The sequence below is a fragment of the Pseudoxanthomonas daejeonensis genome, assembly GCF_022637495.1.
Taxonomy (GTDB): Bacteria; Pseudomonadota; Gammaproteobacteria; order Xanthomonadales; family Xanthomonadaceae; genus Pseudoxanthomonas; species Pseudoxanthomonas daejeonensis.
The window spans coordinates 2,552,313-2,608,483 of record NZ_CP093331.1; the positions used below are offsets into that span (position 1 = coordinate 2,552,313).

General features: G+C 68.8%; 50 protein-coding genes, 2 tRNA genes and 1 pseudogene (2 of these 53 cut by a window edge). 27 read left to right on the forward strand and 26 right to left on the reverse strand.

The genetic code is table 11. The annotated features are described in order from the left end of the window. Together MNQ95_RS11405 and dapE are read left to right on the forward strand one after the other, a co-directional pair. On the forward strand, positions 1-149 hold the final stretch of the coding sequence (locus tag MNQ95_RS11405) for a Spx/MgsR family RNA polymerase-binding regulatory protein (RefSeq protein WP_241952937.1). Its footprint begins 208 nt before the window's first position; the window shows 149 of its 357 coding nt (coding positions 209-357); its start codon lies off the left edge, out of view; the stop codon is at positions 147-149. A gap of 129 nt (positions 150-278) precedes the next feature. Then, on the forward strand, positions 279-1,406 hold the full coding sequence (gene dapE, locus MNQ95_RS11410) for a succinyl-diaminopimelate desuccinylase (protein ID WP_241952938.1): 1,128 nt from the start codon (positions 279-281) through the stop codon (positions 1,404-1,406). 42 nt (positions 1,407-1,448) lie between these two features. Here dapE and MNQ95_RS11415 read toward each other — a convergent pair whose 3' ends face one another. After that, entirely contained in the window at positions 1,449-3,161 is a 1,713-nt protein-coding gene (locus MNQ95_RS11415) for an ABC1 kinase family protein (RefSeq protein WP_425605742.1), read from the reverse strand. Between the two features lie 325 nt (positions 3,162-3,486). On the opposite strand from MNQ95_RS11415, the gene asnB reads away from it, so the two are divergent. Beyond that, complete coding sequence (asnB, locus tag MNQ95_RS11420; RefSeq protein ID WP_241952940.1) at positions 3,487-5,181, forward strand: asparagine synthase B; 1,695 nt, start codon at positions 3,487-3,489, stop codon at positions 5,179-5,181. A 228-nt stretch (positions 5,182-5,409) separates the two neighbouring features. On the opposite strand, the gene MNQ95_RS11425 is transcribed toward asnB, so the two are convergent. Then, on the reverse strand, positions 5,410-5,718 hold the full coding sequence (locus tag MNQ95_RS11425; protein ID WP_241952941.1) for an I78 family peptidase inhibitor: 309 nt from the start codon (positions 5,716-5,718) through the stop codon (positions 5,410-5,412). Between the two features lie 77 nt (positions 5,719-5,795). After that, positions 5,796-8,246 carry a penicillin acylase family protein gene (locus MNQ95_RS11430; protein WP_241952942.1) on the reverse strand — a complete coding sequence of 817 codons (2,451 nt, stop codon included), beginning with the start codon at positions 8,244-8,246 and terminating at the stop codon, positions 5,796-5,798. Positions 8,247-8,418: 172 nt separating this feature from the next. Here MNQ95_RS11430 and bfr point away from each other — a divergent pair, with 172 nt between their 5' ends. Beyond that, positions 8,419-8,904 (forward strand): bacterioferritin, encoded by a 486-nt coding sequence (gene bfr / locus MNQ95_RS11435; protein ID WP_241952943.1) that lies wholly within the window; start codon positions 8,419-8,421, stop codon positions 8,902-8,904. A 25-nt stretch (positions 8,905-8,929) separates the two neighbouring features. Here bfr and MNQ95_RS11440 read toward each other — a convergent pair whose 3' ends face one another. Both MNQ95_RS11440 and parC read right to left on the reverse strand, forming a co-directional pair. Then, positions 8,930-9,586: a thiopurine S-methyltransferase gene (locus MNQ95_RS11440; RefSeq protein ID WP_241952944.1), complete on the reverse strand. Its 657-nt coding sequence runs from the start codon at positions 9,584-9,586 to the stop codon at positions 8,930-8,932. Positions 9,587-9,821: 235 nt separating this feature from the next. Further along, positions 9,822-12,071, reverse strand: a complete 2,250-nt coding sequence (gene parC / locus MNQ95_RS11445; protein ID WP_241952945.1) for a DNA topoisomerase IV subunit A — start codon at positions 12,069-12,071, stop codon at positions 9,822-9,824. Positions 12,072-12,514: 443 nt separating this feature from the next. Here parC and MNQ95_RS11450 point away from each other — a divergent pair, with 443 nt between their 5' ends. The 4 genes from MNQ95_RS11450 to arsB are packed head-to-tail and all read left to right on the forward strand — an operon-like array spanning position 12,515 to position 14,924. Then, positions 12,515-12,853: an ArsR/SmtB family transcription factor gene (locus MNQ95_RS11450; protein WP_162410094.1), complete on the forward strand. Its 339-nt coding sequence runs from the start codon at positions 12,515-12,517 to the stop codon at positions 12,851-12,853. Then, complete coding sequence (locus MNQ95_RS11455) at positions 12,850-13,338, forward strand: ArsI/CadI family heavy metal resistance metalloenzyme (protein WP_162410093.1); 489 nt, start codon at positions 12,850-12,852, stop codon at positions 13,336-13,338. Before MNQ95_RS11450 ends, MNQ95_RS11455 begins: the two co-directional genes overlap by 4 nt. A gap of 7 nt (positions 13,339-13,345) precedes the next feature. Then, a complete protein-coding gene (locus MNQ95_RS11460; protein ID WP_241952946.1) occupies positions 13,346-13,873 on the forward strand; it encodes an arsenate reductase ArsC in 528 nt (175 codons plus the stop codon). A 13-nt stretch (positions 13,874-13,886) separates the two neighbouring features. Beyond that, positions 13,887-14,924, forward strand: coding sequence for an ACR3 family arsenite efflux transporter (gene arsB / locus MNQ95_RS11465; RefSeq protein WP_162410240.1), 1,038 nt, complete (start codon positions 13,887-13,889; stop codon positions 14,922-14,924). Positions 14,925-15,286: 362 nt separating this feature from the next. Here arsB and MNQ95_RS11470 read toward each other — a convergent pair. Beyond that, a tRNA-Leu gene (locus MNQ95_RS11470) sits at positions 15,287-15,371 on the reverse strand. 328 nt (positions 15,372-15,699) lie between these two features. Between MNQ95_RS11470 and rnr the strand changes: the two are divergent. The 3 genes and pseudogenes from rnr to rlmB all read left to right on the forward strand — a co-directional run. Further along, positions 15,700-17,952 (forward strand): annotated as a pseudogene (gene rnr, locus MNQ95_RS11475) (ribonuclease R); the annotation flags it as partial. A 6-nt stretch (positions 17,953-17,958) separates the two neighbouring features. Beyond that, positions 17,959-18,504: a GFA family protein gene (locus MNQ95_RS11480; RefSeq protein WP_241952947.1), complete on the forward strand. Its 546-nt coding sequence runs from the start codon at positions 17,959-17,961 to the stop codon at positions 18,502-18,504. Between the two features lie 126 nt (positions 18,505-18,630). Further along, positions 18,631-19,377, forward strand: a complete 747-nt coding sequence (gene rlmB / locus MNQ95_RS11485) for a 23S rRNA (guanosine(2251)-2'-O)-methyltransferase RlmB (RefSeq protein ID WP_241952948.1) — start codon at positions 18,631-18,633, stop codon at positions 19,375-19,377. A 45-nt stretch (positions 19,378-19,422) separates the two neighbouring features. Here rlmB and rnt read toward each other — a convergent pair whose 3' ends face one another. The 10 genes from rnt to pstS (MNQ95_RS11535) all read right to left on the reverse strand — a co-directional run bounded on the left by rnt (position 19,423) and on the right by pstS (MNQ95_RS11535) (position 28,495). Further along, the gene (rnt, locus tag MNQ95_RS11490; protein ID WP_425501333.1) at positions 19,423-20,019 is read right to left on the reverse strand and encodes a ribonuclease T; all 597 of its coding nucleotides are present in this window, start codon (positions 20,017-20,019) and stop codon (positions 19,423-19,425) included. A 222-nt stretch (positions 20,020-20,241) separates the two neighbouring features. Next, the gene (locus tag MNQ95_RS11495) at positions 20,242-20,985 is read right to left on the reverse strand and encodes an HvfC family RiPP maturation protein (RefSeq protein ID WP_238390324.1); all 744 of its coding nucleotides are present in this window, start codon (positions 20,983-20,985) and stop codon (positions 20,242-20,244) included. Beyond that, positions 20,978-21,841 carry an HvfB family MNIO-type RiPP peptide maturase gene (locus MNQ95_RS11500; protein ID WP_241952949.1) on the reverse strand — a complete coding sequence of 288 codons (864 nt, stop codon included), beginning with the start codon at positions 21,839-21,841 and terminating at the stop codon, positions 20,978-20,980. The genes MNQ95_RS11495 and MNQ95_RS11500 overlap by 8 nt, the downstream gene beginning before the upstream one ends. Positions 21,842-21,996: 155 nt before the next feature. Then, a complete protein-coding gene (locus tag MNQ95_RS11505) occupies positions 21,997-22,416 on the reverse strand; it encodes an HvfA family oxazolone/thioamide-modified RiPP metallophore (RefSeq protein ID WP_162410085.1) in 420 nt (139 codons plus the stop codon). A 117-nt stretch (positions 22,417-22,533) separates the two neighbouring features. Further along, positions 22,534-23,247, reverse strand: a complete 714-nt coding sequence (phoU, locus tag MNQ95_RS11510) for a phosphate signaling complex protein PhoU (RefSeq protein ID WP_162410084.1) — start codon at positions 23,245-23,247, stop codon at positions 22,534-22,536. After that, complete coding sequence (gene pstB / locus MNQ95_RS11515; protein ID WP_241952950.1) at positions 23,247-24,077, reverse strand: phosphate ABC transporter ATP-binding protein PstB; 831 nt, start codon at positions 24,075-24,077, stop codon at positions 23,247-23,249. Before pstB ends, phoU begins: the two co-directional genes overlap by 1 nt. A gap of 19 nt (positions 24,078-24,096) precedes the next feature. Next, on the reverse strand, positions 24,097-24,978 hold the full coding sequence (pstA, locus tag MNQ95_RS11520; RefSeq protein ID WP_241952951.1) for a phosphate ABC transporter permease PstA: 882 nt from the start codon (positions 24,976-24,978) through the stop codon (positions 24,097-24,099). Further along, the gene (gene pstC / locus MNQ95_RS11525) at positions 24,978-25,952 is read right to left on the reverse strand and encodes a phosphate ABC transporter permease subunit PstC (protein ID WP_241952952.1); all 975 of its coding nucleotides are present in this window, start codon (positions 25,950-25,952) and stop codon (positions 24,978-24,980) included. Before pstC ends, pstA begins: the two co-directional genes overlap by 1 nt. A 126-nt stretch (positions 25,953-26,078) precedes the next feature. Further along, positions 26,079-27,173 (reverse strand): phosphate ABC transporter substrate-binding protein PstS, encoded by a 1,095-nt coding sequence (gene pstS, locus MNQ95_RS11530; protein ID WP_241952953.1) that lies wholly within the window; start codon positions 27,171-27,173, stop codon positions 26,079-26,081. A gap of 299 nt (positions 27,174-27,472) precedes the next feature. Further along, the gene (gene pstS, locus MNQ95_RS11535) at positions 27,473-28,495 is read right to left on the reverse strand and encodes a phosphate ABC transporter substrate-binding protein PstS (protein ID WP_241952954.1); all 1,023 of its coding nucleotides are present in this window, start codon (positions 28,493-28,495) and stop codon (positions 27,473-27,475) included. Positions 28,496-28,799: 304 nt separating this feature from the next. On the opposite strand from pstS (MNQ95_RS11535), the gene MNQ95_RS11540 reads away from it, so the two are divergent. Beyond that, positions 28,800-30,092 carry an OprO/OprP family phosphate-selective porin gene (locus MNQ95_RS11540; protein ID WP_241952955.1) on the forward strand — a complete coding sequence of 431 codons (1,293 nt, stop codon included), beginning with the start codon at positions 28,800-28,802 and terminating at the stop codon, positions 30,090-30,092. Between the two features lie 130 nt (positions 30,093-30,222). Here the strand turns inward: MNQ95_RS11540 and nth are convergent, their stop codons facing one another. The 3 genes from nth to MNQ95_RS11555 form a co-directional block, all read right to left on the reverse strand. Further along, positions 30,223-30,870: an endonuclease III gene (gene nth / locus MNQ95_RS11545; protein WP_238390373.1), complete on the reverse strand. Its 648-nt coding sequence runs from the start codon at positions 30,868-30,870 to the stop codon at positions 30,223-30,225. Positions 30,871-30,980: 110 nt separating this feature from the next. Continuing rightward, positions 30,981-31,364, reverse strand: a complete 384-nt coding sequence (locus tag MNQ95_RS11550) for a hypothetical protein (RefSeq protein ID WP_238390371.1) — start codon at positions 31,362-31,364, stop codon at positions 30,981-30,983. A gap of 22 nt (positions 31,365-31,386) precedes the next feature. Next, on the reverse strand, positions 31,387-32,169 hold the full coding sequence (locus tag MNQ95_RS11555; RefSeq protein ID WP_241952956.1) for an enoyl-CoA hydratase/isomerase family protein: 783 nt from the start codon (positions 32,167-32,169) through the stop codon (positions 31,387-31,389). 168 nt (positions 32,170-32,337) lie between these two features. On the opposite strand from MNQ95_RS11555, the gene MNQ95_RS11560 reads away from it, so the two are divergent. The 3 genes from MNQ95_RS11560 to MNQ95_RS11570 all read left to right on the forward strand — a co-directional run bounded on the left by MNQ95_RS11560 (position 32,338) and on the right by MNQ95_RS11570 (position 34,862). Then, a complete protein-coding gene (locus MNQ95_RS11560; RefSeq protein ID WP_162410731.1) occupies positions 32,338-33,039 on the forward strand; it encodes an FKBP-type peptidyl-prolyl cis-trans isomerase N-terminal domain-containing protein in 702 nt (233 codons plus the stop codon). Between the two features lie 117 nt (positions 33,040-33,156). Then, a complete protein-coding gene (locus MNQ95_RS11565; protein WP_241952957.1) occupies positions 33,157-33,990 on the forward strand; it encodes a CoA pyrophosphatase in 834 nt (277 codons plus the stop codon). Then, positions 33,987-34,862, forward strand: a complete 876-nt coding sequence (locus tag MNQ95_RS11570; RefSeq protein WP_241952958.1) for a sulfurtransferase — start codon at positions 33,987-33,989, stop codon at positions 34,860-34,862. The genes MNQ95_RS11565 and MNQ95_RS11570 overlap by 4 nt, the downstream gene beginning before the upstream one ends. 31 nt (positions 34,863-34,893) lie before the next feature. Here the strand turns inward: MNQ95_RS11570 and MNQ95_RS11575 are convergent, their stop codons facing one another. After that, complete coding sequence (locus MNQ95_RS11575) at positions 34,894-35,670, reverse strand: enoyl-CoA hydratase/isomerase family protein (protein WP_241952959.1); 777 nt, start codon at positions 35,668-35,670, stop codon at positions 34,894-34,896. Positions 35,671-35,714: 44 nt separating this feature from the next. Here MNQ95_RS11575 and MNQ95_RS11580 point away from each other — a divergent pair, with 44 nt between their 5' ends. Then, positions 35,715-36,173, forward strand: coding sequence for a copper chaperone PCu(A)C (locus MNQ95_RS11580; protein ID WP_241952960.1), 459 nt, complete (start codon positions 35,715-35,717; stop codon positions 36,171-36,173). A 9-nt stretch (positions 36,174-36,182) separates the two neighbouring features. Here the strand turns inward: MNQ95_RS11580 and MNQ95_RS11585 are convergent, their stop codons facing one another. Then, positions 36,183-36,608, reverse strand: a complete 426-nt coding sequence (locus tag MNQ95_RS11585) for an acyl-CoA thioesterase (protein WP_241952961.1) — start codon at positions 36,606-36,608, stop codon at positions 36,183-36,185. After that, entirely contained in the window at positions 36,605-39,544 is a 2,940-nt protein-coding gene (gene uvrA / locus MNQ95_RS11590; RefSeq protein ID WP_241952962.1) for an excinuclease ABC subunit UvrA, read from the reverse strand. The genes MNQ95_RS11585 and uvrA overlap by 4 nt, the downstream gene beginning before the upstream one ends. Positions 39,545-40,332: 788 nt before the next feature. On the opposite strand from uvrA, the gene rplU reads away from it, so the two are divergent. The 3 genes from rplU (at position 40,333) to obgE (ending at position 42,170) form a co-directional block, all read left to right on the forward strand. After that, entirely contained in the window at positions 40,333-40,653 is a 321-nt protein-coding gene (rplU, locus tag MNQ95_RS11595; RefSeq protein ID WP_162410724.1) for a 50S ribosomal protein L21, read from the forward strand. Between the two features lie 12 nt (positions 40,654-40,665). Further along, positions 40,666-40,926, forward strand: a complete 261-nt coding sequence (rpmA, locus tag MNQ95_RS11600) for a 50S ribosomal protein L27 (protein WP_162410723.1) — start codon at positions 40,666-40,668, stop codon at positions 40,924-40,926. A gap of 185 nt (positions 40,927-41,111) precedes the next feature. Continuing rightward, positions 41,112-42,170, forward strand: coding sequence for a GTPase ObgE (gene obgE / locus MNQ95_RS11605; protein ID WP_162410722.1), 1,059 nt, complete (start codon positions 41,112-41,114; stop codon positions 42,168-42,170). Between the two features lie 106 nt (positions 42,171-42,276). Here obgE and rpsT read toward each other — a convergent pair whose 3' ends face one another. Further along, positions 42,277-42,546 (reverse strand): 30S ribosomal protein S20, encoded by a 270-nt coding sequence (gene rpsT / locus MNQ95_RS11610; RefSeq protein ID WP_162410721.1) that lies wholly within the window; start codon positions 42,544-42,546, stop codon positions 42,277-42,279. A gap of 128 nt (positions 42,547-42,674) precedes the next feature. Here rpsT and murJ point away from each other — a divergent pair, with 128 nt between their 5' ends. From murJ to ispH, 5 genes are all read left to right on the forward strand, one after another. Continuing rightward, entirely contained in the window at positions 42,675-44,234 is a 1,560-nt protein-coding gene (murJ, locus tag MNQ95_RS11615; RefSeq protein WP_241952963.1) for a murein biosynthesis integral membrane protein MurJ, read from the forward strand. 146 nt (positions 44,235-44,380) lie between these two features. Beyond that, entirely contained in the window at positions 44,381-45,466 is a 1,086-nt protein-coding gene (locus MNQ95_RS11620; RefSeq protein WP_241952964.1) for a bifunctional riboflavin kinase/FAD synthetase, read from the forward strand. A gap of 5 nt (positions 45,467-45,471) precedes the next feature. Next, on the forward strand, positions 45,472-48,318 hold the full coding sequence (gene ileS / locus MNQ95_RS11625; protein ID WP_241952965.1) for an isoleucine--tRNA ligase: 2,847 nt from the start codon (positions 45,472-45,474) through the stop codon (positions 48,316-48,318). A gap of 32 nt (positions 48,319-48,350) precedes the next feature. Continuing rightward, on the forward strand, positions 48,351-48,827 hold the full coding sequence (gene lspA / locus MNQ95_RS11630) for a signal peptidase II (protein ID WP_162410717.1): 477 nt from the start codon (positions 48,351-48,353) through the stop codon (positions 48,825-48,827). Positions 48,828-48,889: 62 nt separating this feature from the next. Then, positions 48,890-49,840, forward strand: a complete 951-nt coding sequence (ispH, locus tag MNQ95_RS11635; protein ID WP_241952966.1) for a 4-hydroxy-3-methylbut-2-enyl diphosphate reductase — start codon at positions 48,890-48,892, stop codon at positions 49,838-49,840. A gap of 28 nt (positions 49,841-49,868) precedes the next feature. Here ispH and MNQ95_RS11640 read toward each other — a convergent pair whose 3' ends face one another. Both MNQ95_RS11640 and MNQ95_RS11645 read right to left on the reverse strand, forming a co-directional pair. Then, positions 49,869-52,205, reverse strand: a complete 2,337-nt coding sequence (locus MNQ95_RS11640) for a DUF3772 domain-containing protein (RefSeq protein WP_241952967.1) — start codon at positions 52,203-52,205, stop codon at positions 49,869-49,871. Between the two features lie 127 nt (positions 52,206-52,332). Next, a tRNA-Thr gene (locus tag MNQ95_RS11645) sits at positions 52,333-52,408 on the reverse strand. Between the two features lie 146 nt (positions 52,409-52,554). Here MNQ95_RS11645 and radA point away from each other — a divergent pair. Both radA and MNQ95_RS11655 read left to right on the forward strand, forming a co-directional pair. Then, positions 52,555-53,952: a DNA repair protein RadA gene (radA, locus tag MNQ95_RS11650; RefSeq protein ID WP_241952968.1), complete on the forward strand. Its 1,398-nt coding sequence runs from the start codon at positions 52,555-52,557 to the stop codon at positions 53,950-53,952. 64 nt (positions 53,953-54,016) lie between these two features. Continuing rightward, the gene (locus MNQ95_RS11655) at positions 54,017-54,541 is read left to right on the forward strand and encodes a hypothetical protein (RefSeq protein ID WP_162410713.1); all 525 of its coding nucleotides are present in this window, start codon (positions 54,017-54,019) and stop codon (positions 54,539-54,541) included. Between the two features lie 157 nt (positions 54,542-54,698). Here the strand turns inward: MNQ95_RS11655 and MNQ95_RS11660 are convergent, their stop codons facing one another. After that, on the reverse strand, positions 54,699-55,490 hold the full coding sequence (locus tag MNQ95_RS11660; RefSeq protein ID WP_241952969.1) for a cytochrome C assembly family protein: 792 nt from the start codon (positions 55,488-55,490) through the stop codon (positions 54,699-54,701). A gap of 138 nt (positions 55,491-55,628) precedes the next feature. On the opposite strand from MNQ95_RS11660, the gene ffh reads away from it, so the two are divergent. Further along, on the forward strand, positions 55,629-56,171 hold the start of the coding sequence (gene ffh, locus MNQ95_RS11665; RefSeq protein ID WP_162410711.1) for a signal recognition particle protein. 840 nt of this gene lie beyond the right edge of the window; only the first 543 of its 1,383 coding nucleotides appear in the window; it begins with the start codon at positions 55,629-55,631; the stop codon falls past the right edge of the window.

Here is a 56,171-nt window from a genome sequence, read left to right on the forward strand (position 1 = left end):
GCAAGGCGCCGGGCAGCGAGGCCGAGTGGAAGCTGCTGCTGCGCGAGCATCCGCAGCTGGTGCGCAGGCCGGTGGTGGTGAAGGACGACGGCGCCTTCAGCCAGGGATTCTCCGACAACGGATTCAAGAAGCTGTTCGGCGTCGGCTGACGGTCCGTCACGCGGGATCCGGTCGCGGTGATCCCATCGCAGGCTGCAGCGGCGCCGGAGCCGGCCCCGGGATCGGTTCGCGGGCGGCTGGCGTATCCTCCGCTGCGGCAAACGACAACGAGCAGACACATGAGCGAAGTGCTGGACCTGGCGCGTGACCTGATCGCGCGTCCCTCGGTGACGCCGGACGATGCCGGTTGCCAGGACCTTGTGGCCACGCGCCTGCAGCGCGCCGGCTTCGCCTGCGAGTCGTTGCGCTTCGGCCAAGTCGACAACCTGTGGGCCACGCACGGCAGCGGCGCACCCGTGCTGGTCCTGCTCGGCCATACCGACGTGGTGCCACCGGGGCCGCGCGAGGCCTGGAGCAGCGACCCATTCGTGCCCGTGGTGCGCGGGGGCGCGCTCCATGGCCGCGGTGCCGCGGACATGAAGGGCAGCGTCGCCGCGTTCGTGGTCGCCGCCGAACAGTTCGTGGCCGCGCATCCGGGTCATGCCGGTACCCTGGCGGTCCTGCTGACTTCGGACGAAGAAGGCGATGCCATCGAGGGCGTGCGCCGCGTCGCCGCGGTGTTCCGCGAGCGCGGCCAGCGCATCGACTGGTGCATCACCGGGGAGCCGTCTTCGACCGAGAAACTGGGAGACCTGCTGCGCGTGGGCCGGCGAGGCAGCCTGTCCGGCACCCTGCGGGTACACGGCGTGCAGGGCCATGTCGCCTATCCGCACAAGGCGCGCAATCCCATCCACCAGGCCGCCCCCGCACTGGCCGAGCTGGCAGCGCGGGAATGGGACGACGGCTACGAGAGTTTTCCGCCGACGTCGTTCCAGGTCAGCAACATCCAGGCCGGCACCGGGGCCAGCAACGTCATTCCCGGTGAGCTGCAGGTGCTGTTCAACCTGCGTTACAACCCGCACTGGGATGCGCCGGCGCTGGAAGCGGAGATTGCCGCGCTGCTGGATCGCCACGGCCTGCAGTACGACCTGCGCTGGCATCGCAGCGGCGAGCCTTTCTACACGCCCGAGGGTCGCCTGCGCTCGGTCGCGCGCGAGGTGCTGGGTGAATTCGCGGGCGCGCCGCCGCAGGAGAGCACGGGCGGCGGCACGTCCGATGCGCGTTTCATCGCGCCGCTGGGCGCGCAGTGCATCGAAGTCGGACCGGTCAACGCCAGCATCCACCAGGTCGACGAGCATGTATCGGTCGCCGACCTCGAAGCGCTGCCGGATCTCTACCGGCGCCTGGTGGAGCGCCTGCTCCTGTAGCGGCCAGCGCGGTCGGTATCCGGCCGCCGCCCCGCGCCTCGCCTAGTGCGGTCCGTGCTGCTCGTTCGGACGCGCCTTGCGGTCGTAAAGCAATGCGCTCACCGCGATCGTCAGGCCCAGCGCCACCGCGATCAGGAACAGCACCACGGCCAGCGCCGGATAACCGAACAGGCGAGCCGGTGTTTCGATCCGCATCAGCATCGCCGAGGACATCAGCAGCGCCGCGGTGACCACCGAGGCAGCGATGCGGTTGGCGATCTTCTGCATGTTCTCCATCAGCCGCGAGTTCTCCAGGCCATCCAGCCGCACCTGCAGGCGGTTCTCCGCCAGCAGCGACAGCGTGTCGGAAATCTTGCGCGGAGCGTCGCGTAGCAGGCCCTGCACCTCGAGCAGTTCGCTGGCGAGGTTCGCGCTGGAGAAGGAGCCGCGCAGCTGCGCGCGCATGATCGATTCCAGGTGCGATTCGACCAGGCGACGGACATCCATCTCCGGGTCCAGCGCATTGGCGACCCGCTCGAGGTTGAGCAGGGTCTTGCCGAGCAGGCTGATCTCGGCAGGCACGCGCAGGCCGTGTTCGGCAGCGGTGCCGACCAGCTCCAGCAGCAGCCGGCCCTCGGAGGTGCGCCGCCCGCCGGTGGCGTAGCGCGCGACCAGCTGGCCGGTGTCGCGGTTGAAGGCGGCATCGTCGAACTGCTCCAGGCGCGTACCGATCGCTACCAGTTCGCGCGCCACGTCTTCGCCGCGCGCGTCCACCGCGGCGAACAGCAACTTGAGCAGGCGTTCGCGCATGCGCGGCGGGACCTGGGCGACCATGCCCAGGTCGATGAGCGCCAGCCGTCCGTCGTCGCACAGCATCACGTTGCCAGGGTGCGGATCGGCATGGATGTCGCCGTGCACGAACACCTGGTCCAGGTAGGCGCGCATCAGCTCGGCGGCCGGCGTGGCCAGGTCCAGTTCGGTACGGCGCAGCCCCGAGACCGCGGTGACCTTGCTGCCGTGGACCAGTTCCATGGTCAGCACGCGCGCTGTGCTCAGTCCCCACACCGGCGCAGGTACGTACAGCTGCGGGTAGGCCGACAGCCGCTCGCGGAAGCGATCCAGGTTTTCGGCCTCACGGCGGTAGTCCAGCTCCAGCAGCAGGATCTTGCGGAACTCGGCGATCCAGCCGGCGAAGTGCAGGCGGCGCCCGGTCTCGGTGAGCGCATCGGCGGTACCGGCCAGTCCCGACAGGACCTCCAGGTCCAGGCGGATCGCCGCGTCCATGCCCGGCCGCTGCACTTTCACCGCGACCTCGCGACCGTCGCGCAGCACCGCGCGATGGACCTGCGCGAGCGAGGCGGCTGCCAGCGGAGCCGGATCGAACGAGGCGAACAGCCGGCTGAGTTTCGCGCCAAGCTCTTCCTCGATGATCTTCTCGATCACTGCGGTATCGATCGGTGCGACTTCATCCTGGATGCGGTCCAGCGCGTCGATGTAGGCCGGTGGCACCAGGTCGGGGCGCGTGGAAAGCGACTGCCCCAGCTTGATGAAAGCCGGACCGAGGGATTCCAGGTCCGCGGCGAACGCCTGGGCTTCGGCGATGCCGGAGGCATCGGCGATCGACGGCTCGGCGGGTGGGGCGTGGGTCCAGTCCAGGCCGGTCAGCACGCGACGGTGGCGGGCAAGGCGGGCGACCACCTGCGCGGTGCGGGTGAGGCGTTGGGTAGTGTCGGGCAAGGCGGATCTCCGGTGACGGCGGAGCGCGGCCAAGGCGATGGCGCGCGGTCGGCGGAGTATTCGCCGCGCGGCGTGAGCGCATTGTCAGTTGCCCCTGCAACGGTTGCGGCCCGTCCGCGGTGCGGGTTAGTGTCGGCCCATGTCTTCCGCCCTGCGCGCAAACCCGGCCAATTCGAACCGCAACAATGCGGCGAATAACCGTGCGCGAACGATGCGGGGGCGCGACCAGGCATAAGGCACCACAGCCCGGTCACCACGAAACCCGCATCGGCCGATGCGGGTTTTTTTATGCCCGGCTTGCGTCCGCCATGGCCGCATCAGAGGTCCGATTCCGTAACACCACCCAGACCCAGGAGCTTTCCCCATGTGTTCGATCTTCGGCATCTTCGGCCTGCAACCGGGCGACGACCTGCAGGGACTGCGCCGACAGTCGCTGGATCTGTCGCAGCGCCAGCGCCATCGCGGACCGGACTGGAGTGGCGTGTACGTGGACGCCGGCGCGATCCTGGTGCACGAGCGCCTGGCCATCGTCGATCCCGCCGGCGGTTCCCAGCCGCTGTTGTCGGAGGATGGACAGCTTGCGTTGGCGGTCAACGGCGAGATCTACAACCACGTGCCGCTGAAGGGCCAGTTGAAGGAGCCGTATGCGTTCCAGACCGCCTCCGACTGCGAGGTGATCAATGCGCTGTACCGCGAGGACGAACCGGCGTCGTTCCTCAACCGGCTCAATGGCATCTTCGCCTTCGCGCTGTGGGACAAAAGCAAGGGCCGCGCGATCATCGCCCGCGACCCGATCGGCGTGGTGCCGCTGTACTGGGGCCACGACAGGGAAGGCCGGCTGCGCGTGGCTTCGGAGATGAAGTCGCTGGTGGACGAATGCGCCGACGTGGCGCAGTTCCCGCCGGGCCACTGGTATGACTCCGCGACCGGCGAGTTGACCCGCTACTACCACGCGCCTTGGCGGCACTACGCCGACGTCGAGGGCGTGGAGGTTTCGTCGCAGGAACTGCGCGAGGCCTTCGAGGCGGCGGTGCACCGCCAGCTGATGACCGACGTGCCCTATGGCGTGCTGCTTTCCGGCGGGCTGGATTCGTCGCTGGTCGCGGCGGTGGCCGCGCGCTACGCACGGCATCGCATCGAGGATGGCGACAGGACGGAAGCCTGGTGGCCGCGCCTGCACTCGTTCGCCATCGGCCTGAAGGGCTCCCCGGACCTGGCCGCGGCCGAGGTCGCGGCCGAAGCGCTGGGAACCGTGCACCACGGCTACGAGTACACCTTCGAAGAGGGCCTGGATGCGTTGCCCGAGGTGATCCGCCATATCGAAACCTACGACGTCACCACCATCCGCGCGTCGACGCCGATGTTTCTGCTGGCGCGCCGGATCAAGGCGATGGGTGTGAAGATGGTGCTTTCGGGCGAGGGCAGCGACGAGATCTTCGGCGGCTACCTGTACTTCCACAAGGCGCCGAACGCGCGCGAGTTCCACGAGGAGCTGATCCGCAAGCTCGACGCGCTCAACAACTTCGATTGCCTGCGTGCGAACAAGTCGATGATGGCCTGGGGCGTGGAGCCGCGCGTGCCGTTCCTGGATCGCGAGTTCCTCGACGTGGCCATGCGCATGGATGCCAGGTACAAGATGGTCGACAAATCCCGCAACGACGCCCAGCGCATGGAGAAGGGCGTACTGCGCCAGGCCTTCGACGGCTACCTGCCCGAGCAGATCCTGTGGCGGCAGAAGGAGCAGTTCAGCGACGGCGTGGGCTACGGCTGGATCGACGGGTTGAAGGCGCATGCCGAAGCGCAGGTGTCGGATCGCGAACTGGCCGCGGCCGACAAGCGCTTCCCGCTAAACCCGCCGCAGACCAAGGAAGCCTACTTCTACCGCAGCGTGTTCGAACGCTTCTATCCCAGCCCCGCGGCGGCTGAGACCGTGCCGGGGGGCAAGTCGATCGCGTGTTCTTCGCCGGCGGCGATCGCCTGGGACGCGAGCTTCGCCAAGATGGCCGATCCCTCCGGGCGCGCGGTGGCCGGCGTGCACGAGCAGGCGCACGCCTCGTAGGCGCGGGCATGGCCGCGAAGCCGAAGGTGCCGGAATCCCGGAGGCGCTGGCCGTGCAACTGGCGTCGGCTTCGCGGGCTGGAGTCCGCTCCTGCAAAAGCATGGCTTGCAAAGCCGCCGGCGCAGTGGGGCATGGCGCGAGGCCGGCCCCCCGGTCAGGCGGGGTCGCGGGTGGTTGCGGCGCTGCTGATCGCCGGCCGGGGCCGCGTCCTGCAAGGCGCGGGTTGGCTCAGCCGCAACTGACCCGGGTGATGGTGTTGTTGCGGTCGATGTCGACGTTGACCCGGTCCGGGCGGAAGTCGCGGGTCACGGCGGTGTCCGGACCGATCGGGCGGATCAGCCCGGCGCCGCTTTCGTGCCACACGCGGCGCATCACGTCCTGTTCGGCCTGTTTGCCTACGGCCCAGGCCACCGGGTCGGCATTGCAGTTGCCTGCCACGCTGCCGAAGTGGCCCGGGGCACCCGGATCGGGCTGGACGGAGCTGCACGCCGGGAGCAGCAGTGCGGCGAAAGCGGTGGACAGGACGACAGGGAGCATTCGCATCGCGGCAGTTCTCCGTTGGGCTGGGGTGATTGTGCGCCATGTACGGCACCGCTGCCGCGCGCCTGCGCGGGTCAATCGCGCGTGGAGGCAGGTGCGAGGGTGAGGGTGTGCCGGGGGGTGCCCGGCAGGAATGGCGTGGCCCGTCCGTGCACCCAGTCATCGTGGCCGGCGCCCCAGAACGGGGACAGCGGGTGGCCACTTTGCCCGCCGGGCATGTGCACGATGCCGTCGGCTTCGTGCCCGGGTGAGACCACCATTCGCTCGGAGGCGCCGAAGGCAGGGCCCTGCACCCGCGGCATCGAGCCGTCGCCCGGCAGCGGATCGGCAGGCATGCACAGGCGGGGTTTGATGAAGGCGGGCAGGGCGTTGGCCAGGGGGTGGCAGATGCGGGCGGTATTGCGCTCACCCCAGGTCCGCTCGGCCAGCGGGCCCTTCTGCGCGAGTTCGTCGCGCACTTCGCGCGCGGCATCTTCCAGCAAAGCATCCCAGCTGGCGTAGCGACGCGGGAGCAGGTGCTGCGGCCGCTGCAGCAGCAGTGGCCATGCGATGCCTTCGAGCTGGGGCAGGTCCGGGACGGTGAAATCGTCGCCGAGCGCGACCTGCGCCGGCGCCGTGAGCCCGTCAGCGATGCGCGTGTGTACTGCCAGCCGCCAGGCGCGCACCAGGCGGTAACCGACCGATTCGACCGTCGCGCGACCCTCCCAATGCCTGCCCGCGCTCGCCAGGTCCCGCAGCGCCGGGCCGGCGTGCGCCGACTTCGCTTCGTCCTGCAGCAACTGCCACCAGCGCTGCAGGAACACGGCGCGGTCGTCGAGCTGGATCGCCAGCAGGCCCGCTTCGTCGAAGCGATCGCCCGACATCAGGCTGTCGCGGATCTGCTGCGCGCGCGCACCCAGTGCGTAGCCTCCGTCGCCGGCCTGCGCCAGGGCGTCGCCATCGAGCACGCGGGCATTGGCGGTCCAGAGCCGGTGCGTGGCGGGGTCGGCCAGGATCGGCGACATGCCGGTGGCGATCGGCCAGGGCGCGCAGGGACCAGGAGCGGGCGCGGCCGCTTCGCCGGAAGGGGGTGTGTGATCCGGTGGCGAGTCGGGTGAGGGTGTCGCAGGAGCCACCAGGCTTCCCGTGCAGCCGCTGGCGCGCACCGGCAGCGGGCCGATGATGCGCCACGCGATCCGGCCCTGGCGGTCGCCGACGACCAGGTTCTGCGCGGGCATCGCGGCCGTGCCGGCGACTGCCAGCGCCGCTTCGAGGTCGCCGGCGCGTGCCATCTCCGCCAACCCGACGTCGAGTGCGCCCGGCTGGTGCGCGACCCAGCGCAGGGCCAGCGCCGGTGTCGGGCCCTGTGCGTCGTGCAGCACCGGGCCCTGCGTGGTCTCTCGCACGGTGAGGTTCACCGGGTCGCCACCGGCGACGAGGATCGTTTCCGCGTGCTCCTGCATCGCGTCGCATGCCGCCGGTTCGCTGGCGTCGCCACCGGCGCAGGGTCGGACCGGATACCAGTCGGCGGTGTCGGCGTAGCTGTTGGTGAAGCCCCAGGCGACATGGCCATTGCTGCCCACCACCACGGCGGGCAGCCCGGGCAGGCTGAAGCCGGAGACATCCACCCGTCCACCGGGCGCGCGATCATCCGGATAGCGCAGGCGCACGCGGAACCAGATGTTCGGCGCGCGCAGCCCCAGGTGCATGTCGTCGGCGACGATGGCGCGGCCATCGGCGGTCAATGCGCCAGCCACGGCCCAGTTGTTGCTGCCGGGCGTGCCTTTGTCGGCTAGCTTGCGCGGCCGTGCCGAGTCGGGCGCTGGCAGCGTGCGCAGGTCGACCTGGCTGGCATCGGGCAGCAGTGCATTCCCGCGAGCCGCGCCGAACAGGGGCGCATCCCACTCCGTGCCGTCGTGCGCGAGCATGGCGTACAGCGCCGGCGGCAGGTGCTGGCGGAGCTTCCACATCCCCAGTTCGCGCGCGTTCTGCGAATCCTGCAGGTCGAAATACATCGCATAGCCGGTGAGCGCCGAGTCCGCCACTTCCCAGCGACGCGGCGCCTGGCGCAGCAGCAGGTAGGGCCAGGGCCGCACGCGCAGCGCCTCGACGCCTGCATTGGCGCCGTCGGCGTAGGCCTGCAGTTGCGGCATCCGTTCGCCGGCCACCGCGTCCATGTACGCGGTCACGCGCGCCCGGATGCGATGCATGCGCCGTTCCCGGTCCACATCGACCGCGACCGGCCCGAACAGTTGGGCCAGTTCGCCTGCGGAACTGCGCCGCATCAGGTCCATCTCGAAGTAGCGTTCCTGTGCATGCACGAAACCCAGCGCCCGCATCGCATCCGTTTCGCTGCCCGCGTCGATCGTGACCACCCCCAGTGCGTCGCGCTGGATGGACACCGGTGCAGCCAGGCCGGCCGCATCGAGCGCAAGGTCGCCATCGAGGGCGGGCAGGCTGCCACGCAGCAGCCACCAGGCCACCATCACCGTCGCTGCGGCCAGCAGCAGCGCCAGCACCGCGAGGCGTCGGATCCAACGAAGCATGCGTTTCCCCTTGCGCAGTCGCGATCCGGAGGACCGCTGGCGTGGATTATTCCACGCCGTGGCTGCCGCGACCGGCGGCGCCCGGCCCGGCCCAGTTGCGACTGATTCCGATTGGAACACCGGCATGCCGATTGCGGCACACTGCGCGCCGAGCGTCCCCGGAGTCACGACCATGAAAGGCCATCCCGAAGTCATCGACTGCCTGAAAGAGCTGCTGCGCGGCGAGCTGGCTGCGCGCGACCAGTATTTCCTGCATTCGCGCCGCTACGAGGACCAGGGTCTGAAGGCGTTGTACGAGCGGATCGGCCACGAGATGCAGGAGGAGACCGAGCACGCTGACGCCATCCTGCGCCGGATCCTGTTCCTGGAGGGCGAGCCGGACATGCGTCCGCACGCCTTCACGCCTGGCGCGACCGTCGTGGAAATGCTGGAAGCCGACCTGAAGGTCGAATACCAGGTGCGCGCCAACCTCGCCGCGGCGATGAAGCTGTGCGAGCAGCGCCAGGACTACGTCAGCCGCGACATGCTGCTGGCCCAGCTCAAGGACACCGAGGAAGATCATGCCTGGTGGCTCGAGCAGCAGCTGGGCCTGATCAAGCGGATCGGCCTGGAGAACTACCAGCTGTCGAAGATCAACGGCGCCGCCGTCGCGAGTTGAGGGCCTTGGTGCCGCGATCCAGCGACTAGCCGCGCTGGAGGCGGTATACGGCGGTCGCCAGCGCGGTCACGCCGTCGTCGCTGAAGCGGGGTTCGTGGGCGAGGATGTCCTTTCGCTCAAGCAGTTCGACCGCCCAATCCTGCGCGAACAGTTCGCGGACTTCGGCTTCCCCGACCGAGAAGGGAGGCCCATCCATCTGCGCCTGCGGGTACTCGAGCGTGATCAGCAGCCCACGACATCCGCGCGGCAGCTTTCCATATACCTCTGCCACGTAGCGCCGGCGCATCGCAGGCGGCAGTGCGATCAGCGCCGCACGATCGTAGAACGCGTCCATTGCGCGGAGCGTCGTCGCCGAAAGGGCGAACACATCGCCACGGACCAGGTCGATGGCGCCGGCGCGATGGTGCACGCCATCCAGGTCCTCCGACACGTCCGGTGCCAGGCCGGCCTCGGCGAAGAACGCGTCGACGGCAAGTGCGGACAGCTCACCGCCGAGCACCTGCATGCCCCGCGCCGCCAGCCAGTGCATGTCCAGGGTCTTGCCGGCCAATGGCACGAACACGCGCCCGCCGGCTGGCACACCCAGTGCCAGCCAGTACTTTTCCAGCAGAGGCATCACCTCGGCGCGGTGGAAGCCGGTTCGTCCTTCCTGCCAGCGCTGCAGCCAGAAATCCGCTTCCATCCATTACTCCCGTAGGGCGGGGCCAGTCCCGCGCTGTCTGGTGCCCCCTCGAATCGAGGGATGGCTAGACATCATTCGACCGCAGGGTTTTCGACCCTATGCCACATCGCTTGCGCGGGTTTGCGACGCGCCTTGCAGCAACGATCGAGCGAGACCGTCGACCTTCTACCGCGCTGCTGCCAGGCAGGTTTGCGACGGCGTTCGACGCGCCGCCGCGCGCTGCGTCAGCGAGCAACTACTCGACAGCGAGTCCATCGACCTTCTGCCACCCGCGCGGCAGCAAGCCACCCCGCGTGGCCCTTGCGCCCAGGTAGGCGTCCAGCTCCTTGAACGACAGCGACATCGTGCGCTGTCCGCTGCGGACCTGCAGCGTCTGTCCCGGTGAAACCGCGGCTACCGCGACGACGCGCTCGGTGGCGAGCTTGGCCTTGGGGATGTCGATCAGCTTGTTGCCCTTGCCCTTGTCCAGTTCCGGCAGGTCGCCCGCCGGGATCGCGAGCAGGTGGCCGACATTGGTGACGGCCACGATGCGGTCGGCTTCCGGATTGGCCATCGCCGCCGGCTGCAGTACGCGCGCATTCGGGGTCAGGTTGAGCATCGCCTTGCCGGCCTTGTTGCGGCCGGTGAGGTTCTCGAAGCGGGTGACGAAGCCGTAGCCGTGCGAAGACGCCAGCACGAAGCGGCTGTCGTTGTCGCCGCTGGCCAGGGCCTGGAACGAGGCGCCCGATGCCGGCGAGAAGCGCCCGGTGAGCGGTTCGCCGTTGCCGCGCGCCGAGGGCAGGCTGTGCGCGGCGGAGGAGTAGCTGCGGCCCTGCGAATCCAGGAACGCCACCTGCTGCGTGCTGCGGCTCTTCACCGCGGCGAGCAGCCCGTCGCCATCCCGGTAGGACAGCCCGGCGGCATCCACGTCATGGCCCTTGGCCTGGCGGATCCAGCCCTTCTCCGACAGCACCACCGTCACCGGCTCGCTGGGGACCAGCTCGTTCTCGTCGATGGCCTGCGCCGCGCCGCGCTGGACCAGCGGCGAACGACGTTCGTCGCCGAACTTCTTCGCGTCCGCCAGCAGCTCGTCCTTGACCAGCTTCTTCAGCTTCGAAGGGCTGCCGAGGATGGCGACGATCCTTTCCAGTTCCTTCGCCAGCTCGTCCTGTTCGCCACGGATCTTCATTTCCTCCAGGCGCGCCAGCTGCTTCAGCCTGGTCTCGAGGATGTACTCGGCCTGGTCGTCGGACAGGCCGAACCGGGCGATCAGCGCCGCCTTCGGCTCGTCCTCGGTGCGGATGATCCGGATCACCTCGTCCAGGTTGAGGAACGCGACCAGCAGGCCTTCCAGCAGGTGCAGCCGGCGCTCGAGCTTTTCCTGGCGATACTTGAGGCGCTTGGTGACGGTGCTGCTGCGGAACGTCAGCCATTCCTGCAGCAGCATCTTCAGGTTCTTGACCTGCGGCTTGCCGTCCAGGCCGATGATGTTGAGGTTGACGCGGTAGCTCTTCTCCAGGTCGGTGGTGGCGAACAGGTGGCCCATCAGCTGCTCGGCATCCACGCGGTTGGAGCGCGGAATCAGCACCACCCGCACCGGGTTGGCGTGGTCGGATTCGTCGCGGATGTCTTCCAGCCAGGGCAGCTTCTTGGCGCGCATCTGCGCGGCGATCTGTTCGATCACCTTCGACGGCGAGACCTGGTAGGGCAGGGCGGTGACGACGAAGTTGCCGGTGCCTTCCTTGATCCAGGTGCCGCGGGCGCGGACGCTGCCGTTGCCGGTCTCGTACATCGTGCGCAGTTCGTTCGCGCCGGTGATGATCTCCGCGGTGGTCGGGTAGTCCGGGCCGCGCACGTGCTCGCACAGGTCCGCGACCGTGGCGTCCGGATCGTCGAGCAGGCGCACGCAGGCACTGACCACCTCATTGAGGTTGTGCGGCGGCACGTCCGTGGCCATACCTACCGCAATGCCGGTGGTGCCGTTGAGCAGCAGGTGCGGCAGCCGTGCCGGCATCCAGCTCGGCTCCTCGAGCGTGCCGTCGAAGTTCGGCACCCAGTCGACCGTGCCCTGGCCCAGTTCGCCCAGCAGCACTTCGGCGATCGGGGTGAGCTTGGATTCGGTGTAGCGCATGGCCGCGAACGACTTGGGGTCGTCGGTCGAGCCGAAGTTGCCCTGGCCTTCGATCAGCGGGTAGCGGTAGGAGAACGGCTGGGCCATCAGCACCAGCGCCTCGTAGCAGGCCGAATCGCCATGGGGGTGGTACTTGCCGATCACGTCGCCGACGGTGCGCGCGGACTTCTTCGGCTTGGCGCCGGCATTGAGCCCGAGCTCGCTCATCGCGTAGATGATGCGGCGCTGCACCGGCTTGAGCCCGTCGCCGACGAAGGGCAGGGCGCGGTCCAGCACCACGTACATCGAATAGTCCAGGTAGGCGCGCTCGGCGTACTCGCGCAGCGGGATCTGTTCGAAGCCGTGGAAGGTGGGGCGGATGGTCGGGTCGGTCATGCGCGGCACATCGGGGGACAGGCCGCGATTCTACCCCGCGGCGTCGATGAGCCTGGCGCCGTGGAAGGCGTCTGCCCGGTGGGCATCGCCGCATCCGGGCAACGAAAGGGTTTTCTATTTTTCCCATGGCGCCCAGGAGAGGACTCGAACAGGGGAGGTAAGCACTTGATCTATAACAGGCGTCCGGAGCGTTGCGTGGAACGTTCTCCCTTGTTGTATCCCCTGTGCTGATCTCGGTCGCGCAGCCAGCACGGTTGGTCGGCGCTGGCTTGCAGCCCGTTGTGGCACTCGCATTGTCCAATGTCAGTGTGCGCGCCGCGGCACATGCCTTCGCGACAGGGTGCCTTGTTCCAGCACTCGTTCGTAGCTGATCAACGGCCCACGACCCGAGGCGCCGAGCACGGGGTACTTGACCGACCTTATAATTCCTATATTCTGGAAATATGGAAACAAAGATCGCCTTGAAAGCCCTGTCCGCCCTTGGCCACGAATCTCGGTTGGCCGCGTTCCGCATCCTGGTCCAGGCCGGACCGGACGGCCTGCCCGTCGGCGAACTGCGCGAACGGCTCGACATTCCCGCGGCGACACTTACCGCCCACCTGAACATCCTGCGTGCCGCGGCCTTGGTCAATGACCAACGCGAAGGGCGCGTTATCCGCGTCCGCGCCAACTACCTGCAGATGAATGGCTTGCTCGACTACCTGACCGAAAACTGCTGCGGCGGTGTGACCGCTTGCGGCCCTGCGCAGACCTGCGCGCCCAGCAAGAAGGCCTCCCGATGAACCGCTTTCACGTTCACCTCAACGTCGCCGACCTCGCATCAAGCATCCGCTTCTACACCGAACTGTTCGCCACTGAGCCCACTGTGTTGAAGCCGGACTATGCCAAGTGGATGCTCGATGATCCGCGGGTCAACTTCGCAATTTCCAATACCGGCCGTGTTCCTGGCGTCGATCATCTCGGCCTACAGGTGGACGACGACGCTGGCCTGCGCGAGCTGGGTCGGCGCTTGACCGCAGCCGGCGGCACAGTGGTGCCCGAGGAGTCGGCCACATGCTGCTACGCCCATTCGGACAAGCTGTGGACCGAGGATCCGCAGGGCACCCGCTGGGAGACCTTCCACACGCTGGGCGACGCCACGACCTATTACGCGGGCGAGCCGACCTGTGCCACCAATGGCGCATCGTGCCTGCCGGAGACGGCCGAGACGGCCCAGAGCGCAAGCGCTGGCGGGACTTTCTGTGCGCCGGCTTCTGGCTGTTGCTGAGGTCGCCATGGAGCCGAATCGCATCCGCGTCCTGTTCCTATGTACTGGCAATTCCGCGCGTAGCGTTCTGGCCGAAGCCACGCTGCGCGCATGGGCGGGTCATCGCTTCGAGGTCTTCAGCGCAGGCAGCCGGCCTGCCGGGCGGGTTAACCCATTCGCACTCCAGCAGCTCGCATCCGACGGCATTGCAGCCGCAGGGCTGCGTAGCAAGTCGTGGGACGAGTTCGCCACCGATGGCGCCGCACCTATCGATCTGGTGGTCACTGTCTGCGATTCGGCGGCCACGGAAACCTGTCCGGTAGTTTTTGGCGACTTCCTGCGGACGCACTGGGGCCTGCCCGACCCTGCTGCGATAGAGGGCACCGAGCAGGACAAGCGCGAGGCCTTCGCCCAGGCGCACCGGGTCGTCAAAGCACGCCTGCTCGCTCTGCTGGCGTTGCCGGCGCAGCTGTGGAATGACCGCGCTGCGCTCAAGGAATCGCTCGACCGGATCGGTTTCGTACAACCGGAAGACGAGACCGTTGGCCATGGCTGACCCAGCGCGGCGCATGCCGTTCTTTGAGCGCTACCTGACCGCTTGGGTCGGCCTGTGCATCCTTGCCGGTACCGCCCTCGGTCACTGGTTCCCGGATGCGTTCGCGCGATTGGGTTCGGTGGAGGTCGCGAAGATCAACCTGCCGGTCGCAGTACTGGTCTGGTTGATGATCGTGCCGATGCTGATGAAGGTCGACTTCGGCGCGATGCGCCAAGTCAGCCGCCACTGGCGCGGCATCGGCGTGACGCTGTTCATCAATTGGGCGGTGAAGCCGTTTTCAATGGCGCTGCTGGGATGGATCTTCCTGCGCCACGTCTTCATCGACTGGCTGCCCGCTGACCAGGTTGATTCGTACATGGCAGGGCTGATCCTGCTCGCCGCGGCGCCGTGCACGGCAATGGTCTTCGTATGGAGCCACCTGTGCCGCGGAAATGCAAACTTCACCCTGAGCCAGGTCGCGCTCAACGACGCGATCATGGTCGTGGCGTTCGCCCCCCTCGTAGCGCTTCTGCTTGGCCTTTCTTCAATCGTGGTGCCGTGGGACACGCTTGCGCTGTCGGTGGGTCTCTACATCCTGGTGCCAGTTGCGGTAGCCGCGCTGTTGCGGCGTTGGCTACTGGCGCACGGCGGCCCGAAGCGTCTGGGCGCGGTGTTGGCAATGCTTGCACCGGTCTCGCTTCTGGCATTGCTGGCCATGCTGGTGTTGTTGTTCGGATTCCAGGGGAAACAGATCGTTGAGCAGCCATTGGTCATCGCCATTCTTGCGGTGCCGATCCTGATCCAGGTCTACTTCAATTCCGGACTTGCCTACCTGCTAAACCGCCGCTTCGGTGTCGCCCACGAAATCGCCGGGCCGTCAGCGCTTATTGGCGCCAGCAACTTCTTCGAGCTCGCGGTCGCGACAGCGGTTGGCCTGTTCGGAGTTCAGTCCGGTGCAGCGCTCGCGACCGTCGTCGGCGTGCTGATCGAAGTCCCTGTGATGCTTTCCGTGGTCATGATCGTGAATCGAACGAGATCTTGGTACGACATCGGCGCACGGCAGGGGGCGTGAACATTAAGCGGACCCGTTGCGGGGGAGCTTCAACTTGGCGGCGGCCGGGTGGATTTCCTTGGCGGGCGCCCGCTGTCGCCGGAAGGCGTAACGATGGCATGCAGGCCTTGTCCATCCCGCAACGGGTAGTCGTCGGCCTTGGAGTTGCGAATGCGCGTCTGTGTCAGCGCGTGGCATTGCGGTCGTAGGGAGATTTTGTGCCTTGGGCGGCCAGGCTGGACTCGGGCGTTCTCCCTAACCGTGTCCCCGGCCCGCTTGGGATGCAACGGGACGAATGGGGAGTGCAGGCAACAAAAAACCCCGCTTTCGCGGGGCTTTTTGAGTCGTCCAGGTCCTCCGTGGGATCGCCTGAAACGTCGTGTTGGTGCCCAGGAGAGGACTCGAACCTCCACGGTTTTACCCGCTAGTACCTGAAACTAGTGCGTCTACCAATTCCGCCACCTGGGCAGGTGAGGCCGCGCATTTTGGGGGGTGCCTGAAATCTTGTCAACGCCTGCCGGCTCCACGCGGTGCTGATCCGGCCGGGGTGTACCATCGGGACATGAAAAAACAAGGCAATCGTGGCGGGAAAGCCACGGGCGGCGAAGGCCGCAAGGGCGCCGGGACGACCGGGGACAAGTCAACTTCGGGCGCGGCGCGGCCGGGCCAGGCGCGCTCCGGCAAGCAGGCCGGCAAGGGGCCAGGCAAGAAACTGCCGCCCTGGATGCCCGAACCTCCGCCCTCGGCCCCGAGGCATGGCTCCGGGGGCGCCCGCTCCGCGCAGTCGCCGCGTCCGCAAGGCGCGCCGCGCACGGGATTCAACGATCCGCACGCTGCGCGCGAAGCCGATCGTTACGCCAATCCCATCGCCAGCCGCGAATCGATCCTCGCCACGCTGGAGGCGGCCGGCGGGCCGCAGACGGCCGAGGAACTGGCCCAGGCCCTGGGCCTGGCCGAGCCGGATCGCTTCGATGCGCTCGGCAAGCGCCTGGGCGCGATGGTCCGCGACGGCCAGCTGGTGCAGAACCGGCGCGGCGGCTTCGCCCCGGTCGAACACACCAACCTGATCTCCGGCACGGTGATCGCCAATCCCAACGGCTTCGGTTTCCTGCGCCCGGATGCGGGCGGCGGCGACGACCTGTTCCTGTCGCCCTATGAAATGCGCAAGGCCATGCATGGCGACCGCGTGCTGGCCAACGTCACCGGCATCGACCGCCAAGGACGGCGCGAGGGCAGCATCGCCCGCGTGCTCGAGCGTGGCGTGAGCCGGCTGATCGGCCGCTTCGGCACCGAGGCCGGGATCACCTTCGTCATCCCCGACGACAAGCGCATCCAGCGCAACGTGCAGGTGCCGCCCGACGGCACCGGTGGCGCGCGCGACGGGCAACTGGTGGTGTGCGAACTGGTCCACGCCCCGGATGCGCGCCGCCCGCCGATCGGCAGGATCGTCGCGGTGCTCGGCGACAGCCTGACCCCGTCGCTGGTGGTCGAGGCGGCGATCCACGGCCACAACCTGCCGCACGAATTCCCGCCCGAAGTGCTGGACGAGGCGACCGCGGTGCCGCTGGCGGTGGAGCCGTCGATGATCGGCGACCGCGTGGACCTGCGCGCCACGCCGCTGGTCACCATCGATGGCGAGGACGCCAAGGATTTCGATGACGCCGTCTATTGCGAGGTCAACAAGGCCGGCTTCCGCCTGGTCGTGGCCATCGCCGACGTGTCCCATTACGTGCGGCCCGGCACGCCGCTGGACGACGAGGCGCAGAAGCGCGCCACTTCGGTCTATTTCCCCGGCTTCGTCGTGCCGATGCTGCCGGAGACCCTGTCCAACGGGATTTGCTCGCTGAATCCGAAAGTCGACCGGATGTGCTTCGTCTGCGACATGCAGATCGACCACGACGGCCAGGTCACCCGCTCGAAGTTCTACGAGGCGGTGATGAACTCGCACGCACGGCTCACCTACACGCAGGTGTGGAAGGCGGTGGGCGAGGACGACGCGGAGACGCGCGCGGAGATCACGGCGGTCCTGCCGCATGTCGAGCGCCTGCACCAGCTCTACCAGGTGCTGGCGAAGGCACGCGAGAAGCGCGGCGCGATCGAGTTCGAGTCCTCCGAGGTGCGCTTCGTCCTGGACAACCGCGGCGAGGTCACCCAGGCCGGGATGCTGGTGCGCAACGACGCGCACAAGCTGATCGAGGAATGCATGATCGCGGCCAATGTCGAGGCGGCGCGGCACCTGCTCCAGGCGCACGTCCCGGCCCCGTACCGCGTCCACGAGAAGCCACCGGAGGGCAAGTACGCCGACCTGCTGGAGTTCCTCAAGGAGTTCAAGCTGAGCCTGCCGCCGTGGGGCAAGGTCCAGCCCGGCGACTACACCCGCCTGCTGAAGAAGGTGCGCGAGCGACCCGACGCCACGCTGCTGGAATCGGTGCTGCTGCGCAGCCAGAGCATGGCGGTCTATTCGCCCGACAACGCCGGCCACTTCGGCCTGGCGCTGGAGGCCTACGCGCATTTCACCTCGCCGATCCGCCGCTATCCGGACCTGCTCGTGCACCGCGCGATCAAGCACGTGCTGTCCAGGCAGAAGCCCGAGGCATTCAGGTATTCGCCGCGCGACATGACCGCGCTGGCGCTGCAGTGCTCCGAGCGCGAGCGCCGTGCCGACGAGGCCGAGCGCGAGGTCGACGAGCGCTACCGCGCCGCATGGATGGAGCAGCATGTCGGCGGCCAGTTCGACGGCGTGATCAGCGGCGTGACCAGCTTCGGCCTGTTCATCGAACTGGACCAGTCCAAGGTCAACGGCCTGGTCCACGTGACCCAGCTGCCGCACGACTACTACCACTTCGACGCGGTGCGCAAGACGCTGTCGGGTGAGCGTCGCGGCATGCAGTTCCGGCTCGGCGACCGGGTCCGGATCATCGTGCTCAAGGCCAGCCTGGAGGAGCGCAAGATCGACTTCCGCCTGGTCGAGGACAAGGAGCGCGACGGCGGCCCGCCGCCCCCGCCTCCGCGTGGCCAGCCGGCCAAGCGGACCAAGCAGAAGTACTGACGCGCGATGGCGACCGACGTGCTCGCATCGCCGGAAGCGGCCGTGCATGCCGGTGGCTGCCAGTGCGGCGCGGTGCGCTTCCGGGTGACCGGGGTGCTGGGCGACGCCTCGATCTGCCATTGCCGGATGTGCCAGAAGGCGTTCGGCGCGTACTACGCGCCGCTGGTCTCGACCCGAGGCGCGCTGCTGGAATGGACCCGCGGCGGGCCCCGCCATTACCAGTCGTCCAACCTGGTGCGGCGGGGTTTCTGCGGTGCGTGCGGCACGCCGCTGACGTACGAGGCACCGGACGGAGTGGCCCTGGCCGCCGGGGCGTTCGACGATCCGGCAGGCCTTCCGCCCTGGATCCAGTACGGCATCGAGGGTCGCCTGCCGTTCGTGGATGGCCTGGCCGAACTGCCGGCCCGGCGCACCGACGAGGACGAGGCGTCGGCTGCATTCCTCTCCCGCATCGTTCCATGCCAGCACCCGGACCACGACACCGTCGCCTGGCCGCCGGCCGATGCGGACGGGCTCCCTGATTCCCCGCGTAGCCCCGGCGCCCCTGGGTAGAGCGGGGCTTCCCGTTGCTTTTTCCACCAAGCCGCTTCGCCGGGCGTGCCTGGCGGGGCCGCTGCCGCGCTGCGGGCGGACGCCGGCCGATGCGATAATGCCGGCCTTCCCCCGGCGGCACAGCGCATGAGCAGCAAGCAGAACCAGTGGATCGTCGGCGTCAACGCCGTGGCCTCGGCCGTCGAGAATGACGCCGAACACGTGCGCGAGGTGCTGGTCGAATCCGGTGCGCGCAATCCGCGCCTGGTCGAGATCGAGGAGCAGGCGCGGCGCCGCGGCATCGAGGTGCGCAAGGTCGCTACCCAGGCGCTGGACGGCATCGCCGGCCAGCTGCGCCACCAGGGCGTGGCGGCGCGCTACGCGGCCGTGCGCACGTGGGACGAGCATGAGCTTGCGGGGCTGGTCGAGGCGGCCGAAGGCAAGGCTTTGCTGCTGGTGCTCGACGGCGTACAGGATCCCCACAACCTTGGCGCCTGCCTGCGCAGCGCCGCCGCGGCCGGCGCGATCGCGGTGGTGATCCCGAAGGACAAGTCGGCGCCGGTGAACGCCACCGTGCGCAAGACTTCGGCCGGCGCCGCCGACCGCTTGCCGGTGGTGTCGGTGACCAACCTCTCGCGCACGCTGCGCGACCTGCAGAAGCTGGGCGTGTGGATCTACGGCCTGGCCGGCGAAGCGGAACCGTCGCTGTATTCGCTGGACCTGAAGGGCAATGTCGCGCTGGTGCTGGGCGGCGAGGCCGAAGGCCTGCGCCGGCTGACCCGCGAGCATTGCGACGGGCTGGTGCGTATCCCGATGCCGGGCGAGATCGAGAGCCTGAACGTGTCGGTGGCTGCGGGCGTGTGCCTGTTCGAGGTGGTACGCCAGCGCGCCTGACGGCGACGTTCCCCGGATGGACCGGGGCGGATCCGGGACGACCAGTCAGCCCGGGAGCGGGGAAGGCCAGGCGTTGGCGATGCGGCAGAACAGCCGCGCGGTCTGCTCGGCGTCGTACACGGCCGAATGCGCGTCTTCCGCATTCCAGTCGAAGCCGGCCGCCTGCATCGCGCGGGCAAGCACGGTCTGGCCGTACGCGAGGCCGCCCAGGGTCACCGTGTCGAACACGCTGAACGGGTGGAACGGGTTGCGCTTGTGGCCGCTGCGCGCGACCGCCGCGTTGACGAAGTTCAGGTCGAAGTGCGCGTTGTGCCCGACCAGGATCGCGCGCTGGCAGCCGTGCCTGCGCACCGCCGCGCGGACCTGGTTGAACACGTACCCCAGCGCGTCGCGCTCCGGCTTGGCCAGCCGGAACGGGTGGTCCAGGTCGATACCGGTGATTTCCAGCGACTTCGGATCGATCTCGGTGCCCGGCGCCGGAATGAAGTGCGCGCTGGCGGTCTGACCGGGGACGAACAGGCCCTGCTCGTCCAGTTCGATCGGGACGGCGGCCATTTCCAGCAGCGCATGGCGATTCCAGTCGAATCCGCCGGTCTCAACGTCCACCACCACCGGCAGGAAGCCGCGGAAGCGGCGTGCCATGGCGCCCGGGGGCGCGGCAGGTGCTTCGGCGTCGTCGGGGGTTTGCAGGTCGCTGTTGCTCATGGGCGAAGGTTAGCAGAGCGTGGTGGCGCGGGTCGCTGCGACGGAGTGTGCGCCCGCGATCGTGTCGCAGGCGCTGGCTTCAGCCGGCGATACGAGGCCGTCGCGATCGCGATGGCGTCGCCTGTGCCATGCGCGTCGGTGTCGTGGTCGTGCCCGCTCCTACGGAACAGCGCTGCCCAGTAGCGTGCCTTCGCCGCGCATGCGTTCGAGCATCTCCTCGCCCTGGGCCATGAAGGCCTCGTCGGCGGATACCCCGGCTTCGGCCGCCAGCGCCTGCAGTGAGGCGCGGCCACTGCCCGCACCGTCGGCCAGCAGTTCGAGGAGCCGGTAGACCAGTGGCGATATCGCGGCGAAACGCACCCGCCCCTCGTGGTCGCGCCGGACCAGCAACAGCGTCGAATCGGCCGGCGCGACGGCGGGGCGATGCTCCGGGCCGATCGTGTGCACCGGCCAGCGGTATGCCAGCGCACGCACGAATGGCGAGACCACGGGCTTTCCGTCCAGCAGGTCGCCGGTGGGATCGTGCGCCGGCACTGCGCTGTCATCGATCTGGACGGCCAACTCGATCCATTCGTAATGCGCCAGTTCGACCAGCCACGGCGGATCGCCCTGTCCGGCGCGCGACTCCAGGAAACGGATGAACTCGCGCGCCAGTTCGGGGAACAGCGGCGTGTGGCTGCGATGGTCGGCGTAGAAGCGGCGCACCAGGGCGGTCCAGGCTTCTTCCCCCAGCGTGCGCCGGATTACCGGGAAATTGCCGCCGAGCAGGCCGGCGATGTTGTTGAAGAACAGTTCGCGATAGATCGCCATCCGTCGCGGATCGATCCCCGGCGGTGCCGGATGGGCCTGCGGATCGCGCAGGTGCGCGGCGAAGGCTGCCTGCTGCCGGTGCAGGTCAGGCACGGAGCATGTCCGCGCCATGCCCGGGCGATGCCGCCTGCTGGAGCTGGCGGATGCGCGCGACCTCGCCGAGCAGTTCGGGCAACGGCGGCAGGTTGAAATCGCGTTCGAGCAGGGTCGGGCGGATGCCGTGCAACCGGTAGGCTTCGGCCAGCAGCGCCCATACGTCACCCTTCACCGGCGCGCCGTGGGTATCGACCTTGAGGTCTTCGGCCTCGTCGTAATGGCCGGCCACGTGGTACGAGGCGATGCGCCGGCCCGGCATGCGGGCCAGGAATGCGTGCGGATCGTAGCCGTGGTTGATCGCGTTGACGTAGACGTTGTTGACGTCCAGCAGCAGGTCGCAGTCGGCCTCCTGCAGCACCGCGCCGACAAAGCTGGCTTCGTCCATGTCCGGTTCGCCGGCCAGGGCCGGATGGGCGGCGTAGTAGGAGACGTTCTCCACGGCGATGCGCCGGCCCAGCACGTCCTGCACCCGGCCGATCCGCGCGGCGACGTGGCGCACCGCCTCGCCGGTGAACGGAATCGGCATCAGGTCGTAGAGGTGGCCGTCGTCGGTGCAGCAGCTCAGGTGCTCGCTGTACAGCACGACGCGGTGCCGGTCGAGGAAGCGCCGCGTCTTCGCCAGGAACACCTCGTCCAGCGGCAGCGTGCCGCCGAGCGAGAGCGACAGCCCGTGGCAGGTGAGTGGATGCCGCTCCGACAGTGCATCCAGCGCCTCGCCCAGCCGGCCGCCCACGCCGATCCAGTTGTCCGGCGCGCATTCGAGGAAATCGAAGGCGCCTGCAGGCGCGGCGCGCAGCTCGTCGAGCAGCGCGCGCCTCAATCCCAGTCCGGCGCTGGCGTCAGGCAGCTTCATCGTCGATCGGCGGAACGCCCAGGCCAGGCAGAGGATCCGATCGTCCGGCAGCCCGCACATGGTTGTGCGGGCCGTTGCCAGGCAGTCGCATCATCGCGGGGTCTGGCTCTAGCGAGGAGTCGGTCGGGCTCACGGCCCGCGCCGCCAGTTCGCGCTCAGGCCATGCCCCCGCACTTGCCCTCGCCGCACTTGCCTTCACCGCACTTGCCTTCGCCCGCCTTCTTCTCGCCGGCCTTGTCGCCGCACTTGCCCTCGCTGCCCTTGGCGGCGTGGTGGGCCTTGCGTTCGGCCTCGTCGAGGAAGCCGTCCTGGTTGGCGTCGATCTTCGCGAACTGGTCGGCCTTCTCCGGATGGGCGGCGACGAACTCGGCCTGCGAAACGCGCCCGTCCTTGTCGGCGTCGACCTTCTCGAGGCCGCACTTGCCTTCGCCGCACTTGCCCTCGTGCGCCTTGGCGGCTTCGCCGGCGAGCATGTAGCCCTGCGCCAGGGGCTCCATGGCGAAGGCCGAGCCGGCCAGGGTCAAGCCTGCCAGGGCGGTGCCGAGCGCGATGGCGGCGGGTGTCTGCTTGGACATGTTCGATCTCCGGGATGCTGGATGGAAACGTCGGCGCAGGATGCGGTGCGCCGGCCGCCGGGGGGACGCCAGTCTACCCCCGGTGCGTTATCCCGGTGTTGGCATCCGGTGCGCGCTTCAGACCGCGCCGGTGGTGCTGGTGTCGTCGCGCTTGTCACGCGGCGGCAGAGGCTGCTCGCCATGGATCAGGAACCAGACGTTCTCGGCGATGTTGGTCGCGTGGTCGCCGATCCTTTCCAGGTTCTTGGCCATGAACAGCAGGTGCGTGCACGGCGTGATGTTGCGCGGGTCTTCCATCATGTAGGTAAGCAGCTCGCGGAACAGCGCGGTGTACCGGCGATCCAGCTGCGCGTCGTTCTCGCGGACCTGCAGGGCCAGGGCGCCGTCGTTCTCGCGGTAGGCCTGCAGGGCCTGCCGGACCTGGTCGGCGGCGAGCGCGCCGAGCGACCGCAGGCCGGAGGTGTGCGGCATCGGCGGTGCGGCGTTGAGCGCGATCGAACGCTTGGCGACGTTGGCCGCATAGTCGCCGATGCGCTCGATGTCGGCCGGGATGCGCAGGCCGGCGAGGATCTCGCGCAGGTCGCGTGCCATCGGTCCGCGCAGGGCCAGCAGCATCACGTCGTGGCTGATCCGGCGTTCGGCCGCATCGATCGATTCGTCGTTGGCCACGATCCTGCGCGCGGCGCTGTCGTCGCGGCGGTCGACCACGTCCAGCGCCGCTTCCAGCTGCGCCACGGCGGTAAGGCCCATGCGCACGATTTCCTCGACGAGGTGGTGCTGCTCCTCGTCGTAGCTCTTGACGATGTGTTCGTGGGGCATGCTGGTGTTCATCAGCCGAACCTCCCGGTGATGTAGTCCTCGGTCTGCTGCTTCGAGGGGCTGGAGAAGATGGCCTGGGTCCGGTCGTGCTCGATCAGGTCGCCCAGGTACATGAAGGCGGTGTAGTCGGAGACGCGCGCGGCCTGCTGCATGTTGTGGGTGACGATGACGATGGTGTAGTCGCGCTTGAGTTCCTCCACCAGCTGCTCGATGCGGCTGGTGGAGATCGGGTCCAGCGCCGAGGTCGGCTCGTCCAGCAGCAGCACGTCCGGGCGCAGGGCCACGGCGCGGGCGATGCACAGGCGCTGCTGCTGGCCACCGGACAGGCCCAGCGCGCTCTGGTTGAGCTTGTCCTTGACCTCGTCCCACAGCGCGCCCTGGCGCAGCGCCTGCTCGACGCGCACGGCCATGTCGGCCTTGGACAGCTTCTCGTGGTGGCGGATGCCGTAGGCGACGTTCTCGAAGATCGTCATCGGGAACGGCACCGGCTTCTGGAACACCATGCCGACCTTGCTGCGCAGCCGGTTCATCGGGTACTTCGGCGAGAGGATGTTCTCTCCGTCGAGCAGCACCTCGCCGCGCGCCTCCAGCTTGGGATACAGCGCATAGATGCGGTTGAAGATGCGCAGCAGGGTGGACTTGCCGCAGCCGGAGGGGCCGATCAGCGCGGTCACGCGCTTTTCGGGAATCTCCAGGTGGATGTCCTTCAGCGCATGGAACTTGTCGTAGTAGAAGTCCAGGCCCTTGGCGGCCAGTTTGACCGGTGCCGGGGCGAGGCCCGCATCGGCATTCGCAGCCACGGCGATGCGCTGCATTGGCACGGCGGATTGGAGTTCGTTCATGGCCGGGTTCCGGGAATGGTCAGTCATGGGAGATCTTGTTGCGCAGGAGCAGGGCGCGCGCACCGAGGCTCACCAGCAGCACGAACACGGTCAGCACCAGCGCGCCGGCCCAGGCCAGCACCTGCCAGGATTCGTACGGACTGGCGGCGAACTGGTTCATCACCACCGGGACCGAAGCCATCGGCTGGAAGATGTTCATGCTCCAGTACTGGTTGCCGAACGCGGTGAACAGCAGTGGCGCGGTTTCGCCGGAAATGCGGGCGAGGGCGAGCAGGATGCCGGTGACGATGCCGGCCGAAGCGCTGCGATACAGCACCTGCACGGTCACCTTCCATTGCGGGATGCCCAGCGACAGCGCCGCTTCGCGCATCTGCACCGGCACCAGCCGCAGCATCTCGTCGGTGGTGCGCACCACCACGGGCAGCACGATGAAGGCCAGCGCGAGCGCGCCGGCGAAGGCGGAGAAGCTGCCGCCGGTCTGCATCACGTAGAGGGTGTAGACGAACAGCCCCAGCACGATCGACGGCGCCGACAGCAGGATGTCGTTGACGAAGCGCACCACCGTGCCGGCCTTGCGCGCGTTGCCGTACTCGGCCAGCCAGGTGCCCGCCGCGATCCCCAGCGGCGTGCCGATCGCGATCGCCAGCGCGCACATCACCGCGCTGCCGAAGAAGGCGTTGGCGAGGCCGCCTTCCTCCATCGGAGGCGGCGTCATCCGGGTGAACAGGTCCCAGTTGATCCCGGCGATGCCCTTCGCGGTCAGCGTCCACAGGATCCAGCCGAGGAAGAACAGGCCGAACAGGGCGGTCACGCACGACAGCAGCAAGGCCAGCAGGTTGACGATGCGGCGCCTGGCGTACAGGCGGCTGGAGGCGCGATTGGTGGCGGCGACGGCGGACATCAGTTGCCCTCCTTGCGCGCCAGCTGCATCAGCATGAACCGGGCGATCGCCAGCACGATGAAGGTCACGATGAACAGGACGAAGCCCAGCAGCAGCAGCGCCGAGCGGTAGGTCTCGGTCGCCTCGCCGAAGTCGTTGGCGATCAGCGCCGCGATGGTGGTGCCGGGCTCGAGCAGCGACGGCGACAGCCGCACCGAGTTGCCGATCACGAAGGCCACCGCCATCGTCTCGCCCAGCGCCCGGCCCAGGCCGAGGAAGATGCCGCCGATCACCGCCGAGCGGGTGTAGGGCAGGACGATGTCCCAGCTCACTTCCCAGCGGGTCGAACCCAGTGCGTAGGCCGATTCCTTCAGCCGGGTGGGCACGGTCAGGAACACCTCGCGCATCACCGAGGAGATGAACGGGATCACCATGATCGCCAGCACGAAGCCGGCGGTGAGCATGCCGATGCCCAGCGGCGGTCCCTGGAACAGCGGGCCGACCAGCGGCAGCGTGCCGAGGTTGTCGTTGAGCCAGGGGGTGACGTACTCGGTCATCACCGGCACCAGCACGAACAGGCCCCACATGCCGTAGATGATCGACGGGATGCCGGCCAGGAGCTCGATCGCGGTGCCGACCGGCCCGCGCAGCCAGCGCGGCGCGACTTCGGTCAGGAAGAAGGCGATGCCGAAGCTGACCGGCACGGCGATCAGCATCGCGATCAGCGCGGTGACCAGGGTGCCGTAGATTGGCGCGAGCGCGCCGAACTTGTTCTCCACCGGGTTCCATTCGGCCGAGTAGAAGAAGCTCAGGCCCTGCATCTGCAAGGCATGACGTCCGCCCCACAGCATCGACAGCGCGGCGCCGGCCAGGGCGACGAGCACGAACACCACGCAGGCGACCAGCGCGTAGCGGAAAAGGCGGTCGGCGCGGGCATCGCGCATGTCGCGTCCGCCGGGTGCAGCCAGGGTGGCATCGAAGGTCGTCGTGTTCATCGCTGGTCGCTGGAGGTGCCGCGGGGGAGGGCGGCGGAGCGCGGCGGTCCGGTGGGAGGGGAACGGACCGCCGGCTCCGCGGCGCGGGTCGGTGCCGCGTTCACGGCACCATGTGCGGGCCGACGCTTACTTGAACTCGGTCGCCCAGTAGGCCTCGATCTTCTGCACAAGCTCCGGCGGCAGCGGCACGTAGTGGAGCGCCTGCGCCTGCAGCTGGCCCTGCTCGAAGGCCCACTTGAAGAAGTCCAGGGTCGCCTGGCTGCGCGCCGGGTCCTTGGGCTGCTTGTGCATCAGCATGAAATTGGTCGCGGTGATTGGCCACGCCTGCTCGCCGGGCGCGTCGGTGATGACCAGGTTGAAGTCCTTCGCGCTGGCCCAGTCGGCGCTGGCCGCGGCGGCTGCGAACGAATCCGCATTGGGCTGCACCCATTGGCCGGCCGCGTTCTGCAGCGACGCGTACGGCATGCCGTTCTGCAGCGCATAGGCCAGTTCGACGTAGCCGATGCCGCCCTTGATCTGCTTCACGTAGGCGGCGACGCCCTCGTTGCCCTTGCCACCGACGCCGGCCGGCCACTGCAGCGAAGTGCCTTCGCCAACCTTGTCCTTCCACTCGCTGCTGACCTTGGACAGGTAGTTGCTGAAGTTGAAGGTGGTGCCCGAGCCGTCGGAGCGGTGCACCAGGGTGATCTTTTCCGCCGGCAAGGCGACGCCGGGGTTGGCCGCGGCGATGGCCGGGTCGTTCCAGGTGGCGACCTTGCCCAGGAAGATGTCGGCCAGCAGTGGGCCGGTCAGGCGCAGCTGGCCCGGCTGCACGCCTTCGAGGTTGAACACCGGGACCACGCCGCCGATCGCGGACGGGAACTGGCCCAGGCCGGCCGCGGCCAGCTCATCGCTGGGCAGCGGCTTGTCGGTCGAGCCGAAATCGACCGTGCCGGCCTTGATCTGGGCGATGCCGCCGCCCGAGCCGATCGACTGGTAGTTGACCTTGTTGCCGGTCGCGGCGTTGTAGTCGGCCGACCACTTCGACACCAGCGGATAGATGAAGGACGCGCCCGCGCCGGAGATCTGCGCGGCGACCCTCTCGCCGGCCGCAGCCGGGGCGGCCTGCGGATCGGTGCTGCCGGCAGCGGCCGTGCCTGCATCGCCGGCGGGCTTGCAGGCGGCCAGGGCCAGGACGGTGGCGAAGGACAGGGTGAGGAGGCGGACCGGGGCGTGCTTCATGGGCTCACTGCGGGGTCTTGGCCGGGCGGGCCGGCGGATGGGCGTATGAAATGATGTTTTTGTGACAGCCGTATGACGCGCCGTCCGGGGATTGCCGACACGTCCGCAGCGCGGGGCTTGCGCGCTGTCTTTGCCCCGCCGGAACCGCTGCCCGGACCGCGTGGCGGACGGGAAAGTGCGTGACGGGGAGGGCCGGGGCGGGGCAGCGGCCCTCTGCGGCACTGCGCCGAAAAAGAAAGAGCGCGGACCTGGGGTCCGCGCTCCGGGGTGAACGGCGAGGGGAGAGAGGGGCTCGCAGTTCAGAACTTCAGGTTCTGCGCCCAGTAGGCCTCGATCTGCTTGACCAGCGCGTCGGGCAGCGGCACGTAGTCCAGCTGGCGTGCCTGCGCATCGCCGTTGGCATAGACCCACTTGAAGTAGTCGCGGGCGTTCTTCGCACCGGCCACGTTCTTGGGCTGCTTGTACATCAGGATGAAGTTGGTCGCGGTGATCGGCCAGGAGTTGTCGCCCGGGGCGTTGGTCATGACCAGGTAGAAATCCTTGGCCTTGGCCCAGTCGGCGCTCGCGGCGGCGGCGGCGAAGGTCTCGTCGTTGGGCTGCACGAACTTGCCGGCGGCGTTCTTCAGCGAAGCGTGGGCCAGCTTGTTCTGCAGCGCGTAGGAAAGTTCGACATAGCCGATGCCGCCCTTGATCTGCTTGACGTACGCGGCCACGCCCTCGTTGCCCTTGCCGCCGATGCCGGCCGGCCACTGGACCGAAGTGCCTTCGCCGACCTTCTCCTTCCACTCCGGGCTGACCTTGGACAGGTAGTTGGCGAAGTTGAAGGTGGTGCCGGAGCCGTCCGAACGGTGGACTACAGTGATCTTGGCGTCGGGCAGCGACAGGCCCGGGTTCAGTGCCGTGATCGCCGGGTCGTTCCACTTGGTGATCTTGCCGAGGAACACGTTGGCCAGGGTCGCGCCATCGAGCTTCAGCGCGCCCGGGGCGATGCCCTGCACGTTGAGGATCGGCACCACGCCGCCGATCACCGAGGGGAACTGGGCCAGGCCGTACTTGGCCAGCTCTTCCGGCTTGAGCGGGGCGTCGGAGGAGCCGAAGTCGACGGTGGCCGCCTTGATCTGGGCGATGCCGCCACCCGAACCGATCGACTGGTAGTTGACCTGCTTGCCGGTCGCGCCCTTGTAGTCGGACGACCACTTGGACATGACCGGGTAGATGAAAGACGCGCCTGCGCCGGTCACGTCGTTGGCGTGGGCGAGGGAAATCGAGGAAGCGGCCGCGATGAGCGCGGCGGCGACGCGGGTCTTGAACGTGGCGTTCACGGGAAAACTCCGTATGCAGCGGATGGGTGGTGGGCGGACGCAATCCCATCGCGTCCAGCGGCGGCCATTGCATAACCGGGCGATGACAGCACCGCGTAGCGCCGATGACCGGAATGTGACAGCGGATGCCGGGGCCGAAGGCGAGCCGCCCCGGCGTGGCGGCACGGCGCGGTCATCGTTCTGTCACGTGGTGGTCGCGCGCCTGTCAGACGGGAGTCGCAAGCTGCGCGGCGTTTAACGGGTGCTTCACGTTCCCAGCGGAACGGCGCGCCGTGCACGCAAACCACCACCACCGGAGAGTCCCATGCGTTATTCCTACCTCGCCGTCGCGCTCGCCGCGGCCCTCGGCACCATGACATTCGATGCCGCTGCCGCCGAAAGCGCCGAGCTGGCCGAACTGAAGGCGCAGCTGGCCGCGCTGCAGGAAAAGGTCGCCGAGCTCGAGACGCGCACCGATGCGCAGTCGGACATCAACGTCGGCACCCAGCAGAACATCGAGAACATCGCCGCGACCACGCCCAAGCTGGAGACCAAGGGCGGGATCAAGGTCACCTCGCCGGACAAGAAGTTCGAAGCCTCGATCGGCGGCCGCATCCACTTCGATGCCTACGCCTTCGATCGCGACATCGCCGCCACCACCGGGACCAGCGAGTTCCGCCGCGCCCGCCTCACCCTGGCCGGCAAGGCACTGGGCTGGGACTACAAGCTGGAGCAGGACTTCGCCGCCGGCACCAACCTGGACGGCCTGCGCGATGCCTACATCGCTACCGCGCTGTGGGGCGGCAAGGCAACGATCGGCCAGTTCAAGCCGTACCGCTCGATGGAGGAGCTCACCAGCTCCAACGAGATCCTGGTGATGGAGCGTCCGTTCGCCTCCGCGACCGGCCTGTTCAACGGCCGCCAGTTCCAGCAGGGCGTGGGTTACCAGAAGGCGGGCGAGAACTACACCGCCGGTTTCACGGTGTTCAACCTGCGCAGCGCGTCGGGCGTGCGCAACGAGGGCATGGGCGCCTCGGGCCGCGTGACCTGGGCGCCGATCAACAACGACAACGAGACCCTGCACTTCGGTGGCTGGGTCAGCCAGGAGAACAACAACCAGGGTTCGGCCGACCTGGTCGCCGTGGCCAACTACGCCGGCCGCCGCGGCCCGGCGCAGACCATCGCCACCACCAGCGGCGCCAGCCGCAACCAGGTGACCTCCTACGGCCTGGAGGCCGCCGGCGCGTTCGGCCCGCTGTTCTTCCAGGGCGAATACGTGAATGCGACCTTCGGCCAGCCCCTCACCGGCGACCAGGACATCACCACCTGGTACCTGCAGGGCAGCTGGCTGATCAACGGCGGGCACAAGGTGTACAAGGCGCCGACCGGCGTGTTCGGTTCGTCCAAGATCGACAAGGGCCTGTGGGAGCTGACCGCGCGCTACGACACCATCGAGAACAAGGACATCGCAAACCGCGAAGCGACCAGCGTGATCCTGGGCGTCAACTACTACGTCAATCCCAACCTGCGCTTCATGTTCAACTACACGCAGGGCGACAACGAGGTCAACGGCGACCAGACCGGCCAGTACGCGCTGCGCACGCAGTTCGCCTGGTAAGCGGCCTCGCCATGAGGTGACCGGACGCCCCGCGATCGCGGGGCGTCCTTTTTTTGCGGGCCGCACGCGTCCGCGCAGCGGATCACGATGCGCGATTGCGCCGATCGCCTGTCCCGCGCGCCGGCAACGTTTACCGCGCTGGATCGACGGGGGTCTTGTCCGGGAACCGGCACAGGCTGCGGATCACGCACTGCGGGCAATCGGGCTTGCGCGCCTTGCACACGTAGCGTCCGTGCAGGATCAGCCAGTGATGCGCGTCGTGGAGGAATTCGGCCGGAATCCGCTTGAGCAGGTGGTCCTCGACCGCGCGCACGTCCTTGCCCGGGGCCAGCCCGGTGCGGTTGGCGACGCGGAAGATGTGGGTATCGACGGCCATCGTCGGTTCGCCGAACGCGGTGTTGAGGACCACGTTGGCGGTCTTGCGGCCGACGCCGGGCAGCGCCTCCAGTGCCTCGCGCTCGCGCGGCACCTGGCCGCCGTGCTGGTCGACGAGTATCCGGCAGGTCGCGATGACGTTCCTGGCCTTGGCGTTGAACAGGCCGATGGTCGCGATGTGGCGCTTCAGTCCTTCCTCGCCCAGCGCGAGGATCGCCTGCGGCGTGTTGGCCACCGGATACAGCCGCCGGGTCGCCTTGTTCACGCCCACGTCGGTGGCCTGGGCGGACAGGATCACCGCGACCAGCAGTTCGAACGGAGTGCTGTACTCCAGTTCGGTGGTCGGATGCGGATCGAGTTCGCGCAGGCGCGTGAACATCTCCTGCACCTCGGCGCGGCTCATCAGCTTGACGCGTCGCGCGGCCGGCTTGCGCCCGGTGGCATTGCCCGTTGCGGCGGTGGAGGCCTTGCCCGATGCAGGCTTTCTCGCGCGGCCGCGAGGGGACGGCGTCTTCATCCGTCCCCACGCCCAGCGGCCCGTGCGCGTGCACGCGCCAGCGCGGCGGCGGCGGCGGCCGGCAAGGCCTGTTTGGCGGCAGCCGGTGCCGGTGCAACGGCTGCAGCCACCCCTGCCGCCGAGGGCGCGCGACGTTCGTCCCGTTCTGCAGCGCGGCGCGCCAGGCGGAGCTCGCGCGCCCGGTACCGTTCGCGGGCCGCCCAGGCGGTATGCAACTGCTGCTGCATCGTCCGGATGGGGGCGTCCATCGCGTCCTCCGACGCTGCGTATTCCATCAGCCCGGCCCGCAGCGCGGAGTCGACATCGCCGGCCTGCAGCGACGCCAGCAGCCGTGCCTGCAAGCTCGAGTGGGGTGCCTGGGTGCCGGACGTGCGGGCCATGGAGTCTTTCCGTGGGCCGAAGTCAGCGGTTGTGGAACTGCGGCTTGCGCTTGTCGAGGAACGCGGTCGTGCCTTCGCGCATGTCCTCGCTGGCGAACAGCAGGGCGAACTGCGCGCTCTCGAACTGCAGCCCTTCCTCCAGCCCGCATTCGCCGCCGAGCACGATCGCGTCGAGCACGCCGCGCAATGCCAGTGGCGCGGCCGCCGCCAGCTGGGCAGCGAGCTTCATCGTCTCGGCTTCCAGGTCGGCCGCCGGCACGACCCGGTTGACCAGGCCCAGCTGCAGCGCACGCGCCGCGTCCACCGGTGCGCCGGTCAGGCACAGTTCCAGCGCCGCGGCGCGGCCGGCCAGCCGCAGCAGGCGCTGGGTCCCGCCGAAGCCGGGGATCAGGCCCAGGTTCACCTCCGGCTGGCCCAGGCGCGCGCTGTCCGCGGCGATGCGCAGGTGGCAGGCCATGGCCAGTTCCAGCCCTCCGCCCAGTGCGTAGCCGTTCACCATTGCGACGACGGGTTTGGGCAAGCGCTCGATCCTGCGCATCAGGCGCTGGCCGAGCAGGGAGAACTCCCGGCCCTCGATTGCGGTCAGCGCATTCATCTCGGCGATGTCGGCGCCGGCGACGAAGGCCTTCGCGCCGCTGCCGGTGAGCACCACGGCCCGGACCTGCGGGTCGTTGGCGGCGCTGGCGAACGCGTCGTCGAGCGCCTGCAGGGTCTGCCGGTTGAGGGCATTGAGCTTGTCGGGCCGGTCGACGGTGAGGGTGCGGACGCCGTCCGTGTCGCGGCTGAGGACGGGGGTGGCCGTCATGGGCAGGGCTCCTGGTCGGGAATGTGAAGGCCGGCGCGGGAACTTCCCGACCGGGGGCTGGTCCGAAGCCCTGACCCGCGCTGGCGGGCCGCCGATGCGGCGGCTATCCTAGCGCGTCCGTTACTGCCGGGATCTGCCCGGCGTCCCCTTTCCCGGAGAACGATCCAGATGAAGTTGCGTCCTATCGCTGTCGCCATCGCGGCCCTGGCCCTGGCCGGCAGCGCCTTCGCCCAGGACACCACGTCCGAGAAGGGCAAGCTGAGCTACTACTTCGGCTACGACTACGGCAACAACCTGGCCGAGCTGGTCGAGCGCGGCGAGCAGATCGACTCCGCTTCGGTGGTCAAGGGCGTGCAGGACGCGCTGGCCAAGAAGCAGCCGGTGATCAATGCCGAGCAGCTGAAGCCGGCGCTGGAAGCGTTCCAGAAGCGCGAGCAGGCCCGGGCGCAGCAGGCCAAGGCGCAGTACGACAAGGCCGCCGCCGAGAACAAGACCAAGTCCGACCAGTTCCTGGCCCAGAACAAGGCCAAGGCCGGCGTGCAGACCCTGGCCAGCGGCGTGCAGTACCGCATCATCGAAGTGGGCAAGGGCGCCAAGCCGACCCAGGCCAGCACCGTGCAGCTTGAAGTCGCCGGCCCGTTCCCGTTCGGCCAGCGTCCGGAGCAGCCGCGTCCGGCGCAGCAGATCCCGAGCATCAAGGTCAGCGACGTCGAGATGGCCGCCATGCGCGAAGTGCTGCTGCAGATGCCGGCCGGTTCCAAGTGGGAAGTGGCGTTGCCGTCGGACAAGGCCTACGGCGCCGATCCGCGGACGCCGTTCCCGCCGAACGTGGCGGTGGTGTTCGAGATCAAGCTGGTCGCGATCAAGTAAGTAGTCGCCACAGCGTCGTCCTTCTGCGCCGGCTCGATGCCGGCGCAGTCGTTTCTACCGGATGCGTTCTGCAGGAAGCGTTCCGCGGTACGCTTCCCCCCACATGTGCGGACCTGCGTGCTGTCCATCGTCTTCCCTGATTCCCGCGCCGCCTCGCCCGCGCCGGCCAGCCCCTGCGTGCGGGTGTGCCGGCTCGACGCCGACGGCCTGTGCACGGGCTGCCTGCGCACCGGCGACGAGATCGGGCAGTGGTCGCGGATGGACGACTCCGAGCGGCGGCGGATGATGGCGACCGTCCTGTCCGACCGCGAGCGCGCGCGTTTCCGTTTCCTCGAACAGCTGCAGGAAGGCGAGCGCCTGCGCGAGGTGCTGTATCCGTTGCGGCAACCGCCCGCGGGCGACGGCTGGAACCGTTCCGAACTCGACGACCTGTTGCCGGGTAGCGAGGCGCTGGCCGAAGCGGCGGTGCTGGTCGGGCTGGTCCCGCGCGGCGCGGCGGGCACGCAGGTGCTGCTGACCCGGCGCACCGATGCGCTGCGCCACCACGCGGGCCAGGTGAGCTTTCCCGGCGGCCGGGTGGAGCGCGAGGATGCCGGCGTGCTCGGGGCCGCGCTGCGCGAGAGCCATGAAGAGATCGCGCTGGAGGTTTCCCAGGTGGCGCCGCTGGGCTTCCTCGACCCGTTCCTGACGATCAGCGGCTTCCGGGTGACCCCGGTGGTCGCGGTGATCGATCCGGACTACGTCCCGCGCCCGCATCCGGGCGAAGTGGCCGAAGTCTTCGAGGTGCCGTTCGAGTTCCTGATGTCGGCCGCGCACCTGCACCAGGTCGAGATGGAATTCCGCGGCCGCCGCCGCAGCGTGCTCGAATACGACTGGCCCGGGCAGCGGATCTGGGGCGCGACCGCGGCCATCCTCTACAACCTGCGACGACGGCTGGAGCAAGGCACATGACGGATGCGAGCTGGAACACGCTGGTCTCGGTGGACGCGTTGGCCGCGGCGCTGGGTGATCCGGGGCTGCGCCTGTTCGACGCGCGTGCCGTCGCCGCGATCACGCCCGGCGGGCCGGATCCGGCGAAGCTCTATGCGCATTCGCACCTGCCGGGCGCGCAGTACGCCGACCTGGACCGCGACCTGTCCGACCATTCGATCACCGGGCAGGGCAGGCACCCGCTGCCGCAGGCGGAAGCGCTCGCGCGCCGCCTCGGCGAATGGGGCGTCGCCCCGCACCACCAGGTCGTCTTCTACGACGCAGGCGATGGCAGCATGGCGGCCGCGCGCGGTTGGTGGCTGCTGAAGCTGATGGGCCACGAGCGCGTGGCCGTCCTCGATGGTGGGCTGGCCGCCTGGCGCGCTGCGGGCCTGGCGGAGACGGCGACCGTCGAAATGCCGCAAGCCTTGCGGCCATATCCGACCTCAGGTTTCGACCGCGGTCGCATCGCGGGGGCCGAGGAGGTGGTGTCGCGGCTGGGCGAGGCGCCGGGCTGGCTGATCGATGCGCGCGGTGGCGAACGCTTCCGTGGCGAGGTGGAGCCGATCGATCCGGTGGCTGGGCATGTGCCCGGCGCGATCAACCGCCCGTTCGCGCAGAACCTGCACGAGGGGCGCTTCCGTTCGGCCGAAGCGCTGCGCGCGGAGCTGCTGCCGCTGCTGCACGGACGCGCCGCGAGCGACGCCGTGCTGATGTGCGGTTCCGGGGTGACTGCGTGCCACCTGCTGCTGGCGATGGAACATGCCGGACTGCCGGGGGGCAAGGTGTATGCCGGCTCGTGGAGCGGCTGGATCTCCGATCCGTCGCGCCCGGTGGTGACCGGCGGCGCCTAGGTTCCGCAGGCGGCGCCAAGCGTCGCGCGTCTCACTTGCCGAGCTTGGCCATCAGGGCGCGCAGTCCCGCCTGGGTATCCGCTTCGTACCAGCCGTCGACGAAGCGGTCCAGGTGCAGGTGTTCCGGATCCAGCGCCTGCACCAGGTCGGCACGGGCCAGTGCGCGGGTCTGCAGCATCGGTGCGCGCGGCAGCCGCAGCAGGTCCTGCAGCCAGAGGATCGCGCGCGGCACCACGTCGTCGATCCCGGCCAGTTCGTCCACCAGCCCGATCTTCAAGGCCTCTTCGGCCGCGACCATGCTGCCGGCCACCAGCAGCCGCTCGGCGCGATGCCGGCCGACCACGCGTCGCATCAGCTGTTGCGCGCCGTCAGGTACGGCCAGGCCCACCTGGGTCTCGTTCATGCCCAGCGCATAGGGTTTGGCGGGATCGGTCGAGCGCGCCATCACCCGGTAGTCGCAGCACAGCGACAGCACGCAACCGCCGGCAGGCGCATGCCCGGTGATCGCCGCGACCACCGGGATGCGCAGTCCGGCCAGCGCACGTGCCGCACCGAAGAACGCGCCCCAGGCTGCCCGCAATGCGTGCCGGTCTTCGCCCAGCGACATCAGGTGTGGCACGTCGAGTCCGGCCGAAAACATGCCGGGCGCACCCGAAAGCACCACCGCATCGGCATCGCCGGCGACGGCGGCATCCAGCGCTGCGATGAGGGCGCGGCACAGGGCCGGGTCGAGCGCATTGGCTGGCGGGCGGGCCAGGCGCAGTTCGCGGATGCGGCCGTGGTCCAGGATCTGTACGTGCGTGGTCATGTCCCGTCCAGTGAAGCGTCGAAGATGGCCGTTATCATAGGCGCATGCATATCCGACCCCCGCTGTCCGCGTTCGCGCTCGTGCTGCTGGCCATGCAGGCCGCGTCCGCGGCGACGCCCGTGCCGGCAGATCCTGCCTGTCTGTCCCTGGAGGACGGCTGGATCCGCATGCCGCCCGCGCCGCGTCCGATGCTCGCCGGCTTTGGTCGCATCGAGAACAGATGCGCCACCGGGCAGGCGCTGGTCGCGGTCCGCAGTCCCCGCTTCGGCGAAGTGTCGCTGCACGAGACGCGCCTGGTCGACGGGGTCAGCCGCATGCGCGAGATCGAACGGCTGCCGGTCGCCGCCGGGGCCGAAGCCGTGCTGCAACCGGGCGGGCTGCACCTGATGCTGATGCAACCCGATGCCGCGCTGGCCGAGGGCGAGCGCGTGCCGCTGGTGCTGGTGCTGGAAGGCGGGCGCGAAGTGCCCGCCACGCTGACGGTGCGCAAGGCCGCGCCCTAGCGGCGCGGATCAGGTCGAGGCGTTGCGGATTGCTTCGGGAAGCGGCGCGCTCTTGCCGGTCTGCGTGTCCATCCAGACCACGACGACATTGCCGTCCGAATAAAGCACGCTGTCATCCTTCAGGTCGACGATGCGATGGCCGATGGTCACGCTGCTGCCGCCGAGCCGGTCGACGTAGAGCTCGACCATGACGTCGTGCGGCCAGGTCAGCGGGCGCTTGTAGTTGATGTTGTTGGCCGCGACCACCGGCGCGATGCGATCGGTCATCGACACGCCGGGCACCGTCAGCATCCAGCGCACGCGTGCCTCTTCCAGGTAGGCGATGTACTTGGCGTTGTTGACGTGGCCCATGCTGTCCATGTCGCGCCAGCGCACGCTGATCGGGATGCGGGCCAGTACTTTGCGCGGATCCTGCGCCTGCGCGGTGTCGCTCATCGGGAGGCCTTCTTCTTGGTCGCGTTCTTGCGCGGGGGCAGCACGGCGGGACGGGGCGTCGCGGCGGGCTTGCTGCCGCGCGGCGCCTTGCCCGCGGGCAGCAACTTGGACAGGAAGCGGCCGGTGTGCGAACCGCTGTTGGCCGCGATGTCCTCCGGCGTGCCGGTACCGACGATCTGGCCGCCGCGATGCCCGCCCTCGGGGCCCAGGTCCACGACCCAGTCGGCGGTCTTGATCACGTCCAGGTTGTGCTCGATCACCACCACGGTGTTGCCCTCGTCGCGCAGGCGGTGCAGCACGCCGAGCAGGTGCTCGATATCGTGGAAGTGCAGGCCGGTGGTCGGCTCGTCGAGGATGTAGAGCGTGCGCCCGGTGTCGCGCCGCGACAGTTCCTTGGACAGCTTCACCCGCTGTGCCTCACCGCCCGACAGCGTGGTCGCGCTCTGGCCGAGCTTGACGTAGCTCAGGCCCACGTCGACCAGGGTTTCCAGCTTGCGAGCGATCGCCGGCACCGGCTGGAACAGCTTCAGCGCGTCCTCGACGGTCATGTCGAGCACGTCGTGGATGCTGTGGCCCTTGTAAAGGATGTCCAGGGTTTCGCGGTTGTAGCGCTTGCCATGGCACACGTCGCAAGGCACGTACACGTCCGGCAGGAAGTGCATCTCCACCTTGATCAGGCCATCGCCCTGGCAGGCCTCGCAGCGTCCACCGCGCACGTTGAAGCTGAAGCGGCCGGGCGAGTAGCCGCGGGCGCGCGCCTCGGGCACCTGCGCATAGAGCTCGCGCAGCGGCGTGAACAGGCCGGTGTAGGTGGCGGGGTTGGAGCGCGGCGTGCGACCGATCGGCGACTGGTCGATGTCCACGACCTTGTCGAACAGGTCCAGGCCCTCGACTTCCCGGTACGGCGCGGCCTGGTGCGAGGCGCCGTTGATCTCGTTGGCGGCCAGCGCGTACAGGGTGTCGTTGATCAGGGTCGACTTGCCCGAACCCGACACGCCGGTGATGCAGGTCATCAACCCGGCCGGGATGTCCAGGTCCACGCCCTTGAGGTTGTTGCCGGTGGCCCCGCGCAGGTGCAGGGTCATCTTCGGGTTCGCCTTGTGCCGCTTGGCCGGCACCTCGATCTGGCGCTTGCCCGACAGGTACTGGCCGGTGATCGAGCGCGGCGCCTTGAGGATGTCCTGCAGCGTGCCTTCGCCGACGATCTCGCCGCCGTGCACGCCGGCGCCGGGCCCGATGTCGAGCACGTGGTCGGCGATCCGGATCGCGTCCTCGTCGTGCTCGACCACGATCACCGTGTTGCCGAGGTCACGCAGCCGGGTCAGCGTGCCGAGCAGGCGCTCGTTGTCGCGCTGGTGCAGGCCGATCGAGGGTTCGTCGAGCACGTACATGACGCCGACCAGGCCGGCGCCGATCTGGCTGGCCAGGCGGATGCGCTGTGCCTCGCCGCCGGAAAGGGTGTCGGCCTTGCGTTCCAAGGTCAGGTAATCGAGGCCGACATCGACCAGGAAGCCGAGCCGTTCGTTGATCTCCTTGACGATCTTGGTCGCGATCTCGCCGCGCCATCCGGCGAGGTTGAGCGACCGGAAGAAGGTCAGGGCCTCGTCGATGGGCAGCACCACCAGGGATGGAAGCGGCTTGTCGGCGACGAAGACGTTGCGCGCGGCGCGGTTCAGGCGCGCGCCACCGCAGTCCGGGCATGCGCGCTCGCTGATGTACTTGCCCAGTTCTTCCTGGACCGCGGCCGACTCGGTCTCGCGGTAACGGCGTTCCAGGTTGTTGATGATGCCCTCGAAGCGGTGCTTGCGCTGGGCGCGGCCGCCGCTTTCGGTGAGGTAGGTGAAGCCGATCACTTCCTCTCCGCTGCCGTAGAGCACCGCCTGCCGCACCGCGTCGGGCAGGCCCTGCCACGGGGTGTCGACGTCGAAGCGGTAGTGCTTGGCCAGCGAGGTGATCAGCTGGAAATAGTAGGCGTTGCGACGGTCCCAGCCGCGCACGGCGCCCGCGGCCAGCGACAGCTCCGGGTGCGCGACCACGCGCGCCGGATCGAAGAACTCGGCCATGCCCAATCCGTCGCAGGACGGGCACGCGCCCATCGGCGCGTTGAACGAGAACAGGCGCGGCTCGAGCTCGGGCAGCGAGTAGTCGCAGACCGGGCAGGAATACTTGGACGAGAACAGCTGCGGCGGCGCGGCGGCATCGTCCAGCGACATCACCATCGCCATGCCGTCGCCGAGCTTGAGTGCGGTCTCGAACGATTCGGCCAGTCGCTGCCGGATGTCCTCGCGTGGGCGGAACCGGTCGACCACCGCCTCGATGGTGTGCTTCTGCCGCAGCGCCAGGGCTGGTACCGCATCGATTTCGTGCAGATCGCCGTTGACCCGCACGCGGACGAAGCCCTGCGCGCGCAGTTGCTCGAAGACCTGGGCGTGCTCGCCCTTGCGGTCGCGCACGACCGGCGCAAGCAGCATCCAGCGCTGCTCGCGGGTTTCTTCGGATTCGCCCAGCGCCAGCACCTGGTCGACCATCTGGCCGACGGTCTGCGCTTCGAGCGGATAGCCGTGGTCCGGGCAGCGTGGCATGCCCACCCGCGCGTAGAGCAGGCGCAGGTAGTCGTAGATCTCGGTGATCGTGCCGACCGTGGAGCGCGGGTTGTGCGAGGTCGACTTCTGCTCGATCGAGATCGCCGGCGACAGGCCTTCGATGTGATCGACGTCGGGCTTCTCCATCACGCTGAGGAACTGCCGGGCGTAGGCCGAAAGCGATTCGACGTAGCGGCGCTGGCCTTCGGCGTAGATGGTGTCGAAGGCCAGCGAGGACTTGCCCGATCCGGACAGGCCGGTGATCACGATCAGCTTGTCGCGCGGCAGATCGAGGTCGATGTTCTTGAGGTTGTGTGTGCGAGCTCCGCGGATGCGGATCGTGTCCATCGCCATCGGGCAGGGGGTCCGTTGGTAGGCTGGGGGAAGGCCAATCAGTCAGCCTACCGGCCTGCCGATTTGGGGGCAATTCCCCGGATACCCAACCGCCGCTGCCAGCCCCAGGCGCATTCCGGTTCAGGTGCGGTCGGCGGCTTCGACTCGCGTCGAGACAGGGTGATCGCCCCCACGGCGCCACCGCGAATTCGAGGCTGAACGAGCGCGGCGCCCCCGGCCCGGGCCAGGGCGGCGGCCCGGCGGCGGCCCGTGGTCGACCGGCGGCTGCCGTGCACCTCGCCCGGACCACCTGAGCCGTGGGGCGATCCGGTCGCGCCCGTCCACTTGGCCGGGCACGACTTGGCCGGGCACGACTGCCTGCTCCGGACCGGACGATCGGTCATCAGGATGCCGGAGTGTCCGGCCCTGGATGGGCGGACCTCCGAAATCCGCGTCCAGCGCAGCTTCGGGAGCGGCCACGGAGAGGCGCCGCGCGACGCCGCTCTGGCCGGCCCTGGGGGCGTGCACATGGGAGAGGGGGCTGGTCGCACCGCTGCCGGACTGCCCGGTCCCGACCAGCGGCATCCATGCGGTGATCCGGACCGGCGGCCGGGTCCGCCCCGGGTCCGGGGCCTTCGTCGACTACCTGGCCGCAGGGCTGGATCCGGCGCCTTGGGCGCCCGGCTGAACCGGTGGCCGGTGGGGGGAGGGGCCGGTTGCGCGTAACCGGCTGAATTCCCTATAATCCCGCTCCTGTCTGCCCTCGATGGCAGGCGGCGACCATAATAACTACAGAGGAATACCTGGTCATGTACGCAGTTCTGGTAACCGGCGGTAAGCAATACCGCGTGGCGCAGGGCGAAACGCTCCGCGTCGAGAAGCTCGAGGCCGAAGTCGGCAACGAGATCAAGTTCGACAGCGTCCTGCTGCTCGGCGACAGCGATGGCATCAAGGTCGGCGACGCGCTCAATGGCGCCAGCGTGACCGCCAAGGTCGTCGGCCACGGCCGCGGCGACAAGGTCCGCATCATCAAGTTCCGCCGCCGCAAGCACCACATGAAGCGGCAGGGCCATCGCCAGTACTACACCGAAATCGAGATCACCGGCATTGCCGGTGGCGACAGCAAGTAAGGAGAAGCAGTCATGGCACATAAAAAGGCTGGTGGTTCTACCCGCAACGGCCGCGACTCCAACCCGAAGTACCTGGGCGTCAAGATTTTTGGCGGACAGGTCGTCGAAGCCGGCAACATCATCGTCCGTCAGCGTGGCACCCAGTTCCATCCGGGCGCCGGCGTCGGCCTGGGTCGTGACCACACCCTGTTCGCGCTGGTCGACGGCAAGGTCGAGTTCGGCACCAAGGGTGCGGCCAAGCGTCGTACGGTCAGCGTCGTCGCTGAAGCCTGATTCCGTGCCGCGCCTGGCGCGGCACCTTCAAGGCGGATGAGACGCAGGGAAAGCCCCGCTCCGGCGGGGCTTTCCGTTTCCAGGCGCACGGTGCGCCTGCCCCCCCGACCCGGGGCCGCGCTTCCGCGCCGCGCCGGTAGACTGTGCCGGCCACCGGCAATCCTTTCCTTTCCGGTTCCGTGCCCATGAAACTCGTCGACGAAGCAGAAATCGATGTCATCGCCGGCAATGGCGGTAACGGCTGCATTGGCTTCCGCCGCGAGAAGTTCATCCCGCTGGGCGGTCCCGACGGCGGCGATGGCGGCGGCGGTGGCAGCGTCTGGCTGGTCGCCGACGAGAACCTCAACACCCTGGTCGACTTCCGTCACGAGCGCATCTTCAAGGCGCAGCGCGGCGAGAACGGCATGGGTCGGCAGATGTACGGAAAGGGCGGCGACGACAAGATCGTCAAGGTACCGGTCGGCACCGTCATCACCAATGTCGACACCGACGAGGTGATCGGCGACCTCACCCGGCATGGCGACCGCCTGCTGGTGGCCCGCGGCGGCAAGGGCGGCCTGGGCAACATGCATTTCAAGAGCTCGATCAACCGGTCGCCGCGCCAGGCCACGCCGGGCGAACCGGGCGAAGAGCGCCTGCTGAAGCTGGAGCTGAAGCTGCTGGCTGACGTCGGGCTGCTCGGTTTCCCGAACGCGGGCAAGAGCACCTTCATCCGTGCCGTGTCCGCGGCCACGCCCAAGGTGGCTGACTATCCGTTCACCACGCTCTATCCGAACCTGGGCGTGGTCAGCGTCGAGATGCACCGCAGCTTCGTCATCGCCGACATCCCGGGTTTGATCGAGGGGGCGGCGGATGGTGCTGGGCTGGGCGCGCAGTTCCTGCGCCACCTGCAGCGCACCCACCTGCTGCTGCACCTTGTCGACATCGTGCCGATGGAGGGCGGGGTCGAGGGCGTTTCGCCGGCCGAGCAGGTCCGCGCGATCGAGCGCGAGCTGGGCAAGCACGACCCTGAGCTGCTGGCCAAGCCGCGCTGGCTGGTGCTCAACAAGGCCGACCTGATGTTCGAGGACGAGGCCGCCGAGCGTGCCGCGCAGATCGTGGCGGAACTGGGCTGGGACCAGCCGTGGTTCCTGGTCTCGGCGCTGGGCCGCGAGGGCACCTGGCCGATCATGCTCGAGGTGATGTCCTTCCTCGACCGGCAGCGCATCGCCGAGGCGGAAGCGCGCGAAGATGCCGCAGGCTGAGTATCTGGCGGGAACGACAAAAAACCCGGCCGAAGCCGGGTTTTTCGTTGCGCGCATTCGCCGCCTGGACGGTCCGGCCGCGGGGCCGGGGACCGTCGCGTCGGGATCAGGCGACCTTGAGCGCCTTGATGCGGGCGGTCAGGCGGCTCTTGTGGCGGGCAGCCTTGTTCTTGTGGATCAGGCCACGCGAGCTGAAACGGTCCAGGATCGGCTGCGCGGTGGCGAAGGCGGCTTCGGCGCCGGGGGCGTCGTTGGCGTCCAGGGCCTTCAGGACCTTCTTGACGGCGGTACGGAGCTGCGAACGCTGGGCAGCGTTGCGCGCGTTGCGCACGACGGTCTGCTTGGCGCGCTTCTTGGCGGACTTGATATTGGCCACGGCGGTGGATTCCTGAAAAACTGTTGCGGATACGGTGTGGGATACAGCGAACGCGAAATTATGGCGGATTCAATTACTTGCGTCAACCGCGCTGGCCAGGCCGCGCCCGGGGCCGGGAAGGTGGCCCGATGAGCGGTCCCCGGCTGCTGCGCTCGACCGCGGTGTTCAGCTCCATGACCCTGTTGTCGCGCCTCGCAGGCTTCGGCCGCGACATGCTGCAGGCGACCCTGTTCGGTACCGGTGGGGCGATGAGTGCCTTCATCGTGGCCTACCGGATCCCGAACTTCCTGCGCCGGGTGTTCGCCGAGGGCTCGATGGCCATGGCGTTCGTGCCGGTGCTCAACGAGATCAAGGAGCGGGGCGACAGGGACGCGCTCCGGTCGTTCATCGACCACATGGCCGGTGCGCTGTGCGCGGTGGTGATGGTGGTCTGCGCGCTGGGCATGCTCGCCGCGCCGCTCATCGCCCGCTTGTTCGCGCCGGGCTGGGCCGACCATCCCGAGCTGATGGCGCAGACCGCGCAGATGCTGAGGATTACGTTCCCGTACCTGCTCTTCATCTCGATGATGTCGCTGGCGGCCTCGATCCTCAACAGCACGGGCCGTTTCGGGCTGCCGGCCTTCACTCCGGTGCTGCACAACCTGACGATGATCGCGGCCATGTTCTGGCTGGCGCCCCGCTTCGAGGTGCCGCCGGTGGGGCTGGCGTGGGGCGTGCTGGTGGCCGGTGTGCTGCAGCTGGTACTGCTGTGGTCGGTGCTGGGGCGGCTGGGGTTGCGACCGAGGCTGCGCCCGGGCTTCGGGCATCCGGATGTACGCAAGGTCGCGCGGCTGATGCTGCCCACCCTGTTTTCGTCCTCCGTGGCGCAGGTGAACCTGATCGTCGGCACCGCGTTCGCTTCGCTGCTGGCGGCCGGAAGCGTGGACTGGCTTTACTACTCGGACCGCCTGGTCGAATTCCCGTTGGGGCTGTTCGGGGTGGCGCTGGGCACGGTGATCCTGCCCCACCTGTCGCGCCGGCACGCCGCTGCCGACGCCGAGGGCTACAACGCCTCGCTTGACTGGGCCCTGCGCATGGCCTTGCTGGCCGGCTTGCCGGCGGGCCTGGGCCTTTTGCTGCTGGCCGAGCCGATCACCGCCACGGTTTACAACTACGGGCACTTCACCAGTTTCGACACGCGCATGGCTGCGTACAGCCTGAGTGCGATGAGCCTGGGCGTACCGGCGTTCATGCTCAGCAAGGTGCTGGCGCCGGCATTCTTCTCCCGCCAGGACTCGAGGACGCCGATGCGCGCGGCGATCTGGACCGTCGTGGCCAACGTGGTGCTGACCGTCGCCATCGTCACGCCGCTGTGGCGGAACAACGTGCCGGGCAGCCATGCCGGCATCGCGCTGGCGACGGCACTGGCTGGAATGATCAACGCCTGGTTGCTGTGGAGGGTGCTGCGGCAATCCGGGCTCTACCGGCCCGCGCCTGGCTGGGGAAGGTTCGCGCTGCGCCTCGCGCTCGCCTGCGGGGCGATGGCGGTGACCGTGCTGGCGGCGCGGAGCTGGATCGGTGAGTGGACCGACCTCCACGGGGTCGCCACCCGGGTCGGCTGGCTGATGGGTGTCATCGCGGCCGGCGGCGTCTGCTACGGACTGGTCCTGCTCGCGCTGGGGCTGCGACCCCGGCATCTGCGTCACTGACCGCGTCGGCCTGCTGGCTGCGATTCCCGTGCCTGGCGGGTCGGTCCAGAAGGCGCCGCGCCGGCCGCGCCGGCTATACTTCGGCGTTCGGCCCGGGCCGGCGCCACGCCGGCGCCACGGGCGATCCACGGGTCTTGAAGAGATAGATGAGCAGGCTGTTCCGTGACGTCGATGGCGGGTCCCTGTGCCCGCGCGGCAGCGTGGTCTGCATCGGCGCCTTCGACGGCCTCCATCTGGGCCACCGGGCCCTGGTGCATCACGCCGTCGCGCGGGCGCAGGCGCTGGGCGTGCCCGCGGTGGCGCTGAGCTTCGAGCCGCTGCCCCGCGAATTCTTCGCCCGCGAAACGCCACCGCCGCGCCTGACCCTGCCGCGCGACCGGATCGAGGGCCTGCTTGGACTGGGCGTGGACCTGCTGGGCCTGCTGCGTTTCAACGCCGCGCTGTCGGCGATGCCGGCGGAGGACTTCGTCCGCCGCGTGCTTGCCGGCAGGCTGGGTGCGCGCGAGGTGTGGATCGGACCCGAGTTCCGCTTCGGCCACCGCCGTGGTGGCGACCTGGCCCTCCTGCAGGCCATGGGCGGCGAGCTCGGGTTCACCGCCGGCGAGATCGCACCGGTGCATGCGCAGGGCGATCGCGTTTCCAGTACCCGCATCCGCGAAGCGCTGCGCGCGGGCGACTTCAGCCAGGCGGCGGCCCTGCTCGGACGCCCGTACTCGATCGGTGGACGCGTGGTGCGTGGACGCCAGCTCGGCCGCACGCTCGGTTTTCCTACCGCCAACCTGCGTTTCCCCAAGGCGCCCGCGTTATCGGGGATCTATGCGACATGGGTCCATGGCGTCGGGCCGCAGCCGGCACCCTCGGTATCCAGCTTCGGTACCCGGCCAACCGTCGATGGCGTCGAGCCTTTGCTGGAAGCCCACCTGTTCGATTTCGCCGGCGACCTGTACGGGCGCCACCTGCAGGTCGAGTTCGTCGCCAAGCTGCGCGACGAAGAGAAGTTCGCCGACCTGCAGTCGCTGACGGAGCAGATGCACCGCGACGCGGCGCAGGCACGTCGCATCCTGGCCGAGGCCGCGATCCCCGCGCAGCCAGGTGCGGACTCCGACAGTTCCAACCCCTCGCAAGAATCCGCACATCCACGCGCGGATCTCGACAGTGCGAATCCTTCGCAAAAGCCCGCGCATCCGTGTGCGGACTCTTCAATAGACAACCTGGCCGCCGCGCGACGGTAGACGACGTGACCCAAGACTACAAAGCCACCCTCCACCTGCCGGCCACGGAATTTCCGATGCGCGGCGACCTGCCCAAGCGCGAGCCGGACACCCTGGCGCGCTGGGAAGCCGATGGCCTGTACGCGCAGCTGCGCGCGCATGCCCATGGCCGCCCGCTGTTCGTGCTGCACGACGGCCCGCCCTATGCGAACGGCGCGATCCACCTGGGCCATGCGGTCAACAAGATCCTCAAGGACATCATCGTCAAGTCCAAGTACCTGGCCGGCTTCGATGCGCCGTACGTGCCGGGTTGGGACTGCCATGGACTGCCGATCGAAATCGCGATCGAGAAGAAGTACGGCAAGGTCGGGGTGAAGCTCGACGCGGTCGAGTTCCGGCAGAAGTGCCGCGAGTACGCGCAGTCGCAGATCGAAATCCAGCGCAAGGACTTCAAGCGCCTGGGCGTGATCGGCGACTGGGACAACCCGTACATGACGCTGGATTTCCGCTTCGAGGCCAACGAGATCCGCGCGCTGGCCAAGATCGTCGACAACGGCCACCTGACCCGCGGCGTCAAACCCGTCCACTGGTGCTTCGACTGCGGTTCGGCATTGGCAGAGGCGGAGATCGAGTACCAGGACAAGGTTTCGCCGGCGATCGACGTGGCTTACGCCGCGCGTGACGCGCAGGCGCTCGGGCAGGCATTCGGCATCGAGGTGCCGGCGGATGTCGAGGTCGCCCTGCCGATCTGGACCACCACCCCGTGGACGCTGCCGGCCTCGCTGGCGGTGTCGCTGGGCCCGGACCTGGAATACGTGCTGGTGGAGGGGCCGCCGCACGAAGGCAAGCGCCGCTGGCTGGTGCTCGCCGATGCGCTGGCCGAGCGCGCGCTGCAGCGTTACGGCGTGACCGGGCTGGTGGTGCATGCACGGGTGCAAGGCGCCGCGCTGGAGAACCTGCTGTTCGCCCACCCGTTCTACGACGAACGCGATATCCCGGCCATCCTCGGTGACCACGTGTCGGCCGAAGACGGCACCGGCGCCGTGCATACCGCGCCCGGCCACGGCCAGGACGACTACGTGGTCGGCAAGCGCTACGGCCTGATCGACAAGTACACGGCCGCCCAGCTGAATCCGGTGGACGGGCGCGGCGTGTACCTGCCATCGACCCCTGCCGCCCACGGCGTCGAACTCGCGGGCCTGCATATCTGGAAGGCGAACGACGCGATCGTCGACGTGCTGAAGCAGGGCGGTGCGCTGCTCGCCTTCAGCAAGCTGGAGCACAGCTATCCGCACTGCTGGCGGCACAAGACCCCGATCGCGTTCCGCGCCACGCCGCAGTGGTTCATCTCGATGGAGCAGGCGGGACTTCGTGCCGATGCGCTGGCCGCAATCGACACCGTCACCTGGTACCCGGAGTGGGGCAAGGCCCGCATTGCCGGCATGGTCGAGGGGCGCCCGGACTGGACGATCTCGCGCCAGCGCACATGGGGCGTACCGATCGCGCTGTTCGTGCACCGCGAGACCGGTGAGCCGCATCCGCGCAGCATCGAACTGATGCGCGCCGTCGCCGACAGGGTCGAGCAGGGGGGCGTGGATGTCTGGTACACGCTGGAAGCCGCCGAACTGCTGGGCGACGAAGCGAAGGACTACGACAAGATCACCGATATCCTCGATGTCTGGTTCGATTCCGGCGTCACCCATGAAGCGGTCCTGCTCGAGCGTGGCCTGGGCAAGCCTGCCGACCTGTACCTGGAAGGTTCGGACCAGCATCGCGGCTGGTTCCAGTCTTCGCTGCTCACCGGCATCGCGATCGACAAGGCTGCGCCGTACCGGCAGTGCCTGACCCACGGATTCACCGTGGACGAGCATGGCCGCAAGATGTCCAAGTCGCTGGGCAACGGCATCGAGCCGCAGGACATCATGAAGACCCTGGGCGCGGACATCCTGCGCCTGTGGATCGCCTCGGCCGACTACAGCAACGAGATGTCGCTGTCGCAGGAAATCCTCAAGCGCAACGCCGACGCATACCGTCGCCTGCGCAACACCGCGCGCTTCCTGCTCGCCAACTTGCACGGCTTCGATCCGGCCAGCGACCTGCTGCCGCTGGAGGAAATGGTCGCGCTGGATCGCTGGATCGTGCATCGCGCCTTCGAGCTCCAGGAGAAGATCAAGGCTGCGTATGCACGTTACGACTTCGCTGAGATTGTGCAGGCGCTGCTCAATTTCTGCAGCGTCGACCTGGGCTCGCTGTACCTGGACGTCACCAAGGACCGCCTGTACACCATGCGTGGCGATTCGCGCGGCCGGCGCAGCGCACAGGGCGCGATGTACCGGATCGCTGAGGCGTTCGTGCGCTGGATCGCACCGGTGCTGAGCTTCACCGCCGACGAGCTGTGGGGATACCTGCCGGCGTCCACCGAGGGTGGGCGCCGTGAGGCGAACGTGCTGTTCGCCACCTGGTACGAAGGCCTTGCGCCGCTGCCGGCCGACGCGGATCTAGGCGCGGCCGATTTCGACAAGCTGCTGGCCCTGCGCGAACAGGTCGCCAAGGTGCTCGAGCCGATGCGGGCCAGCGGCCAGATCGGTGCGGCGCTGGAGGCGGAGATCACGCTGACCGCCGGCGCGGATGCGGCGTCGCACCTGCAGCCGCTGGCCGAGGAGCTGCGTTTCCTGTTCATCAGTGGCGACGTTTCGGTGGTCGCGGCGCAGACCGACGACATCTTCGTCAGCGCGCAACCGACCGGCAAGGTCAAGTGCGTGCGTTGCTGGCACCATCGCGCCGATGTCGGCGCGGATGCGTCGCACCCGGAGCTGTGCGGGCGCTGCGTCTCCAATATCGAAGGCCCGGGCGAAGATCGGAGGTGGTTCTGAGCATCACGACGACGCGGCCCAAGCCCAATGCGATGGCCTGGCTGCTGCTGTCCGCGGCGATCATCGTCCTGGACCAGTGGAGCAAGGCCTGGGTGCTGTCCAGCCTGCCCGAATACACCGCAGTGCCGGTGATCGACGGCTTCTGGAACTGGTACCGCACCTACAACACCGGCGCGGCCTTCAGCTTCCTGGCCGATGCCGGCGGCTGGCAGGCGATCTTCTTCACCGTGCTCGCCTTCGCCATCTGCGGCCTGCTGGGTTGGTGGCTGTGGCGCACGCCGCGCGGCGACTGGCGCCAGGCACTGCCTTACTCGCTGGTGATCGGTGGCGCGCTGGGCAACGTGATCGACCGTCTCGTCCATGGCCACGTGGTCGATTTCGTGCAGTGGTACTGGCGCGGGCACTACTGGCCGGCGTTCAACATCGCCGATGCGGCGATCGTCGGCGGGGCGGTGGGTATCGCGCTGTTCGGGTTGTTCGATGGCAAGCGGCGGAAGGCGGGTTCATGATGCCTGTGCGAGCCTTGTCGCCAGCCTCCGCCGCGCGCACTCCACCAACCGGGTCCTGAACCATGGACGTCATCCTCGCCAATCCCCGCGGTTTCTGCGCCGGCGTCGACCGCGCGATCGAGATCGTCAAGCGCGCCATCGAGAGCCTGGGCGCGCCGATCTACGTGCGCCACGAAGTCGTCCACAACCGGTTCGTGGTCGACGACCTAAAGGCCCGCGGCGCGGTGTTCGTCGAGGAGCTGGACGAAGTGCCGGACAACGCTACGGTGATCTTCAGTGCCCACGGCGTCTCGCGCGCGGTGCGCGAAGAGGCCGACCGGCGCGGGCTGAAGGTGTTCGACGCCACCTGTCCGCTGGTGACCAAGGTCCACTTCGAGGTCGCGCGGCATTGCCGTGCCGGACGCGACGTGGTCCTGATCGGCCATGCCGGCCATCCGGAGGTCGAGGGCACGATGGGGCAGTGGAGCCGCGAGAACGAAGGCGGTGCGATCCACCTGGTCGAGGACATCGACGGGGTCGCCACGCTGCAGGTCGGCCAGCCGGAAAACCTGGCCTACACGACCCAGACCACCCTGTCGGTGGACGATACGCGCGGGATCATCGAGGCCTTGCGCCAGCGTTATCCCGCGATCCAGGGGCCACGCCACGACGACATCTGCTACGCCACCCAGAATCGCCAGGACGCGGTGCGCGAACTGGCCGGGCGTTGCGACCTGGTGCTGGTGGTCGGCTCGCCGAACAGCTCCAATTCCAACCGACTGGCCGAGCTGGCCCGGCGCGAAGGCGTCGAGTCCTACCTGATCGACGGTGCGCACGAGATCGAGCCGTCGTGGGTGGCGGGCAAGCGCCACATCGGCCTGACGGCAGGCGCGTCCGCACCGCAGGTGCTGGTCGACGGGGTGATCGCGCGCCTGCGCGAACTGGGCGCCGAGGGCGTCAGCGAGCTGGACGGCGAGCCGGAAGACATGGTCTTCGCCCTGCCCAAGGAACTGCGACTGCGCCTGGTGGGCTGAGCGCGGGTGCGTTGCCGGGCGGTCGCCGCTACACCATGCGGATGTTGAGCTGGCGCAGCCGGCGCAGGATCTCGAACAGCAGCGCGCTGCGCGTGTTCCCCGCCTGCCTTGGCGTGGAGACGAAGCCGGTGGCGTTGAACAGCACCTGGCCCTTGTCGATGCCGTCGATCAGGACCGCCGGCGCCGGCGCGTCGAGGATGCCCGGATGTTCGCGGAACACCTCCAGCAGGAGGTCGCGGACCAGGTCCGCATCCGTGGCCAGCGGCATCGGCAGCACGATCTTCACCAGTCCCTCGGCGTTGGAGAAGGTGCGGTTGCGCACCGTCTTGGTGATCAGCTCCGAATTGGGCACCAGTACCGTGGTCCGGTCGCCGGTCTGGATCTCGGTGGCGCGCACGTTGATCCGGCGGATGTCGCCCTCGGCGTCGCCGACCACCACCCAGTCGCCGACCTTGACCGGGCGTTCGGCCAGCAGGATCAGGCCGGAAATGAAGTTCTGCACGATCGCCTGCAGGCCAAAGCCAATGCCGACCGACAGCGCGCTCGCGATCCACGCGATCCGCTCCAGGCCGACGCCGATGGCGGCCAGCGCCATCACCACGGCAAGCACCACCGTCGCGTAGCCGAACAGGCTCACGACCGAGGCGCGCATGCCCTCGTCCATCTTCGTGGTCGGCAGGTAGCGCCGCGCCAGCCAGCGCTTGACCAGGTGGAAGACCCCGGAAGCAAGCAGGAACACGCCGATCGCGCGGACCACGTTGGTGGGGCTGAGCACCAGCTCGCCGATGCTGATGCCGCGCGCCAGGCCGAGGGCGCGATCGATCAGGTCGTCGCCGCTGGCGCCGTAGGGCATGGCCAGCGCGATCAGGCCGACCAGCGCCAGCAAGGTGCGCAGCACCGCCGACAGCACCACCGCTATGCGTTCGACGTGGCGCGGATCCAGGCCGAAGCGGCTGTTGATCCGGCGTCCGGCCAGGCCCTTGGAGCCGAGCACCGAACAGACCAGGTCGTCGATGAAGCGCATGCCCAGGTAGAGCGTGGCGAGCACCACGCCCGTCCACAGCAGCTGAAGGGCGATGAAACCCGACAGCGCCACGTGGCCGGTCACCAGGCCGAGCAGGCAGATCGCCACGCCCACCCAGCCCACGCTGGTGGCGATGTTGATCCAGGGCCGGAAGTGCGGCTTTTCCGTGGCCGGCTCCGCGGCACCCGCCTCGGCAGCGGCCTGGCTGTATCGCGCATGCAGGCGGTGCACGCGCAGCAGGCCCAGCAGCACGGCCGATGTGGATACCAGCGCGGCCAGGGCGGTGAGTGCGACGGCCAAGGGCAGGCTCGCATTGACGAGCGCCGGAAGCTGCTGCGCGAAGCTCGCCACGATGATCGCCAAGGCCGCAGCCAGCGGCATCGGCCGCAGCGCACGCGCTCCTTCGTCCGAAATCGCGGGCAGGCGCCAGGAGGGGCTGCGTACTGCCAGCAGCACCGCGCCAACGGTGGTCACGAACGTGGCGAACACCAGCAGGCCACCGGCCAGTCCGGCAAGCTGGGCGACGGCAGCGGGTGGGTTGGCCGGCAGCAGCGCGGCATGCACCAGGCCTACGATCCACCAGGCGGCCAACGTCGACAGCAGCAGCCGGGCCATGGCCGGGGCGGAGCGGCGCAACGGTCCGGGCGGAATGTGCCTGCCGACCAGGCGCGGCACTTTGCGTGCGCCGAACCAGCCGACCACGACGGCGACCAGTGCGGCGAGCGCCAGGTAGAGGGACGAGCGCAGCGGGCCGGATTGCCAGCGTTGTGCGACGACCTGTCGGGTGTCCTTCCACAGGCCGGACAGGCGCGCATCGTCGCGCGCGCGGCTCTCGCCGAGGTCGCGCCAGAAGCGCGGGTGCCAGGGCGGGGTGGTGCGCTCGGACAGGGTCTGGTGGAAGTTCTCCTGGCGTTCGGCGGCGATCCTGTCCAGCAGCTGGCCGCTCTCCACCGAAGCCAGGCGGGCCTGGCGCAGCTCGGCATCCAGGTCGTTGCGCTGGCGCTGCAAGTCGCGCCGTTCGCGGGTGACCTCGGGGGCTTCCTGCCCTTGGGCGGCCGGACTGTCGCCCAGCTCGGCCAGGCGCGCGTCCAGGCTCTGCAGCTGGGGCGTGCGCTCGGCAACGGTCTTCTCTGCCTGCGCCTGCACCTTCAGGACCGCGTCGCGCGCGGACTGCAGCGAGGCGGCATCCTTGTCCTTGCCCTCGTCCAGCTGCACTCCGATCCGTTCGAGCTGCTGCCGCCCCTGGTCCAGCGACGGCACCTGGGCCCGCGCCGGCCAGGTCGCGGCCAGAAGCAGGAGCAGGATCAGGGCGATCGGCGTGGTCGGGGCGCGACGATGCATGCGGTATGCGGAAGCAGGGGCGGGAAGGCTACGTTAGCACCGGTCATGACGGCGCCCCGTGCAGGGACGACGCGCCGCGGCGCCATCGCAAACGAAAAACCCCGCCGAAGCGGGGCTTTTCGCGATCTGGTGCCGGAAATAGGAATCGAACCTACGACCTACGCATTACGAATGCGCCGCTCTACCAACTGAGCTATTCCGGCGTTGCCCGGCCGCACGGATGTGGTCGGGGCGGGAATTCTAACGGTTCGGAGGCGGGCAGGCCAGACGGGATGCGATGTCCCGCGTCTCGCCAGTGGAGACCGGGCGCGGCTACAGTGGCTTCCCCTCCCGGTTCCTCCCGCATCCCGTGGCCAAGCTTTCCGCCAAATCCACCGCGCGCACCGCCTATGTCTGCGGCGAATGCGGCGCCGAATACAGCAAGTGGCAAGGCCAGTGCGGCGAATGCGGCGCCTGGAACGCCCTTTCGCAGGTCGTGCTGGAGCCTGCAGGCGCCGCCGCCGGTGGGCCGCCGGTGGCCCGGCGCGGAGGCTGGGCCGGCAAGGTCGATCCGCCGAAGGTCACCGCGCTTAAGGATGTCAGCCACGCCGCGGAGACGCGCGTGTCCACCGGCATCGGCGAACTGGACCGGGTGCTGGGCGGGGGACTGGTCGAAGGCGCGGTGGTGCTGGTCGGCGGCGATCCCGGCATCGGCAAGTCGACCCTGTTGCTGCAGGCGCTGGCGAAGATGGCCGCGCAGCTGCCGGCGCTCTACGTCACCGGCGAAGAATCGCTCGCCCAGGTCGCCGGCCGGGCGATGCGCCTGGACCTGCCGCTGGACAACCTGCACGCGCTGGCCGAGACCGGGATCGAGTCGATCCTGCAGCACGCCGTGCAGGCGCAGCCGAAGCTGATCGTGGCCGATTCGGTGCAGACCCTGTGGACGGAATCGCTCACCGCCGCACCGGGCTCGGTCAGCCAGGTGCGCGAGAGCGCCGCGCGGCTGGTGCGCTACGCCAAGGAAACCGGCACCGCGGTGTTCCTGGTCGGCCATGTCACCAAGGAGGGTGGCATCGCCGGCCCGCGCGTGCTCGAGCACATGGTCGACGCGGTGCTGTATTTCGAAGGGGAGAGCGGCAGCCGCTTCCGCGTGCTGCGCGCGTTCAAGAACCGCTTCGGCGCGGTCAACGAGCTGGGCGTGTTCGCGATGGGCGACAAGGGACTGAAGGAAGTCCCGAATCCGTCGGCGATCTTCCTGTCCGGCAGTTCGCAGCAGCCGGGCAGCTGCGTGATGGTGACCCGCGAAGGCACCCGTCCTTTGCTGGTGGAGGTGCAGGCGCTGGTTGACTCCTCGCCACTGTCCAATCCACGCCGGGTCACGGTCGGCCTGGAGCAGAACCGGCTGGCGATGCTGCTGGCGGTGCTGCACCGGCACGGCGGCGTGGCGGTCGGCGACCAGGACGTGTTCGTGAATGTCGTGGGCGGCATCCGCGTGCAGGAAACCGCCGCCGACCTGCCGGTGCTGCTGGCGGTGCTGTCTTCCTTGCGCGACAGGCCGCTGTCGGAAAAGACGGTGGCGTTCGGCGAAGTCGGTTTGTCGGGCGAGATCCGTCCGGTGCCCAACGGCGAGGAGCGCCTGCGCGAGGCGGCCACCCATGGCTTCCGTCGCGCGATCGTGCCCAAGGCCAACGTGCCCAAGTCGGCTCGCTACAAGGACATGGAAGTGATCGCGGTGGAACGCCTCGCCGACGCGCTGGAACAGGCGTGAGGCCGCCAGCGTGAGATCGCCGGAACCCGCCGGCGCGATGCCGGTCGCGCGCTGGATTTCGCTGTTGCTGCACCCTTTCGCCGTCTTCATCGCACTGGTGCTGGTCGCGGCCTGGCGGCTGGATCCGGCATCGTTGCCGCGTGCGTTGGCCGGCATGGTGTTCGTGGTCGCGGTGGTCTGGATGTTCGTATGGCGGCGCTGGCGCAGCGGGCGCTGGAGCACGGTGGACGCCTCGAACCGGCAGGAGCGACCGCTGCTTTACGGCCTGGCGCTGCTGCTGGCCGCGGGCTACTGGTGGTGGCTGGGTGGCGCTGCGTCGGCGATGTCGACCGGCGTGCTGGCGGCTACGGCCATGATCTGCGTGGCCGGACTGGCCAACCGCTGGATCAAGCTGTCGCTGCACATGGCCAGCCTGGCGTTCGCCGGCATCGCGATGCTTGCGCTGTGGTGGCCGGGTGGCGCCGTGCTGCTCCTGCTCGCGCCGCTGCTGGCCTGGTCGCGCTTGCGCATGGGGCGGCATACGGGGGCAGAGGTGGCCGGTGGCATGGCACTCGGTGTGCTCGCCGGCGCAACGCTCCTGTTTCTGTAGGGCGGCTCGCGCGGGGGGCGTGCAGGAGGCAGCGAAGGCCAGCCGCTCCGCGAAAGCATCATGGGCAAGCGGAGGCGGGGCATGGAAGTGGCCGCCCGCTGGCACCGTGTCGGGCGCGAACCGCAGGGAGGCGACGCAGGATCGCTGCGTTCCCGCCTCAGCCCTGGAGCAGGACGAGCTCCATCACGAACTTGCTGCCGAAGAAGGCCAGCAGCAGCAGCGCCATCGCGGTCAGCGTCCAGTGCACGGCGCGGATGCCGCGCCAGCCGTAACGCCAGCGGCCCAGCAGCAGGCCGCCGAACACCAGCCAGGACAGGACGCTGAGCACGGTCTTGTGGACAAGGTGCTGCGAAAGGAAATCTTCGACGAACAGGACGCCTGTCAGCAGGGTCAGCGTAAGCAGGATGAAGCCGACCGCGATCGTGCGGAAAAGCAGCATTTCCAGTTCGGTGAGCGGCGGCAGCGCACGCAGCCACGCATGGAATTCGCGCCGCCGCAGCGCGCGCTCCTGCGCCCAAAGCATCACCGCCAGCAGCGCGGCGATCGCCAGCGTCGCGTAGGCGAGGAGGGCCAGCCAGGCATGCAGCTGCACGCGCCAGTCCAGCGTCGGCGACGGTGCATGGCCGCGCCAGTGATAGAGCGCCAGCAACGCCGCCGCCAACGGGAGGGCGAACACGCCCAGCGCGGCCATCCGCCCCCGCGCGCCGACCGCGGTGGTCATCGCCGCGATGCCCAGGCTCACCAGGGACAGCGCCGAAAAGAAGTGCATGTCCGGGCCGCCCGCGGTCTGCCAGGCCACCGCCAGGTGGTAGCCCCCGTGCAGGAGCAAGCCCAGCAGCGCCGGTGGCAGCCAGGTGCGCGAAGGCCCGGAGCGGTTCACGGCGACCGCGCGGAACAGCAGCAGGGTTGCGAGCAGGTAGGCCGCGATGGCGATGAGAACGATTGTCATCGATTGAGTGTCGCACACGCACCGGAGCCGAAGGAATGGCGACCCACCGGCCGCAGCGCGCACGGTCGCCGTCGCCGGAGGACGGTCTTCGCCGCGGGCTATAATCGCCGGCCGCTTTCCGCCTTCCGGTCCGCCCGCATGTTCGAATCCCTGACCCAGCGCCTGTCCGGCACCATGGAGCGCCTGCGCGGTCGCGGCCGCCTGACCGAATCCAACATCACCGAGGCCACCCGCGAGGTGCGCATCGCACTGCTCGAGGCCGACGTCGCCCTGCCGGTGGTCCAGGCCCTGATCCAGCGGATCAAGGTGCGTGCGGTCGGCCAGGAAGTGCTGAAGTCGCTGACCCCGGGCCAGGCCCTGATCAAGATCGTCCGCGACGAACTGACCGCGGTGATGGGTTCGCAGGCCAGCGACCTCAACCTGAATGTCCCCGCGCCGGCGGTGATCCTGATGGCGGGCCTGCAGGGCGCCGGCAAGACCACGACCGTGGGCAAGCTGGCCAAGCACCTGAAGGAGAAGCGCAAGAAGAAGGTGATGGTGGTCAGCGCCGACGTCTACCGTCCGGCCGCGATCGAACAGCTCAAGACCCTGGCCGAGCAGACCGGCGTGCTGTTCTTCCCCTCCGCGGCCGGGCAGAAGCCCGAAGACATCGTCCGCGCCGCGATCGTGGATGCGCGCCGC

Excerpts from the sequence above, each read along its gene's own strand:
- nth (WP_238390373.1), bottom strand. The coding sequence starts at position 30,870 with ATGAGCCGCGCCGAGGTGCAGGAGATGTTCACGCGCCTGCGCGAACTC.
- MNQ95_RS11570 (WP_241952958.1), top strand. The coding sequence starts at position 33,987 with ATGACGGATGCGAGCTGGAACACGCTGGTCTCGGTGGACGCGTTGGCC.
- MNQ95_RS11455 (WP_162410093.1), top strand. The coding sequence starts at position 12,850 with ATGAACCGCTTTCACGTTCACCTCAACGTCGCCGACCTCGCATCAAGC.
- rpmA (WP_162410723.1), top strand. The coding sequence starts at position 40,666 with ATGGCACATAAAAAGGCTGGTGGTTCTACCCGCAACGGCCGCGACTCC.
- rplU (WP_162410724.1), top strand. The coding sequence starts at position 40,333 with ATGTACGCAGTTCTGGTAACCGGCGGTAAGCAATACCGCGTGGCGCAG.
- MNQ95_RS11540 (WP_241952955.1), top strand. The coding sequence starts at position 28,800 with ATGCGTTATTCCTACCTCGCCGTCGCGCTCGCCGCGGCCCTCGGCACC.
- pstA (WP_241952951.1), bottom strand. The coding sequence starts at position 24,978 with ATGTCCGCCGTCGCCGCCACCAATCGCGCCTCCAGCCGCCTGTACGCC.
- asnB (WP_241952940.1), top strand. The coding sequence starts at position 3,487 with ATGTGTTCGATCTTCGGCATCTTCGGCCTGCAACCGGGCGACGACCTG.
- MNQ95_RS11555 (WP_241952956.1), bottom strand. The coding sequence starts at position 32,169 with ATGACGGCCACCCCCGTCCTCAGCCGCGACACGGACGGCGTCCGCACC.
- MNQ95_RS11450 (WP_162410094.1), top strand. The coding sequence starts at position 12,515 with ATGGAAACAAAGATCGCCTTGAAAGCCCTGTCCGCCCTTGGCCACGAA.
- MNQ95_RS11660 (WP_241952969.1), bottom strand. The coding sequence starts at position 55,490 with ATGACAATCGTTCTCATCGCCATCGCGGCCTACCTGCTCGCAACCCTG.
- ispH (WP_241952966.1), top strand. The coding sequence starts at position 48,890 with ATGGACGTCATCCTCGCCAATCCCCGCGGTTTCTGCGCCGGCGTCGAC.
- MNQ95_RS11560 (WP_162410731.1), top strand. The coding sequence starts at position 32,338 with ATGAAGTTGCGTCCTATCGCTGTCGCCATCGCGGCCCTGGCCCTGGCC.
- MNQ95_RS11500 (WP_241952949.1), bottom strand. The coding sequence starts at position 21,841 with ATGAAGCTGCCTGACGCCAGCGCCGGACTGGGATTGAGGCGCGCGCTG.
- pstC (WP_241952952.1), bottom strand. The coding sequence starts at position 25,952 with ATGAACACGACGACCTTCGATGCCACCCTGGCTGCACCCGGCGGACGC.
- lspA (WP_162410717.1), top strand. The coding sequence starts at position 48,351 with ATGGCCTGGCTGCTGCTGTCCGCGGCGATCATCGTCCTGGACCAGTGG.
- MNQ95_RS11620 (WP_241952964.1), top strand. The coding sequence starts at position 44,381 with ATGAGCAGGCTGTTCCGTGACGTCGATGGCGGGTCCCTGTGCCCGCGC.
- uvrA (WP_241952962.1), bottom strand. The coding sequence starts at position 39,544 with ATGGCGATGGACACGATCCGCATCCGCGGAGCTCGCACACACAACCTC.
- arsB (WP_162410240.1), top strand. The coding sequence starts at position 13,887 with ATGCCGTTCTTTGAGCGCTACCTGACCGCTTGGGTCGGCCTGTGCATC.
- pstS (WP_241952953.1), bottom strand. The coding sequence starts at position 27,173 with ATGAAGCACGCCCCGGTCCGCCTCCTCACCCTGTCCTTCGCCACCGTC.
- dapE (WP_241952938.1), top strand. The coding sequence starts at position 279 with ATGAGCGAAGTGCTGGACCTGGCGCGTGACCTGATCGCGCGTCCCTCG.
- MNQ95_RS11440 (WP_241952944.1), bottom strand. The coding sequence starts at position 9,586 with ATGGAAGCGGATTTCTGGCTGCAGCGCTGGCAGGAAGGACGAACCGGC.
- obgE (WP_162410722.1), top strand. The coding sequence starts at position 41,112 with ATGAAACTCGTCGACGAAGCAGAAATCGATGTCATCGCCGGCAATGGC.
- rlmB (WP_241952948.1), top strand. The coding sequence starts at position 18,631 with ATGAGCAGCAAGCAGAACCAGTGGATCGTCGGCGTCAACGCCGTGGCC.
- MNQ95_RS11585 (WP_241952961.1), bottom strand. The coding sequence starts at position 36,608 with ATGAGCGACACCGCGCAGGCGCAGGATCCGCGCAAAGTACTGGCCCGC.
- MNQ95_RS11425 (WP_241952941.1), bottom strand. The coding sequence starts at position 5,718 with ATGCTCCCTGTCGTCCTGTCCACCGCTTTCGCCGCACTGCTGCTCCCG.
- bfr (WP_241952943.1), top strand. The coding sequence starts at position 8,419 with ATGAAAGGCCATCCCGAAGTCATCGACTGCCTGAAAGAGCTGCTGCGC.
- pstB (WP_241952950.1), bottom strand. The coding sequence starts at position 24,077 with ATGAACGAACTCCAATCCGCCGTGCCAATGCAGCGCATCGCCGTGGCT.
- MNQ95_RS11575 (WP_241952959.1), bottom strand. The coding sequence starts at position 35,670 with ATGACCACGCACGTACAGATCCTGGACCACGGCCGCATCCGCGAACTG.
- phoU (WP_162410084.1), bottom strand. The coding sequence starts at position 23,247 with ATGAACACCAGCATGCCCCACGAACACATCGTCAAGAGCTACGACGAG.
- MNQ95_RS11640 (WP_241952967.1), bottom strand. The coding sequence starts at position 52,205 with ATGCATCGTCGCGCCCCGACCACGCCGATCGCCCTGATCCTGCTCCTG.
- MNQ95_RS11480 (WP_241952947.1), top strand. The coding sequence starts at position 17,959 with ATGGCGACCGACGTGCTCGCATCGCCGGAAGCGGCCGTGCATGCCGGT.
- rnt (WP_425501333.1), bottom strand. The coding sequence starts at position 20,019 with ATGGCACGCCGCTTCCGCGGCTTCCTGCCGGTGGTGGTGGACGTTGAG.
- parC (WP_241952945.1), bottom strand. The coding sequence starts at position 12,071 with ATGACCGACCCGACCATCCGCCCCACCTTCCACGGCTTCGAACAGATC.
- MNQ95_RS11460 (WP_241952946.1), top strand. The coding sequence starts at position 13,346 with ATGGAGCCGAATCGCATCCGCGTCCTGTTCCTATGTACTGGCAATTCC.
- MNQ95_RS11550 (WP_238390371.1), bottom strand. The coding sequence starts at position 31,364 with ATGGCCCGCACGTCCGGCACCCAGGCACCCCACTCGAGCTTGCAGGCA.
- MNQ95_RS11430 (WP_241952942.1), bottom strand. The coding sequence starts at position 8,246 with ATGCTTCGTTGGATCCGACGCCTCGCGGTGCTGGCGCTGCTGCTGGCC.
- MNQ95_RS11505 (WP_162410085.1), bottom strand. The coding sequence starts at position 22,416 with ATGTCCAAGCAGACACCCGCCGCCATCGCGCTCGGCACCGCCCTGGCA.
- murJ (WP_241952963.1), top strand. The coding sequence starts at position 42,675 with ATGAGCGGTCCCCGGCTGCTGCGCTCGACCGCGGTGTTCAGCTCCATG.
- MNQ95_RS11580 (WP_241952960.1), top strand. The coding sequence starts at position 35,715 with ATGCATATCCGACCCCCGCTGTCCGCGTTCGCGCTCGTGCTGCTGGCC.